Source organism: Maricaulis sp. W15 (assembly GCF_001924955.1).
Classification (GTDB): Bacteria; Pseudomonadota; Alphaproteobacteria; order Caulobacterales; family Maricaulaceae; genus Maricaulis; species Maricaulis maris.
Window position 1 is genome coordinate 55,713 of sequence record NZ_LQXG01000018.1, and the last position, 56,511, is coordinate 112,223.

Consider the following 56,511-nt stretch of genomic DNA (forward strand, 5'->3'; position numbering starts at 1 on the left):
GCATCCATATAGGCGTGGGCATCCATGACGCCGCTTTCTTCCGACAACAATGCCGCCTCGGCCCGCAATTCCGGCTCCAACGCCCGCGCTTCGGCACCGCTCAACCGCCGCATGCCGCCGACCTGGTTGGCCTTGGCCTGATCGAGGATGGCGTCGAGCCGCTCGATCTCGTGCGGCTCGGTCGCGACGACGAGCTTGCCGCATTTCTCGTGTGGCAGATGATGGTGTGCGAGAAAGGCGTAGAGCATCAGCCGGCCCGCCACGCAGAGCCGCGCTTTCAGCGATCCGGTCGGATAATAGAGCCCGCCATGGATGACCTCGGAATTGCGCGAGGAAATGCCCTGGCCGATCTTGGTGGCGGCTTCCAGCACGATGGTCTCATGGCCGCGCCGAGCGAAGGCCCGGGCGGTGGCAAGTCCAACTGCACCGGCTCCGACGATGATCGCATCTGTCTCGAAAGCCATGCACAATCTCCCGGCCCGGCGCGCGAAAAACCGCAGTTTGGCATGAGTCCGTGGCCCGGGAAGACGTTCGGTTGCCTGACCTGGCAACGCCCGAAAAAATCCGCCCGGCGCTGGGCGCCGGGCGGTTCTTCATTCAGCGCGACGCGTGATCAGCCTTCCGCTGTACCGACCGGCGGGAAGATGCGACCCAGCGGGCCGACCTGCGGGATCGGCATCAGCAGGATGCGGCGGACCGGGTTCCAGGCTGCGCCCAGCAGGACCACGATTGCACCCAGGACCAGCAGCGTCACGGCGACGACCGCACCAGCGCCCAGATCGGACCCATTGACAATCACGCCGATTGAAACACCCGCCGTGACCAGTCCGGAGACGATCAGGGCGCGGCGATTGATCAGCAGCGAGACCAGGGCAAACAGGCCGATCACTGTCAGCGCCGTAATGGCGAGGCGCATCGACTCGGCACTGTCCGATGCCATGGCTGCAAACAAGTTGAGGTTCTCCGGATTGGCGAAATCACTCTCCTGAAGGGTCATGCCGGTCTGGGTGAAGTTCAGAACGGCCCCCAGCAGGACCGGCGCCGCAAAGAAGTGAAGCCAAAAGGCGGTTCCCGACAGGCGCGTCTCGCGACCCGGATCACGGGCATCAAACAGGATGCCGGCCAGCAACAGGGCCCCACCGCCAGCAACATTGATGCTCGGTGACCAGATGATCACCGTATAGGGATCAACTGCCAGCAGGGTCATCACAGCGGTCAGAACCAAACCGACCCCCATCAGCCCGCCGGCGAAGGGCAGACGGTAGCTGACATAATAGGCCGTGACCGGCAGCAGGAAGGCGAGGCCGAACACGATCGGCATGAAACGGATGGAGACCGGCAATTGCGCCAGCACCATCATCACCGCCTCGCGGCCGAATTCCATATCGTCGACACCGGCTCCGGCGAGCTCGAAGCTTTCCTCGGAAATTCCGGCACCATGGATCAGGAATTGGGCATAACCCCAGACCAGGACGATCATCGTCGTCACGCCGAAGACCGAACTGAGCACAATGCCCGGCAGGATGCGGCGTTGCTTGCCGACCAGCAGGGCCGACAACAGCCAGGTAAAGATCGCGATCCCGCCAATCAGCGCCATCAGCGCGTTCTGGAAGGCCTGTTCGCCCTCTTCCAGGCCAAGCCCGGCCATCACCTGGCCGGCACCGGCACCCAGGCCGGCGAGCAGGATCAAGACCCCGATCGTGGTGAAGATGTCGTGGAAATTGTTCAGGAAAGGCAGCATCTCGTCCGATGGACGCGCGCTGCTGGCACGCACTTCGCTGGTATCCGTCATGGCAGTCCCCTGTGTCACATACCCGTGTGATGCCCCCAAGCGATCATTCGGATGCAGATTTCGCCAAAAAAGCGAGTCTGACCGGGGAAGACTACGCGTATTTGGGGAAAGCGTCAGGGGGACTGGATGGGGCGGCGTCCCGGCGAGCGGGACGAGTACCCATCAAATAACTCCCAACTCCCGGCCCACCTTCGTAAAGGCCGCCACTGCGCGATCAATCATCTCCGGCGTATGCGCCGCCGACATCTGGGTGCGGATTCGCGCCTTACCCTTGGGCACGACGGGGAAGAAGAAGCCGATCACATAGACGCCCTCATCCATCAGTTTCGAAGCCATCTCCTGGGCCAGCTTGGCATCGCCCAGCATGACCGGAATGATCGGGTGCTCGCCGGGCAGAAGGTCGAAACCGGCCTCACTCATGCCTGTGCGGAAGCGTTTGGCATTGTCGAACAGGCGGGCGCGCAGATCTTCACCCGCGGCGACCATGTCGAGCGCCTTGAGCGAGGCTCCTGCGATGGCGGGCGCCAGTGAATTGGAGAACAGATAGGGCCGCGAGCGCTGGCGCAGCATGTCGATGATCTCGCGCCGCGCCGCCGTGAAACCGCCCATCGCCCCGCCCAGCGCCTTGCCGAGCGTGCCGGTGATGATGTCGATCTCACCCAGCACACCGCAATGTTCCGGCGTACCTCGACCTTGTGAGCCCATGAAGCCATGCGCGTGGCAATCATCGACCATGGTCAGCGCGTCATATTGTTTGGCCAGGCGGACGATGGATTTGAGGTCGGCGATATAGCCATCCATCGAGAACACGCCATCGGTAACGATCAGGACATGGCGCGCGCCATCAGCCCGGGCCTGTTTCAGCTGGGTCTCGAGATCGGCCATATCGGAATTGGCATAGCGATAGCGCTTGGCCTTGCACAGGCGCACACCGTCGATGATCGAGGCATGGTTGAGCGCGTCGGAGATGATCGCATCCTCCGGCCCCAAAAGCGGCTCGAACACGCCGCCATTGGCGTCAAAGGCGGCGGCATAGAGGATGGCATCCTCGCAGCCGGCAAAGGCCGCGACCTTGGCTTCCAGCTGCTTGTGCAGGTCCTGCGTGCCACAAATGAAACGCACCGAGGCGACGCCGAAGCCATGACTGTCCAGCGTCGACTTGGCCGCTTCGATCAGTTCCGGCCGGTTGGCCAGGCCGAGATAGTTGTTGGCGCAGAAATTGATGACATGGCTGGACGCCCCATCCGCCGTCACATCGATCTCGGAGAATTGCTGCGAGGTAATGATGCGTTCGCGCTTGTAGAGCCCGTCAGCATCGATCTGGCTGAGTTCGGCTTTGAGGTCGGCGAAAAAGGCGTCGGACATCGGGGGCTCCCAAGGGTGAGTCTGTGTTGGCCACCTTCTATTGCCCTACCCTCGCCTTGTCATCCCGGCCACCCGCTTTCGCGGGCGCAGGCTCCTGCCCCGCAAAAGCAGGGCGCAGAGCCGGATGACAATTTGCTGGTAAACAAGGAGAGGCAAAACCCATTTTTCCCGGCCGCAAACCGGCGAAAGCCGGTTGGAGAGCCGGGACCGACTGCACGTTTTCACAAACGATGAGTATCCGGTCGGTCCCGGATAGCGCTGACGCGCTTCCGGGAAAAATGGAAACCTGGATCTCCTTCCTCGCAACACGGCATTCCCCCTACTCCACAAACTGTTCCGGATAGACCCACCACCAAGGCATCGGGTTTTCACCCATCGCCTGCTCGACGATCTGCGAATAGATCAGCTCGGCGCGGACTGAATTGGCGAGCAGGACGATGCAGCGCTGCGTCTCCTCATGGCAGGTCGCGCGGTTGCCGGTCCAGGGATTGTGGCCACCCTTGTCGAACCAGTGACCGGTCTCGTCCTGGAAGGTGATCACGCCCAGTCCGGCTGCCAGTCCGATCGCCGCCGCGCGCGGGTCTTCCTCGGTGGTGATTGTCGGAAACTGGCCTGGCGAACGGATCACCTGAGAGGGGGAGACAAATTCGGCACGCGCCTCGGCGCTCAGTCCCTCGCCGCGAACCATGCCGGCCCACATCCGCGCCTGGTCGGCGATGGTCGTGTCCATCGATCCCGCCGCCGACACACCGGAGCGCTCGTCATGCGGCTCAAACGTACCATCCATCGCATAGCCGTCGGCGAGATGGTCAGCGAAATCCTCGCGCCATTGCATCGAAGTGTCGGTCATGCCGAAACGGTCAAAAATACGGGTCTGCATCTCCTCTTTGAGGTCGAGGCCGAGACCTTCCTCGATCACATGCTGGAGGATGTAAAACCCTTCCGCCGAATAGGTCTGACGTTCGCCCGGCGGGAAATGGAATTGCAGGCGGCCATCCTCTTCCAGCCAGCGGAAATTGGCGAAACCGGTGCCGTTGGACAAGATGATCCGCGCTGTCAGATCGCGCCATTGCGGCTGGTCGGCGAGATCGGCCCATTCGTCATACTCGGGCAAGGGCCGCGGCAGATAGTCGGCGATCGAGGCATCGAGATCGATCAGCCCCTCATCGACCAGCATCAACACATAATAGCCAAAGGCCGCCTTGGTCAGCGAGGCGCCATACATGATGCTGTCGGTCTCGAGCGGCGCGGCATTCTTGCGATTGCGGTAGCCGAAGGCGGCGACATGGGCGACTTCGCTCTCATCAATCAGCGCATAGGCCAGTCCGACCACCTCCTCCTCCGCCATCAGCGACTGGATCGCGGTATCGAGTTCGACAATCTCCGCCTCGCTCCAGCCATCGGGCTGGGCCAGGGCGGAACCGGTCACGGCGAGAAGAGAGGTGGCAGCGGTCAACACGGCACGCATGGGCATTCCTTCGCATTGTTCGCAGGAAGGCTAGGCGACGGCGATGAACGCGGTAAGCGGGACGCTGGCCTGGCGCGTCTCCCTCCCGCGCATCACCCTGTTTCGCGTTGACACCTCTCTTCCCGCCCCGCACCGTCGCGCAACAGGATCCGGGGGGAGACATCATGACAATGACCAGGCGCGGTGAGCGTTTTTTCTTTTTCTATGCGCTGGCGCTGTTCGCCATTGTGGCGACGGCCTTTCCACTGCATGCGCTGGTCAATGGCGATGAGCTGCCCCCCCTGCTCCCGCACATGCATGTGCATGCGGTCTCGATGGGCCTTTGGTTCGCTTTGATGGTGCTTCAAACCACGCTGATCGCGCGCGGCAATTACGGTTTGCACAAGACACTGGGGGTCAGCAGTCTGGCGCTGGTGCCGGTCATGCTGGGGACGGGCCTTTATATCTCCTGGGAGAATTTGGCTCGCACCGGCGACAACACCATCCTGATCGCCAACATCGCCAATGCCGCTGTCTTCCTCGTCTTCTATGGCGCAGCTTTGCTGAACCGGACGAAGTCGGCCCTGCACAAGCGCTTCATGCTGTTCGCCAGCCTCGCCCTGATGTTTCCCGCCTTCTCGCGGGTGACCTATATTCTCCACGTGGACGTCTATCTCGTCCTGCCCATGTGGCTGGCCTTCCTGCTGGCCGTACCGGCTTACGACCTGATCAGCCAGCGCAAGATCACCGCCGCCAGCGCGTTCGCGGTCGCGATCAATGGGATCTACATCGTCAGCCTAATTCTGGCGACGTCTCCGCCGCCGGGATGACAATTTGCGGGTGAATATGGACAGGCGAAACCCATTTCTCCCGGCCGCAAACCGGCGAAAGCTGGTTGGAGAGCCGGGACCGACCGCGCGTCTTCACAAGCGATGAGTATCCCGTCGGTCCCGGATAGCGCTGACGCGCTTCCGGGAGAAATGGGAACGGGTTTCTTCCCCATTTCATGGGGAAGTGGGCCGGTGCGAAGCATCGGGTCGATGAGGCCGAGCGTGAGCGAGGAAACCCGCACGTCGCCTTCGGCGCCGCCCCTCCGTCTCGCCCTCCCGGCGATTCCCTTGCTCCTCGCGGAGAGAGAAAGGCGCGCTGGATATTCCTGCTCTCCTAGAGCGAAGGTGGCCCACAGGACCGAATGAGGGCTACAACGGCGGTGGATTTTCAGTCAGTCGCGCCCGTGTTGGAACCAACTACCGATGGCTGTGAGAGCTCCCGCATAGGTCATCAGCCACCAGACATACGGGAAGTATCCGAACCGATGGCTATGCGGACCAAACCCACCTTGTGTGTAATGAACATAGAGACCGGCAAGACCGGCTATCGCGACGAACACGCCGCCCGCGCTCAAGAAAACCGAGAAGGTTCCCCAACCCGCAACGACCCGCGGACGCGCGAGCGCCATCAAGCAGCCTGCGATCCAAAACCCCGTCGCCACAGTCAGTGCCACGCCCGTCAGCAACAACCCGATCCCGGTGCCCAACTCCGCATTGTAAATCATGCCGTCGAAGGCGCTGGCGCAAAAGAAGGAAGCCGCCAGCGGAATCAGCACAAACAGAAAGCGAAGCATCGTGACTCCCCGACCGACGGAATACGTGTTTCACGCTAAGCGCGATGCAGAGTGACCACAACACTCCCTACTTCACACTCGGCAAATCCAACCCCTGCTCCCGCGCGCAGTCCTTGGCAATCTCATAGCCCGCATCGGCATGACGCATCACACCGGTCGCCGGGTCATTCCACAACACGCGGCCAACGCGGGCGGCGGCGTCTTCGGTGCCGTCGGCGAGGACGACCTGGCCGGAATGCATCGAATAGCCCATGCCGACCCCGCCGCCATGATGCAGCGAGACCCAGGTGGCGCCGGAGGCGGTGTTCAAGAGCGCGTTGAGGAGCGGCCAGTCGGCGACGGCGTCGGAACCGTCCATCATGGCTTCGGTCTCGCGATTGGGGCTGGCGACCGAGCCTGAATCGAGATGGTCGCGGCCGATCACGACCGGGGCGGAGAGCTCGCCCGTGCGGACCATCTCGTTGAACGCGAGGCCCAGCTTGTGGCGTTCGCCCAGACCGACCCAGCAGATGCGCGCCGGCAGGCCCTGGAAGTGGATGCGCTCACGCGCCATATCGAGCCAGCGGTGAAGGTGGGGATTGTCCGGGATGAGTTCCTTCACCTTGGCGTCGGTCTTGTAGATGTCTTCCGGATCACCCGACAGCGCCGCCCAGCGGAAGGGACCAATGCCGCGGCAGAAGAGCGGGCGGATATAAGCCGGCACAAAGCCGGGGAAGTCGAAGGCATTCGAGACCCCCTCATCATGCGCCATCTGGCGGATATTATTGCCATAATCCAGCGTCGGGATGCCCTGCTCCCAGAAGGCCAGCATCGCCTTGACCTGCTCGGCCATGGAGGCTTTGGCGGCGGCTTCAACGGCAGCGGGATCGCTCTCGCGCTTCTCATCCCATTCGGCGAGGCTCCAGCCGGCAGGCAGATAACCGTTTGCCGGGTCGTGGGCGGAGGTCTGGTCGGTGACCATGTCCGGCTTGACGCCGCGTTTCACGAGTTCGGGGAAGACCTCGGCCGCATTGCCCAGCAGGCCGACCGAGATTGCCTCGCCCTTGGCACAGGCCGCGTTGATCATCGCCAGAGCGTCGTCGAGATTATCCGCGCTCTTGTCGAGATAGCCGGTCTTCAAGCGCATCTCGATCCGGCTCGGCTGGCATTCAACCGCCAGCATGGAGGCGCCAGCCATGGTCGCAGCCAGCGGCTGGGCGCCGCCCATGCCGCCAAGGCCGCCGGTCAGTATCCACTTGCCGGTGAGATCGCCGTCATAATGCTGGCGACCGGCCTCGACGAAAGTCTCATACGTGCCCTGAACGATGCCCTGCGAACCGATATAGATCCAGGACCCGGCCGTCATCTGGCCGTACATCATCAGGCCCTTTTTATCGAGTTCGCGGAAATGATCCCAATTGGCCCAATTGGGCACGAGATTGGAGTTGGCAATCAAAACGCGCGGTGCATCCTTGTGGGTCCGGAAAACCCCGACCGGCTTGCCGGACTGGACCAGAAGCGTCTCGTCTTCCTTCAGCCGCTTCAGCGTCGCGACAATGCGGTCATAGCTCTCCCAGTCACGCGCCGCCCGACCGATGCCGCCATAAACCACCAGCTCTTCCGGCTTCTCGGCCACGTCGGGGTCGAGATTATTCATCAGCATGCGCAAGGGCGCTTCGGCGGCCCAATGGGTGGCGTCGAGCTTGGAGCCATGCTTGGCGCGGATGATGCGGGAATTGTCGCGGCGGGTCTGGGACATTTACTTCACTTCTCCGGAATAGAGATTTTTGGCCGCGTCGAGCGCGGCTTTCATGACGTCCTTGAGGGCAGCGCGCAGCTGGTCGGCCTTGGCTGTGTCCAGCGTCCAGGGCGGCGCCTCGCTCATATAGGCGGACTGGGCGAGTTCCATTTGCAGGGCATGGATATTCTGGCTCGGACGACCAAAGGCGCGGGTGATGAAGCCGCCCTTGAAGCGGCCATTGACGATGGAGGCATACTCCTCGTGATCCATCATCGCCTTGACCGCCCAGCGTTCGATCATCCGGTCACAGCTCTCGCCGCCATTCGTGCCGAGGTTGAGATCGGGCAGCACGCCTTCAAACAGGCGCGGCACTTCCGACGCAATCGAGTGGGCATCCCAGAGCAAGGCATAGCCATGCTCCATCCGGGTCGCCATCAAGGTCTCGGTCAGGGCGCGATGGTAGGGGTCATAGAACTCGGTCCGGCGTTGTTCGATCTCGGCATCGTGCGGGGCCTCGCCGTCCTTGTAGATCGGCGTGCCGTCAAACAGGGTGGTCGGCACCAGGTCGGTGGTCGCCTGCCCCGGGTAGAGCGACGTGCCGGTCGGGTCGCGATTGAGATCGATGACATAGCGCGAATAATTGGCCCGGATGACCGTCGCGCCCATCGCATCGAGGAAATCGTAGAGTTCCGGTATGTGCCAGTCCGTATCCGGCAGCCCGCCTGCAGGCTCGCTCAAGCGATCCGCCAGACCCGGCGCCAGCGCCGTGCCCGAATGCGGCATGGAGACAACAAGCGGCGAGCTGCCGCGCTTGAGGGTGAAAACGTCCATCAGGCAATCCCGGGAAGCACGCCCGCGACCGCGACAAGCCCCCTGCCCGTCACGAGATCGCGCGCATTGGCGATGTCGCTGGCAAAGTAGCGGTCATCACCATAGGCGGGAACCGTCTCGCGCAATTGCGCCTTGGCCGCCTCCAGCGAGGCGGACGAATTCACGCCGGCATGAAAGTCCGTACCCTGGGCGCCGCAAAGCAGCTCTATTCCCACCACGGCATGCAGATTCTCCGCCATTTTCAGGAGGCGGAAGGCACCATGGGTCGCCATCGAGACATGGTCTTCCTGGTTGGCGCTTGTGGGGATGGAATCGACCGAGGCCGGATAGGCTTTCTGCTTGTTCTCCGAGACCAGCGCCGCCGCCGTCACATGGGCGATCATGAAGCCGGAATTGATGCCCGGATTGGGCGTCAGGAAGGCCGGCAGGCCGGAGACGGCCGGGTCTGTGAGAAGCGCGATCCGCCGTTCGCAGATCGAACCGATCTCACAGGCTGCCATGGCAATCTGGTCGGCGGCGAAAGCAACCGGTTCAGCGTGAAAATTGCCGCCGGAAATGGCTTCGTCCGTATCCGTGAAAATCAGCGGATTGTCAGTCACCGCATTGGCTTCGCGCTCCAGCACGGCGCCGGCCTGACGCAGGAGGTCGAGCACGGCGCCCATCACCTGGGGCTGGCAACGCAGGCAGTACGGGTCCTGGATTTTCTCGCAGCCGACATGGCTTTCGAGGATGCCCGAACCGTCGAGCAGACCGCGCAAGGCCGCGGCAACATCGATCTGACCCGGATGGCCGCGCAACGCGTGAATGCGGGGGTCAAACGGCGCGACCGAGCCCTTGGCGGCGTCGACACTCAGCGCACCCGACACCAAGGCAGCCTGAAAACCCGCCTCGACCTCGAACAGGCCGGCCAGCGCCAGGGCAGTCGAGGTCTGGGTGCCGTTGAGCAAGGCCAGACCTTCCTTCGGACCCAGCTGGACCGGGTTCAGGCCGGCCTTGGCCAAACCCTCACGGGCCGGCATGCGCTCGCCGCCGACGGTCACGTCTCCGGCCCCGATTAGCGCCGCCGACATATGCGCCAGCGGCGCCAGGTCGCCGGAGGCGCCGACCGAGCCCTGCGACGGGATGACCGGCAGCACATCGGCATCCAGCATGGCCTGCATGGCCTCGATCGTGGCCCAGCGAATGCCGGACGCGCCGCGGCCGAGACTGGCCAGTTTCAGCGCCATGATCAGGCGCACGATACGGGGGGCGAGCGGGTCGCCGACTCCAGCCGCATGCGACAGGACAAGCCGTTCCTGCAAGGTGGCCAATTCGTCATCGGCGATACGGGTCTGGGCCAGCTTGCCGAAACCGGTATTGAGGCCATAGACCGCCTTGCCCGAAGCGATCAGCCGGTCGACCGTGGCCGCCGCCGCATCGACATCGACCTTTGCAGCCGCATCGATCCGGATCTCGGCGCCGCGCCAGATTTTCGCCCAGTCGGCCAGCGTCATGGCGCCCGGTTTGATGGTCACAGCTGTCACTGCCATTCTCCTGCGAGGATGCGGCCATGCAGCGGCCGGCGTCCGATCCATTGAATGATTTCTGCGGGACGTTCGACATCCCAGATGGCGAGGTCAGCCGCCTTGCCAACCTCCAGCGTGCCGATTTCGTCTTGCAGACCCAGCGCCCGCGCCGCATTGCGGGTCATTCCGGCAAAGGCTTCCGGCAAGGTCAGACCGAACAGGATGCAAGCCATGTTCGCAGCGGTAAGGAGCGAGACCATCGGAGACGTGCCTGGATTGGCATCGGTCGCGACCGCCATCGGCACACCCGCCGCCCGCAGCGCGTCAACTGGCGGCCTCTTCGTCTCCCGGAGCGAATAGAAAGCGCCCGGCAACAGCACCCCCACCGTGCCGGCCTTGGCCATCGCGGCGATGCCGTCGGCATTGGTGTATTCGATATGGTCGGCCGACAGGCCGCCGAACTCGGCGACCAGCTTGGCGCCGCCCGTGTCGGAGAGTTGGTCAGCATGCAGCTTGATCGGCAGGCCGGCGGCCTTGGCGGCGATGAAGAGGCGGCGGGTCTCTTCCGGCGTGAAGGCGATCCCCTCGCAATAGGCATCAACCGCATCGGCCAGACCTTCACGGGCCGCTTCGCGGATCAGCGGGATGCAGACCTCGTCGATATAGCGACCGCTCTCACCCTTGTATTCCGGCGGCACGGCATGAGCGGCGAGCAAGGTCGCCGAAACTCGCATGCCCGAGGCCCGGGCGACACCGCGTGCGGCGCGCAACATGGTGCGCTCACTGTCGCGGGACAGGCCATAGCCCGACTTGATCTCGACGGTACCGACCCCTTCCTGGGCCAGGGCATCGAGCCGGGTCAGCGCCGACGCGGCCAGCTCGGCGGCACCGGCTTCGCGGGTCGCAACGACCGTGCGGGCAATTCCGCCGCCTGACCGGGCGATACTCTCATAGCTTTCACCGCCCAGGCGCCGCTCGAACTCGTCGGACCGGTCACCGGCAAAGACCAGATGGGTGTGGCAATCGATCAGCGCCGGCGTCACCCAGCGACTGGCCAGGCGTTCCGTCTCGCGAGCCTCGCCCGGAATTTCGGACATCGGTCCGATCCAGGCGATCCGCCCGTCCTTGATGCCCAGCGCCGCCTTCTCGATCACGCCATAGGCATCACGGCCGGCGACCATGGTCGCGAGACGGGCTTCGGTGAGCAGGCGGTCGAACATCATCGCTGTGATCTCCCGGCGAGCGGGCTTGTGAAAAGGGCTTTGCTCGCGTCTAATTGTCTATACAATAAATCCCGGTTTTCGAGTCTGTCCAGCGGGGAGACACCGTGTCCACTGATTTTCATCTCGCGCACGCTTTGCTGCCCGATGGATGGGCCAGCAATGTCCGCCTGTCCTGCGATGACGACGGTCATATTTGCGCGGTAACAAGCGGCGTTTCGGCACAAGCACGCGATACGCGTCTGGGAACCGTCGTGCCGGGCATGGCCAATCTCCACTCACACGCCTTCCAGCGCGCCATGGCCGGCTTGTCGGAAAGGCGCGGTCCGGGCCGTGACAGTTTCTGGTCCTGGCGCGAGGTGATGTATCGCTTCCTCGACCGACTCGATCCCGACGCCGTCGAAGCGATCGCCGCGCTGGTTCAGGTCGAAATGCTGGAAGCCGGTTTTACCGCCGTCGGCGAATTCCACTATCTTCACCATGATGCCGACGGTACCCCCTACGATGACCCGGGTGAAATGGCGGGCCGTATCTGCGCGGCAGCGAACACGACCGGGATCGCCCTCACCCTGCTGCCGGTCTTCTACCGCCATGCCGGTTTCAACCAGACTCCCGCCACGCAGGGACAGCGCCGTTTCCTCAATGATCCAGATAGTTATGCCCGTTTGATGGAGCGTGCCCGGCATCATGCCGGACCCCTGCCAAACGCCCGTGTCGGCATCGCCCCGCACTCGCTGCGCGCCGCCTCGATGGACGATATCACCACCATCCTGCCCCTCGCCGGAAAGGACCCCATCCACATCCACATCGCCGAACAGACCGGGGAGGTCGAGGCCTGTCTTGCTGCCACCGGCCAGCGCCCGGTCCGCCATCTGCTCGACCACCAGCCCGTCAATGACCGCTGGTGTCTGGTCCACGCCACCCACATGGACTCGGGTGAAATTCGCGACCTCGCCGCCTCCGGCGCTGTCGCCGGCCTGTGTCCATTGACCGAGGCCAGCCTGGGCGATGGCCTCTTCCCGGCCGTCGATTACCTCGCCGCCGGTGGGGCGATCGGCATCGGTTCGGACAGCCATATCCGCATTGATCTGGCCGAGGAAATCCGTCTCCTGGAGTATGGTCAGCGCCTGACGCACCGCCAACGCAATCTCCTCACACGCCCCGGCACCAGCACCGGCCACAACCTGTTCGATGCCTGTCTTGCCGGCGGGGCCCAAGCGTTGGGCCAACCGATGGGGCGTCTGCAAGTGGGCCTGCGCGCGGATCTGGTCGAACTCGAGACCCGACATCCCGTGCTGACCGGTCGCCGCGATGACGCCTTGCTCGACAGCTGGCTGTTTGCCGGTGATGCCCGTCAGGTCCGCAGCGTGCATGTCGGCGGGCGATTGTGCGTGACCGAAGGCCGGTCCCTTGTCCGGGACGCCGTCGAGCTACGTTATGCCAATACGCTGCAATCGATCTTGGAAGGCTGGTCCGCATGAGTGATTGGCGAGATCAGCTCAAGCTCGACGGCGACGGCCCGGTCTATGACCAGATCCGGCGCACCCTGCTCGACCGGATCAGGTCGGGCAGCTGGGAGCCCGGCCATCGCCTGCCATCAGAGGCCGATCTCTGCGACCATTTCGGCACCGCCCGAATGACTGTCAGCCGCGCGCTGCGCGCTCTGACTGATGAAGGCCTCGTGGTACGCAAACGCCGGGCCGGCAGCTTTGTCGCGCGTCCGGATGCCCCGGCGGCCATTCTCAAAATCGTCGACATGGCCAGTGCCATTCCGGCACGCGGCCAGCGTTATGGCTATCGCTGCCTGCTGAACCGGACCGGGCCAGTTGATGACGACGTCGCCCGGTTGATGCGCCTCCGACCGGGCGCACGCGTGCAGCATGTCAGCTGCATCCATACCGCCGACGGCGCGGCCGTGGAGTTCGAGGAGCGCTGGATCAATCTGGCGCTGCTTCCCGACGCCGCCCAAGCCGATTTCAACACGGAAGCGCCCGGTGGCTGGCTATTGCGCAAGACACCGTGGACCGAAGCTGAACACACCGTGTCGGCCATCAATGCCGACGAGACCCTTGCAACTTGTCTCGACATCACCCCAGGCACGGCCTGCCTTGTGCTGGAAAGGCGGACGTTCCAAGGCGACGAGGTGGTTACCGTCGCCCGGCTGACCCATCCCGGTGACCGCCATGTCATGAGCGAGCGATTCGGACCGTCCGACACGCGGCGAAGCTAGACTGTCGCGGATATGCCTGCGACACGCTTTCGACCGGAACCAGCACACACCGCCAGCCGCCGTCCGACTACGCGGTCGGCTTCGATGCCCGCACCGCATGCCGCTTGCGCAGAACATTGACGACATCGTCCAGGCTCAGCTCACGTGATTCCAGCAAGACCATGAGGTGGAAGAGAAGGTCCGCCGACTCGGCCGCCAGCGCGGTCTTGCTTTCCGACACGGCCGCCATCGCCACCTCGACCCCCTCTTCGCCGACCTTCTGGGCCGGTCGCTTGGGCGCCTTGGCCATCAAGCTGCCGACATAGGAGCCCTTGGTCTTGTCCTTCTTGCGCTTGCGGATGATCGCCCGCAAATGCGCCAGGAAGCCAAGCCCCGGCCCCGGATCATCGCCGAAACAGCTGACCGTGCCGGTATGGCAGGCCACGCCTTTCGGCTTGACCTCGACCAGCAGCGCATCGCTATCACAATCAGCGGTCAGATTGACCAGCTTGAACGTATTGCCGGAGGTTTCGCCCTTCTTCCACAGGCGCTGTTTGGAGCGCGAGAAGAAATGGACCTTGCCGCTCTCAACCGTCGCCGCAAGCGCTTCGGCATTCATATAGCCGAGCATGAGGACCTGACGGGTCGCCACATCCTGGACGATCGCCGGGATCAGGCCATCGCCCTTTTTCCAGTCGAGCGTATCTGCATCAATCATGGCCGAACCCTGATTCCCTCACCACCAAGCCAAGCCTTCAACTGCCCGATCTCGATGACCCCCTTGTGAAACACGCTGGCAGCCAGCGCGCCCTCGACCTTGGCAAGTTCGAACACGGATTTGAAGTGCTCTTTTCGCCCGGCCCCGCCGGAGGCGATCAAAGGTGTGGAACACACCTGCCGGACCGCCTGCAATTGCTCGATATCATAGCCGTCGCGAACACCATCCTGGTCCATGCAGTTGAGCACAACCTCGCCAGCCCCGCGGTCGATTCCCTCGGCGATCCAGTCCAGCGTTCGGCGATGACCGATCACGGTCTTGTCCGGATCGCCAGTATATTGGTGCACTCGCCAAGCGCCCTCAATGATTCGACTATCGACACCGAGCACCACGCACTGGCTGCCAAACTCGGCCGCCAGCCGATCAATGATGGCAGGATCCTCCAGCGCCGGCGTATTGACCGAAATCTTGTCCGCTCCGGCAAACAGGCGCGCCCGGGCATCGTCGACCGAGCGGATGCCGCCCGCGACGCAAAACGGAATGTCGAGTTCGCGCGCCACCGCACTGACCCATTCCGGCTCGACTGTCCGACCGCGGGCGCTGGCGGCGATGTCGTAGAAGACCAGCTCGTCGGCCCCTTCCCGGGCATAGCGACGCGCCAGATCGACAATGTCGCCGACATCCTCGTGATCACGAAAGCGCACGCCTTTGACCACGCGCCCGTCACGCACGTCGAGACAGGGGATTATGCGTCGCGCAAGCATGCCACTGCCTCCGCCACGGTGAAGCGTCCCTCATACAGCGCCTTGCCGGTAATCGCGCCAGCCGCGCCGGCCTGTTTGGCGGCGCGCAAATCCTCCAGCGAAGCGACACCGCCCGAGGCTTGCCAGGCAATGTCGGGATAGACGGTCGCGAGGCGCGTGTAGAGACCGATATTGGGGCCGGAGAGGTCGCCGTCGCGGCCAATATCGGTGACCAGGGCATGCGCCAATCCACTGTCGGCATAGGATGCGAGAACGTCTTCCAACGTGGTGTCGGTCGTATCCGTCCACCCTTTCAGGGCCGGCCGGTAGCGCCCGCCAATCTGGCGCACATCGAGCGCCAGCGTCAGGCGATCGCCGCCATAACGGTCGAGCCAGTCTCGCACCCGTTCCGGTTCGGTCACGGCAAGCGATCCGACGATGACCCGCTCGACACCGCTGGCCAGCAGGTCTTCGATATCCTCCGCCGTGCGAACGCCACCACCGGTCTGCACCCGCAATCCGGTCTCGCAGATGGTGCGAATAATCGCGCCCTGACGTCGGGCTCCATCGCGGGCGCCGCTAAGATCGACGACATGGATCCATACCGCCCCGGCCTCGCCAAACTGCTCGGCAACGGCCCGCGGATCGTCGCCATAATCGGTTACGGCGTCGAATTCACCCTTGTGGAGCCGCACGACGCGGCCATCCAAAAGATCAATTGCTGGATAAAGTATCATCTCGAACTCATTGCAAAATTTGCCAGAATACGCGCTCCGGCAGCCCCGGAACGTTCCGGGTGAAACTGGCAGCCAGCGATATGCCGATGCCGGACCAATGCCGAGACTGGACGCCCATAATCACAGACCGCCGCAGTTACTGGTCCGGGCGGGGCGTAAAACCCATGCACGAAATAGACATGCTCACCGGTCTCGATTCCGGCCAGCAAGGGCTCGTCCGGATCAAGGATCTCAAGGGCATTCCAGCCCATGTGCGGCCAGACACCGTCAGCCGGCGGTGGCAGTTTTTCGATCGCCCCCGGGATCAGGCCAAGGCACGCGACCTCCCCTTCGGCCGAGCGCTCGAACAGCATCTGCATGCCGAGACAAATCCCGAGCAAGGGGCGCGTGTCGGTCGCCAGAGCCTGGTCCCAGCCGGCAGTACGCAGGCGCCGCATCGCCGGGCCGGCCGCACCGACACCGGGCAGGATGAAACGGTCACAGCCAGTCATCCTGGCCGGCGTGTCAATGACCCGATAGGTCAGTCCCGCCCGCTCAAGCGCAAATCGGACCGACGCCAGATTGGCGCAGCCCGTGTCGATCAGGCCGATGCTCATGCCAGCATGCCCTTGGTCGATGGCAAGGCATCGCCCTCAACCCGCAAGGCCTGACGCAAGGCGCGACCGAAGGCCTTGAAGCAGCTTTCCACCATGTGGTGGGCATTCTCGCCCTCCACCTTCACATGGATGGCCGCGCCGAGACTCTCGGCGATTGAGCGGAAACAGTGGGGCGTCATCTCGACCGGGAATTCGCCGACACTGTCGCCGGGGATTTCCCCATCGAAGCGCGCAAACGGTCGACCAGACAGGTCAATCCAGACCGCCGCCCGGCTCTCATCCATCGGCAGTTCAAAACCGAACCGACCCAACCCGCGCTTGTCACCAAGCGCCGTGCGCAGGGCCTCACCAAAGGTCAGGCAGACATCCTCGATCGTGTGGTGGCCATCAATCTCGAGATCACCTTCCACGGCCACGTCCAACGCGAAACCGCCGTGCCGGGCAATCTGGTCGAGCATGTGATCGAAATAGCCGATACCGGTGGCGATCCGGATCGGGCCATCGCGATCCAGATTGACCGTCACCGTGACGTCGGTCTCCTTGGTCTTGCGGCGCTTGCTGCCGGCGCGCGGACCGGCAGGCGCAAGCTGCACAGCGTCCTCCGCCGCCTTTTCACGGCGCAGGCGCATGGCCAGGGCGTGGGCGTCCAGCTGTTCCAGCGCGGCCAGGCGCTCAACCGTCGGCGCCATGGCAGCGGCGCCGCCCCGGCTGGCGCGCAGGATGGTGGTCGTCTTCTGGAAGCTTTCCACCGAGACGCCGCCATGCGCCTTGGCGGTGCCGGCTGTGGGCAGGGTGTGGTTTGGTCCGGCGGCATAATCACCCGCCGCTTCCGGCGTCCAGGCTCCCACAAAGATCGAGCCGGCATGACGGACCAGCCCGAGCAGGCGCTCGGCGCTCTCGGCCTGCAGGATCAAGTGTTCCGGCGCGTAGACATTGGCGATATCGGCGGCATCCTCGACCGTGTCGCAGATGAGGATACGCGAGGCCGCAAGTGCTTGGCGGGCGATATCAGCACGGGGCAGGTCGGCAATCAGACGTCCGACAGATGCCGCCACGCGGTTCGCTGTGTCTCCATCAAAGCAGACCAGCATGACCTGGGCAGAGGGATCATGTTCAGCCTGGCTGAGCAAATCGCTGGCGACCAGGTCTGGGTCCGCTTGGCCGTCGGCGATGACCATCACCTCGCTGGGTCCGGCCGGCAGGTCGACCGCAGGCCCGCCGGGCAGGCTGCTGACATAAGCCTTGGCGGCCGCAACATAGGCATTGCCAGGACCAAAAATCTTCTCAGCCCGCGGCAGTCCCGCAACACCCAGCGACAGGGCTGCGACGGCTTGGGCACCGCCAATGGCATAGACTTCGTCGAGGCCCAGCAGATCGGCGGCGGCGAGCAGCGCCGGATTGACACCGGCCTTGCCCTGGGGCGGCGCGACGACGGCAATACGCGGCACGCCGGCGAGCTGTGCCGGCACGGCCAGCATGATCAGGGAGGACACCAGCGGCGCCGAACCGGCTGGCACATAGAGTGCCGCCGTGTCGATCGGGGTGGCGCGGCGCGAGGCCGTCACCCCGGGCCAGGTTTCGACCGAATAATTACGATAGCCCTGTTCGATGTGAAAGCGCCGGACCGCATCGGCTGCCGCCTTGATCGCCTCGGCATCCGCCGGGTCGAGGGAAGCACGTGCAGCGGCAATGGTGCCGGCCGGGACCCGGAAATCGGACGGCGCATATCCGTCGAGCCGTTGCGCGTAGGCGCGGACGGCCGTCTCGCCCTGATCGCGTACGGCATTGACGATGTCGCGCGCCGCGGCGTCCGCCGTGCCGGCACTGAGCGGCCGGGCCAGCGCGGCAGCGCGATCCTCGGATGAGGTCTGCGTCCAGTTGATGATGTCCAGCATGGTCTTGGCCTCAGGCGAGCATTTTTTCGATCGGCAGGACGAGGATGGCGCGGGCGCCCTCTTTCTCCAGCGCTTCCAGGGTCTCCCAGAAGACGCGTTCGCGGCAGACGGCATGCACGGCAACGACATCCTCGCGACCGGCGACCTTGGCGATGGTCGGAGCATCCGCGCCCGGCAGCAGCGCCCGGATCGCGTCAAGCCGGTCGGTCGGCGCATTCAGCATGATGTATTTGGTCTGGGCCGACGCGATCACGCCTTCGGCGCGCCGCATCAGGATATTGGCGATGGCATCGCTGTCAGCCGGGCGCCCGGACTTGCGGCGGATCAGCACCGCCTCGCTGCGCAGGACGGTTTCAAACGCCTTGAGACCATTGGCCTGCAGGGTGGCACCGGACGACACCAAATCGCAGATTGCATCGGCAATGCGCAGCCTTGGCGCGACTTCGACCGAGCCGCGCATTTCGACGATCTCGGCCTCGATACCGCGATCCTTCAGGAACTGTGCGGTCAGCCCGGGATAAGAGGTTGCGATCGCCTTGCCTGCCAAGTCCTCGAACGAGCGGATATCGCCATCCTGCGGCGCGGCCAGTTTCAGCGTGCAGCCGGCAAAACCCAGTCGCAGGGCGATTTCGAGCTCACGGGCCCGGACGCTGGAGGCCTGCTCCTCGGCCAGAACATTCTCGCCGACAATGCCGTAATCACACGCACCGCTGCCGACGAAATTGGGAATGTCATCATCGCGCACCAGCATCAGGTCGACGGGCATGTTCTCGGCCCGCTGGTGCAGCTTGTCGCGGCCATAGGCGAAACGCAGACCACAGCGTTTCAGCAGGTCCATGCCACCTTCAGCGAGGCGGCCCTTGCTCTGAACGGCAATGCGCAGACGGGAGGTCACGATCGGCTCTCCTTGAGACGGTTGAGAATGGTGCGATAGCCCTGCCAGGGTTCCTGGCTGAGAAAGCGTGCGACCCGGGTGACCGTGGTCGTGCTGGCGCCGGTCATGTCGGAGATTTCGCGATAGGAATGCCCGCCCTCGGCCAGAAGTCCGGCGACCCGCCAGCGCTCGGTGAGCGTCTTCATCTCGCCCGGCGTCAGCAGGTCGCGCAGGAAACGTTCGGCCTCGCCGATGTCGCGCAAAGCGAGAATGGCCTCGCTCAGGGCGGTCAGGTCGGTCGGTCCGTCGGGTCGGCTGGTGGGCGTATCGGTCATCATGTCGATCTCCTTGAGGTCGATATAGCGTATTAGCGCGCTAACACAATAACAGATTCAGTTGACTTGCAGCATGGCCCGATGATTGCGGATGACAGGTCCTCCCCTATATAGTTGCGAAGCTACGCAACTACCGGGTCAGCCAATGCAATATGATGACATGAAGCCGATGGCCGAGACCGTCGCCGATCTCATGAAGACGCTGGCCCACCCCAACCGCCTTTTGGCCCTGTGTGCGATGATGGAAAAGGAGCGCTCGGTCGGCGAGCTGGCCGAAGCGCTCGGCATGCGCGACCAGGCGATGTCGCAGCAATTGGCCATCCTGCGCAACAAGGGCCTCGTCTCAACCAGGCGTGACGGCCAGACCATCTATTATGGCCTGGCCGATGCGCGGATTGCGACGGTGATGTCGGCGCTTTATGCGACCTACTGCGCGCCGGAAGACGGCGCAGCGGCTTAGCCCGGCCGGAAACCGAGACTGGCGAAGACCGAGCTGGCCGGACAGAAGCCGGTGAAGCTCGCTTGCAGCAACATGGCGCTGACGCCGGCCCCGAGGACCAGGAACCAGGGCGAGAAAACCAGCGACAGGCCGATAGAGACGAGCACCAGGAAAGACGCCATCGCCATGACCGCCTGCTGGATGGTCATGCCGGTCGGCGCATCTTCTGCACGCAGTGTCGGCAGCTTGCTGGCCTTCCAGCCGAGAATTCCGCCCTTCACATGGCCGGCGACCTTTATGTCAGCCTCGCGGCACATCTGCAGCGCCCGCCCGGAACGGCCGCCCGACTTGCAGTGCAGGATGATCTCGCGGTCGTCGCCGCGCGGCAGGCAGTCCGGCTTGAAGCCCGACAGCGGCGCCAAGATTGCGCCGGGAATGCGTTCGTCTGCAAACTCGCCGGCTTCACGCACGTCCACCAAGAGATAGCGGCCGGCCTCGAGCCCGGCCTGCACCTCGGCTGGTTCAAAATCCTTGTGGTCTGTCATAGTGATCTTCCATCGAGTGTTGATGCCCGGATGTGGGCCGTTGCGATCTATATAATCGTACTTGCATAGTTTTGCAAATATATTATATGAAGGTCTCAACGCGATCCCATTCGGCAACAGGAAAGGCCGAACTCATGACCCAGACCCCAACCGTCAAGGCCTTCTTCGACGAAGACACCTTCACCGTCAGCTATGTCGTCTCCGACCCGATGACCAAGCAGGCCGCCATCATTGACTCGGTCCTCGATTTCGACCCGGCTTCCGGCCGCACCTCGACCCAGTCCGCCGATCGCCTGCTTGAGCACATTCGCCGCGAAGGGTTGACCGTCAACTGGGTTCTGGAAACCCATGTCCATGCCGACCATCTCTCTGCCGCGCCCTATCTGGCGCGCGAAACCGGGGGCCGGATCGGCATCGGCTCGCATGTCACCCATGTCCAGGCAGTGTTCGGCGACCTGTTTGACGCCGAGCCGGACTTCGCCCGCGACGGCTCGCAATTCGGGCATTTGTTCAAGGATGGCGAGCGCTTCAAGATCGGTTCCATTGAAGCCGAAGCGATCTATACGCCGGGCCATACGCCAGCCTGCATGGTCTATCATGTCGGCGATGTTGCCTTTGTCGGCGACACGCTTTTCATGCCCGACTTCGGGACCGCTCGCTGCGATTTTCCCGGCGGCGATGCCCGGAGCCTCTACACCTCGATCCAAAAGATTTTCGCCCTGCCCGACGAAACCCGGCTTTATATGTGCCACGACTACAAGGCGCCGGGGCGGGACCACTACGCTTGGGAAACCACGGTGGCCGAACAAAAGGCGGGCAATATCCATGTCCATGCCGGCATCACCGAGGACGAATTTGTGGCGATGCGCACCGCTCGCGACAAGGAATTGAGCATGCCGCGCCTGATCCTGCCCTCGGTCCAGGTCAATATGCGCGCCGGCAACCTGCCGCCGCCGGCAGATAATGGCACGCGCTATCTCAAGCTTCCGTTGGATGCGCTGTGAGATGTTGAAGGTCCTGCGTCGTTTCTTGCCCGGATTGGAATGGCTGGACGGCTATCGCCGGACCCAGCTGACCCGGGACGGTTTGGCCAGCCTGGTCACGGCCGTCCTGTTGATCCCGCAGAGTCTGGCCTACGCCCTGCTCGCCGGGCTGCCGCCGCAGGCCGGGCTCTATGCCTCGATCGCGCCGCTGATCGCCTATGCCCTGTTCGGGTCGAGCCGGGTCCTCGCGGTCGGCCCGGTGGCGGTGATCTCGCTGATGACAGCGGCGGCCATCGGTTCGCTTGGGCTCACCAATCCTGCTGAAATCATGGCCGCAGCGGGGGCCCTCGCCCTCCTGTCGAGCGCCTTTCTCCTGCTCTTCGGCGTCTTGCGCCTTGGCAGTGTCGCCAACTTCCTGTCTCGTCCGGTGGTCGAAGCCTTCATCACCGCATCGACGGTACTGATCATCGCCAGCCAGCTGCGTCATTTCCTCGGCGTATCAATGGAAGGCGCGACCATTCCCGAGCTGATCGTCTCCTTTGCGCACGAGTTTGACGGAATCAACGCAGTCGCGCTCCTTGTCGGGCTAATCAGCCTTGCTTTCCTGATCGGCGCCCGCTCCCTCCTGCCCCAATTGCTCAAGCGGTCTGGCATGGCCGATGGACTCGTCACCTCGCTGACCCGCGCAGCACCGGCAGCACTGGTGGCCCTGACAGCATTGGCGGCGTGGACGCTCGGCCTCAATGAACGGGCTGGGTTGGCGATTGTCGGAGAATTGCCGTCGGGATTGCCGCCGCTTGCCTTCCCGCTTGTGCCGCTGGAAACTTGGCGCGCCCTGATCGGACCGGCCGCCCTGATCTCCCTGGTCGGATTTGTCGAGAGCGTATCAGTCGGCCAGTCACTGGCGGCCCGGCGCCGTGAGACAATCGAGCCGAACCGCGAATTACTGGGCCTTGGGGCCGCCAATGCCGCCTCGGCGTTGACCGGCGGCTATCCGGTAACCGGCGGGTTTGCCCGCTCGGTGGTCAATGAGAGCGCCGGCGCCGAAACCCCGCTGGCCGGCGTGTTCACGGCGATCATCATCCTGCTCGTGGCCGTCTTCCTGACGCCACTTTTCTACCACCTGCCCAAGGCCGCCCTCGCCGCCACCATTCTCGCTGCAATCTGGCGCATGGCGAATTTCCAGGACGCGTGGCACGCTTGGAAATTCTCCCATGCCGACGGGGCTGCGGCCTTTCTGACCCTGGTCGGGGTTTTATTCTTGGGTGTTGAGATAGGCCTGACACTGGGCGTCGCCTTGTCAGTCGGCCTGGTGCTGCAACGAACCATGCGACCACATTGGGCCGAGGTCGGCCAAGTGCCACGCACCCACCATTTCCGCAATATCAACCGGCATGAGGTGATCTGCTCACCGCATGTGGTCTCGCTGCGGATCGATGAAGCCCTCTATTTTGCCAATGCCCGATTCCTGGAATCGCTGGCTGGCGACATCCTGGCCCGCGAAAGCCGCCCGACCGATCTCGTCCTCTTGTTTCCGGCCGTCAACTTCGTCGACGCCAGCGCGCTGGGCAGCCTGCGCGCGATCAATTCACGACTGTCCGATGCCGGCGTCCGACTTCACCTCTCGGAGGTCAAGGGACCAGTCGCCGACAAGCTGATCGACGCTGGCTTCTTTGACGAGCTGTCCGGCGAGGTTTTCCTCTCGCACTACGCTGCCATGCGCACGCTCGACCCGAAAACCACCTTGCGGGCGGAAGGGATGATGCCAGACAAGGACGACCTGTGATGGATTGAATTGGTCTGATTGCCAGTGCGGTCTGAATCGCTATCGTTCGGCGACCCTGAAGTGCTGACCCGCGCGGAGCCCGACCATGTCCCACACCGATCCGAACGCCCTATTCCCGGTCCCCGCCGATCGTGCCGCGACCGCCGGCATTGATGCCGCACGCTATGCCGACATGTATCGCCGCTCAATCGAGACGCCCGATGATTTTTGGCGGGAGGAGGCGCAGCGGATCAACTGGATGACCCCCTTCACCGAGATCTCGGACGTCAGCTGGAACAAGGCCGACCTGCACATCCGCTGGTTCGCCGACGGCACGCTGAACGCCTCGGCCAATTGTATCGACCGGCACTTGCCCGAACGCGCCGACGATACCGCCATCATCTGGGAGGGCGATGACCCGGCCGTCGATGCCACCATCACCTATGGCCAGTTGCACGAACAGGTCTGCCGCCTCGCCAACGGACTCAAATCCATCGGCGTGAAAAAGGGTGACAGGGTCACGATCTACATGCCGATGATCCCGGAGGCGGCCTATGCCATGCTGGCCTGCGCCCGCATCGGCGCGGTGCATTCGGTGGTGTTCGGCGGATTCTCTCCGGACGCCCTGGCCGGGCGCATCACCGATTGCGAAAGCCGCTTCGTCATCACAGCGGATGAAGGTCTGCGCGGCGGCAAGCCGATCCCGCTGAAGGCCAATGTCGACAAGGCGGTGGCGACCGCCGGCATTGTCGACAAGGTGATCATGGTCAAGCGCACCGGCGGCACTGTCGGCTGGGATGACAGCCGCGATGTCGCTTATGAGAGCCTGGTCGCTGCGGCCAGTCCTGATTGTCCGCCCGAACCGATGAAAGCCGAGGATCCGCTCTTCATCCTCTACACCTCCGGCTCGACCGGAAAGCCCAAGGGCGTGTTGCACACCACCGGCGGCTACATGGTCTGGGCGTCGATGACGCATGAATATGTCTTCGACTACAAAAAGGGCGAAATCTATTGGTGCACGGCTGATGTCGGCTGGGTCACCGGCCACACCTATATCGTCTACGGACCACTCGCCAATGGCGCCACCACGCTGATGTTCGAAGGCGTGCCGACCTGGCCCGGTCCGGACCGCTTGTGGCAGGTCGTCGACAAGCACCAGGTCAACACTTTCTACACCGCCCCGACCGCCATCCGCGCCCTGATGCGCGAAGGCGATGAGCCGGTGAAGAAGCACGCCCGCGCCTCGCTGCGCCTGCTCGGAACGGTCGGCGAACCGATCAATCCGGAAGCCTGGAACTGGTATTACAACGTGGTCGGTGAGGCCCGCTGCCCGATCGTGGACACCTGGTGGCAGACCGAGACGGGCGGTGCGCTGATCACGCCCCTGCCCGGCGCGACCGATCTCAAGCCCGGCTCTGCCACCACACCGATCTTCGGGGTCGAACCCGCCCTGATGGATGCAGAAGGCCAGCGCGTCAGCGACAGTGGCGCGGCCAGCGGCAATCTGGTCATTTGCCAGTCATGGCCAGGTCAGGCGCGGACAATTTACGGCGATCACGACCGCTTCGTGGAAACCTATTTCTCTACCTATCCCGGCTATTATTTCACCGGTGACGGCGCCCGCCGAGACGAGGACGGATATTGGTGGATCACCGGCCGGGTCGATGATGTGCTCAATGTCTCCGGCCACCGTCTGGGTACGGCCGAGATCGAGAGCGCACTGGTCGCCCATGACGATGTCGCGGAAGCCGCCGTGGTCGGCTATCCGCATGATGTGAAGGGTCAGGGCATATATTGCTATGTCACGCTGATGGGTGGCCGCGAACCAGCCGATGGCGATGTCGACCTGTTGAAAAAATGGGTGCGCCAGGAAATCGGTCCCGTCGCGACACCGGACCTGATCCAGTTCGCGCCCGCCCTTCCCAAGACGCGGTCCGGCAAGATCATGCGCCGCATCCTGCGCAAAATCGCCGAGAACGAGTTTGGCAATCTCGGTGACACGTCTACACTGGCCGACCCGGGCGTCGTAGACGACCTGATCGCAAACCGGAAGAATCGATGAAACGTGTTTTAGCGCTTGCCTCCACCACCGCCGTGTTGGGTCTGTCAGCCTGTGCGACAGAAACGGTTCCCATGTGTCGGGCGCCGATGACCTACGAAATGGCGGCCTTCTCCGCGATCATCAGCCACAATGAAACCGCGGTCGCCGACGCGATGGCGCCGGGCCTGCTGCAAAACGCCTTCATCTCGCGCGATCCGATGGTGCGCAGCCATGTCTGGGGCAGTGACGGCAATACGCGCGGCACGGTCACCGGCATGCTGAGCCAACCCCCATTGTGCATTTTCGACGATCCGGGCTTTGTGGCGACGGAAGCCTCGCGCCAGATCCTGGTCTATCCGCAGCGCGCCCATGACCGGGTCGCCCCGCCGGTGGAAACCCCGCTGGCCGACGCGCCCCTGCCCTGGGGCACTTATCGCGGCGATTACATGACCTGTCGTTTCGAACAGACCGCCACGGGCTGGAAGCTGGCGGATCTGTGCGGTTATCGGATGCCGGGAGCGCCGAGCGTCACCGGTTAAACGAAATGCGGGGCCCGGGCCGGTCTTTTCGACCTCACCCGAACCCCGCGCCTGAGACGACCAACCGTCATCAGCTCATTGTTTGACTAGTCCTCGAATTCCATCAGCTTCATCGGCGCCTTGAGTTCCGAGGTCAGCCGGTCATAGGCCGGCAGGGTCAGGAATTCGGCGAACTCGGTCGACAGGACCAACTCGGTGAGGATGTCGGCAGCAGCACGGATACGGTCGCACAGCTCGGCCTGGTCCGGCACCTCGTCCTGGATCGAGGAACAGATATCCTCGATCTTGTTCCCCAGCATCGGGCCGGTCAGCTCGACACCTTCGGCGGTCGACTTGCCGAATGTGCGCCATTGCCAGAGCTGGGCGCGGGCGATCTCGGCCGTCGCGGCATCTTCCATCAGATTGCGGATCGGCACGGCACCGCGACCACCCAGCCAAGCGGCAATATAGCGGATGGCGACGTCGATATTGTCGTTGACGCCGGCATCGGTGATGTCGCCGGCCGGAGCCTCGAGCAATTGCTGCGTGGTCACCGGACGCTCATGCGGATCGGCGGGACGCTCCAGCTGGTTCGGGCCCTTCATGTGCTGGTTGAAGACTTCCATCGCGACAGGGACCAGGTCCGGGTGAGCGACCCAGGTGCCGTCATGCCCATTCTTGACTTCGCGCAGCTTATCCTCACGGACCTTCTCGGTCGCGGCGGCATTGGCTTCCGGATCATTCTTGACCGGGATGAAGGCCGACATGCCGCCCATGGCGTGGGCACCACGGCGGTGACAGACCGCCACCACACGGCGCGAATAGGCAGCCATGAAGGGCACGCTCATCGTCACGGCAGACCGATCCGGCAGGACATGGTCGGGGCGTGACTTCAAGCGCTTGATATAGCTGAAGATATAATCCCAACGGCCGCAATTGAGGCCGACGATATGGTCTTTCAGCTCGTAGAGGATTTCATCCAGCTCGAAGGCGGCCGGCAGGGTCTCGATCAGCACGGTGGCGCGCAGCGTGCCACGCTCCAGGCCGAGTTCATCCTCGGCATGCTGAAAGACCAGGCTCCACAGACGCGCTTCCAGCCGGCTTTCCAGCTTGGGCAGGTAGAAATACGGCGCCGTGCCGCGTTCCTTCAGGGCCGCGTGATTGTGGAAGACATAGAGGCCGAAATCGAACAGTGAGCCGGAAATGGCCTGGCCGTTGACATGGACATGGCGCTCGTCGAGATGCCAGCCGCGCGGACGGACGATCAGCACTGCCGCATCATCCTTGACCTGGTAACGCTTGTTATTCTTCGGATCGGTGAAATCGATGTCGCGCAGATTGGCATCGCGCAGATTGATCTGGCCCTCGATCAGATTCGACCACAAGGGTGCGGTCGCATCCTCGAAATCGGCCATGAAACATTTGGCGCCGGAATTGAGCGCATTGACGACCATCTTGCGATCCACCGGGCCGGTGATCTCGACGCGGCGGTCCTGCAGGTCGGCAGGGGCCGGACGGACCTTCCATTCGCCCGAACGGATATCGACGGTCTCGTGCGGGAACATCAGCAAGGCACCCTGGTCGAGTTCGGCCTGGCGCTCCTTGCGATAGCGCAGCAGGGACTGGCGACGCTTTTCGAAACGGCGGTGCAGGCCGGCCAGGAAGCCGAGGGCTTCATGGCTGAGAATGTCGCGATAGCCGGGCTCAAGATGGCCCAGGACTTCGACGCCGGAAGGGGCAATGAGGGTCATGTCAGTCTCCTGGATGGGGCGGAGAGAAGACCGGGGTGCGCTCGGAGGGATCGCACCCCGGCAAGGAGCAGTGAGTGTGGCGTTACTCGGCTGCGAATTGGGACGACTCGGTGGACTCACCCATGGCCGTCGTCGAGGCCGTGCCGCCGGAAATGGCGAGCGAGACCTTGTCGAAATAGCCGGTGCCGACTTCGCGCTGGTGGCGCGTCGCGGTGTAGCCGTCTTTTTCCGAAGCAAACTCGGCCTGCTGCAACTCGGAATAGGCGCCCATGCCGCGCGACTTGTAGCCGCGAGCCAGTTCGAACATGCCGTGATTGAGCTGGTGGAAGCCGGCCAGGGTCACGAACTGGAACTTGTAGCCCATGGCGCCGAGTTCCTGCTGGTAGGTTTCGATCGTGGCCTTATCGAGATTGGCTTCCCAGTTGAAGGACGGCGAGCAATTATACGCCATCATCTTGCCCGGGAATTCCTTCTGGATCGCCTCGGCGAAACGGCGGGCTTCGTCGAGATTCGGCTTGGAGGTTTCCCACCACAACAGGTCGGCGATCTTGGCATAGGCCAGGCCACGCTTGATGCAGTGATCAACGCCAACGCCTTCCTTCAGGCGGAAAAAGCCTTCCGGCGTCCGTCCGGCATCGAAATCGATGAATTCATGGTCGCGCTCGTCGATATCGGAATTGATGAGATTGGCAGATTCGGCGTCTGTCCGGGCAACCGTGATCGTCGAGACACCCATCACGTCGGCGGCGAGACGGGCCGCAGCGAGATTGCGCTCATGCTGGCTGGTCGGGATCAGGACCTTGCCGCCGAGATGGCCACACTTCTTTTCCGCCGCGACCTGGTCCTCGAAATGGACGCCGGCAGCACCGGCCTCGATGAAGGCCTTCATGATCTCAAAGCAGTTCAGCGTGCCACCAAAACCGGCTTCAGCATCGGCAACGATCGGGGCAAACCAGTCACGGCTGGCTTCGCCGGTCTCGCTGACTTCAATCTGGTCGGCGCGTTGCAGGGCGCGATTGATCTTCTTGGCCAGTTCCGGGGCCGAATTGGCCGGATAGAGCGACTGGTCCGGATACATCGTGCCGGCGGTATTGGCGTCGGCGGCAACCTGCCAACCGGACAGGTAGATGGCTTTCAGCCCGGCGCGGACCATTTGCATGGCCTGGTTGCCCGACAGCGCGCCCAGAGCGTTGATGTAGGGCTCGGTCTTGAGGAGTTCCCACAGCTTGTTGGCACCGCGCTCGGCCAAGGTCTGGCTGATGGTGACCGAGCCGCGCAGCTTTTGCACATCTTCGGGGGAGTAGGGACGCTCGATACCGTTGAAACGATCATCGGCCGTGTTGGGGACCAGTTCCGCAAAAGTCGTCATTTTTGTCTCCGTTCCGGCTTGGCCGGTTTGGCTGGCTTGATATTGACCTCAAGCTGTCAAACGGAACGGGGCCTGTCGATATGGCTTTTCCTATAAAGAGGTTTGCGTGTATGATCATTACATTGTGTTGATGTCAGTTTGTAAATATTGGTACAAATCATGAGCGACAACCAGGCTTTCGAGAAAATCTTCGCCGGCGCCCGCCTGCGCCGTTTGCGGCGCGAACGCGGCATGACCCAGGCCGAGGCCGCCGAGGCGCTGGGCCTGTCGGCGAGCTATCTCAACCTCCTGGAACGCAATCAGCGACCGGTCACCGCGCGGGTACTGCTGGCCCTGGCCGAAGCCTTCGATGTCGATGTCCGCAGCTTTGCCAATGAGAGCGATCGGCAATTGATCGCCGACCTGGCCGAAGCCGCCGCCGACCCGGTCCTTGCCGGTCTGGAGCTGGACCGGATGGAGCTCAACGAGCTGGCCGACAGCCAGCCGCGCGCCGCCGAGGCCCTCACCCGCCTGTTCCAATCCTATCGCGAAATGGCGACCGCGACCGCTGACATGGCGACCCGCATGTCTGGCCCCGGTGCGACGACCGGCGGTCCCGGGGCGGTGCTGGAATCGGTGCGCAATGCCATCGACGCCCATCATAATCACTTCCCGGATCTCGAAGAGGCCGCCGAGGCCCTGTGCGACCGGGCCGGGCTGCGCAGCCGCAATCGCGACCAGGCGCTGGCCGCCTATCTGCAGGAACAGCATGGCTTCACGGTGCGTGTGCTTGATGAAGAGGTGATGGCCGGGGCGCGGCGGCGCCTCGATTTTCACGGCCGTCGGCTGCTCCTGTCGGAAACACTCGCCCCCGCCTCGCGCGGCTTTCACATGGCGGTCGTACTGGCCTCGCTGGAACAGGCCGAGCTGCTCGACCGCCTGTGTGACCAGATCGACCTGCCCAGCGCCGAAGGCCGGCGCCTGCTGAAGATCGGCCTCGCGAACTACTTCGCCGGCGCCGTACAAATGCCCTATGCCGCCTTCCACCGCGCCGCCGAGACCCATCGCTATCATCTCGGCGTGCTGCAACGCCGCTTCGAAGCCAGCTATGAACAGGTCTGTCATCGCCTGACGACACTGCAACGCCCCGGCGCGCGCGGCCTGCCCTTCTTCATGATCCGCGTCGATGCGGCGGGCAATGTCTCCAAGCGCTTCGGCGGCGGCATCATGCCCTTTGCCCGCGCCGGCGGCGGCTGCCCGAAATGGAATCTCTACGATGCCTTGCGCCTGCCCGAGCGTATCCTGACCCAGTCCTTCGAACTGCCCGACGGCACCCGCATGCTGTCGCTCGCCCGCGGCCAGTCGACGCAAGGCCCGACCGGCCAGCCGCCAACCCTGCACGCGATTGCCTTGGGCTGTGATTGGGACAATGCCGGCAAGATCGCCCACGCAGACGGGATGGGCGACGCCCGCCCCGCCCCGATCGGCCTCGCCTGCCGCCTGTGCGAACGCGAAGACTGTGCCCAGCGCGCCTTCCCGCCGCTCAACAGAAAGCTGACCATGGATCCGCACCAGCTGAGGGCCTCGCCCTATGCGTTTGGGGAGAGTTGAGGGGGTGGAGGCTGGCGCCACAACTCAACTAAGGGCGCGCCGCGCGAGGCCATCCATAAATCGCTTGCCGAGAGAAAGCCGCATCCGTGTCTTCAGCTCAAGGGACTTGTCCGCGAAGCGGCGCCTGCGGCGCCCTTGACCTGAAGACACGGATGCGGCCCGCTGGCTAACAAGCGGTCTATGGCCCAACGCGCGCAAGCGCGCCCGGTTTTCACTGGTCGCTTGGCCAAGTTGCCGCTATATTCATTTTGAATATCCAGGAGCACAATCATGGCATCAACCAGCCTCTCCCTCGGCCCCTACTGGGAATCCTACATCCGGGATGAGGTCGCAAGCGGTCGCTATGGCACCGCCAGTGAAGTCGTGCGGGCTGCCCTGCGAGAACTCGAAGGACGCGGCGCACGACTTGCTGCCCTGCAACGCCATGTCCGAGAAGGCCTTGGCGAAGCGGACCAGGAAGCCTTCATTGATCACTACGATATCGAAGCCATCATCGCCGAGGCTGGGCGAGAGGCATGACACAACGTGTGCGGCTTACGCCGCGCGCCGTTGCAGATCTCAAAGCCATCGCCCGCTACACCACGCAGAAGTGGGGCCATGCGCAATGTCAGAGTTATCTGCGCAGCTTGGACGCCCGCTTCAGCTGGCTCGCGGAACACCCGACGACCGGGCGTGCACGCAATGACGTCGCCGATCGTTCGCGGTCATTCCGCCACAATGCGCACATTGTTTTCTATCGCATCCGCGATAACGGTATTGACGTGCTCGCAGTTGTGCATAGCGCCATGGATGTCGACGGAGTCTGATCCCCAAAAGAAAAGGGCCCCGCGCAATGCGAGGCCCCAAGTCCGGGATACTGTGTGTGAGCCGGTCCGGCCTACTCGGCCATGCCACCTACCGCATGCACATAGGCTGTGCGCACGTCCTGGTGCTTGACGGTGTCGAGCTCCCTAGCGATTTCCTCGTCCTGCTTGGCCAGGGCGTCGAGATCCTGGTCGGCATAATGCAGCACGCCCATATCGGCATAGGCGGCCTGGATTTTCGGACCCCACAGGCCGATATCCTTCACCACCGGTACGATGCGCTGGAACAGCAAGGTCTTGAACAGCTTGTTCATTTCCGACTGCTCGGCCCAGGCGACGCATTCTTCCACCGGCAGGCCCATGACTTCATAGACTTCCCGCGCCTGGAAGCGGTCGCGCATGTGGTAGCAGGCCTCGACCAGGAATTCCTCGCGCTCGTCGCGCTCGGCCTGGGTCAGGTGGGGATAATAGTCGCGCAGTGACAGGCGACCGAAGGCAACATGGCGCGCCTCGTCTTCCATCACATAGGCATTGACCATCTTGGCCAACGGATTCTGGGCCAGATCACGGATCGTGCCGAAGGCGGCCAGGGCCAGGCCTTCAATGACGACCTGCATGGCCAGATAGGTAAAGTCCCAGCGGCTGTCGCGCAGGGCTTGGTCGACCAGTTGGCGCAGCGGTTCGGTCATCGGATAGGCGACGCCGAACTTGGTCATCAGATTCTTGTAGGCCTCAACATGGCGGGCCTCGTCCATGACCTGGGTGGCGGCGTAGAATTTGGCGTCGAGATCGGGCACTGATTCGACGATCTTGGCAGCGCAGATCAAAGCAGCCTGCTCGCCTTGCATGAATTGCGAGATATTCCAGGCCTGGGCATGACGGCGGAACGCGATCTGTTCCTTTTTCGTCATTTTCTCCCACATCGGAGAGCCGTGCAGCGCGATGCCTTCATCAGGCAGCTGCATCGGGTTTTCCGGGTCCAACTCGAGCGTCCAGTCGATGCGATTGACCGCATCCCACTGCATGTCCTTGCCCTTCTGGTACAGGTGCATGAGGGTCGAGCGACCTTCGTCATACTCAAAGTCGAAAGTGGCGTTGAATTGTTCCGGCACCGACCAGTTCTTGTCGATGTCCTGCATCGGATATAGATCGCGAAGCGATGCCATGGCGCGTTTCCTCCCCAGGAGCGACCAAACGTGTCTTGCGTTGTTCCTTGATAGCGCAACGCGAATTGGTGAACAATGTTCACAACACGAACGTCTGTCATATCGAGCCGCTTGGCAAGTCCTGATACGAAATGTGATCGCAAAATCGGCATGCACCTTTGTCCCCGCACGCGCAAACTACCACGTGCCGCGGCACCTCGCGGTCCTATCGCAAGTAACGGGTGGGCGCCGCCGGCCGAACGCGGCAGCGTGCCGACGTCAAATCACGCGGAGACTTGCCATGCCCTTCACGATCACCGGCCTCGCACCGGACGCCTTCACGCCCCTCTTCAGCCTCGACGATAAAACCCTCGCCGCCCGCGGGATCGTCCGCACGACCGCGAACGCCAAGCCGGGCTTTCCCTGCCGGGTCACCCTGGAAGATGCCGAACCGGGCGAAGACCTGCTCCTGCTCAATTATGAGAGCCATTCGGCTGGAACACCCTATCGCAGCAGTTATGCGATTTATGTTCGAAAAAATGCCAGGGAAGCCGCCCGCTATCACGACGAAATTCCGCCGGTGATGCGCGGCCGCCCCCTCGCCCTGCGCCTATTTGACGAGACCGGCATGCTGGTCGGCGCCGACCTGTCGCTGGATGGTGACCCGACCAGCAAGATCCAGACTGCCCTGGCCCGCGAGGACGTCGCCTATATCGACGTCCACAATGCCGCGCACGGGTGCTTTGCGGCGCGGGTCAATCGAAGCTAGCGCCCCCGGGGCTACTCGCCGGCCGGATAATAGGTCGGCGAGCCGGGCCCAACCGGCAGGTCAAATCCGAACGTCCACAGGAAAAAGAAGCCGGACCAGAACAATATGAAAAAGATCGAATACGGCAACATCATCGCAATCAGCGTGCCGACCCCGAGGTTACGGTCATAGCGCGTCGCCCAGGCGAGGATGAGGCCGAAATAACTCATCATGGGCGTGATGATATTGGTCGTTGAGTCCCCGATCCGGTAGGCCGCCTGGATCACTTCCGGGGCATAACCGATCAGCATCAGCATCGGCACGAAGATCGGCGCCGTCACGGCCCACTGGGCCGAGGCGGAGCCGAGCGACAGGTTGATGACCGCACACATCAGGATGAAGAGGAAGAAGACCAGCGGTCCGGTCAGCCCGCTGTCCTGCAGGAATTGGGCGCCTGTCACCGCCGTGATGGCACCGAGATTGGTCCAGCCGAAAAAAGCGACGAACTGGGCGGCAAAGAAGACCAGGACGATATAGAGACCGAGCGAGCCAAGTGCCGCCGCCATCGCGTTGATGACGTCGCGATCAGTCTTCATTGAACCCGTCGCGCGGCCATAGGCATAGCCGCCCGCCACGAAGAAGATCAGGATCCAGACCACGAAGCCACGGAAGAAGGGCGAGTTGATGCGGTCGCCGGTTTCAGGATTGCGCAATACGCCCCACTCGGGAACGAGGGTCAGCGCCATCAGGGCAAAGACGCCGAGAATGGCAAGACCGGCCCAGCCAAGCCCCTTGCGCTCTGTGTCCTGCAGCGGCTGCATCATGTTCTTGTCGAGCACCGTGTCGTCGGCCCGCGACGGATCGTAATCGCCCAGTTTCGGCTCGACGATGAAGATCGTGACCAGCGACCCGATGCCGGTGATCAGGAAGGTGGAGACGAACATGAAATACCAGTTGGCCGTCGCGACCACGACATAGTCCGGATCGATCAGGCGGGCGGCTTCCTGGGTGATGCCAGCCAGCAGCGGATCAATCGTCCCAATGAGGAGATTGGCGCTATAGCCGCCGGACACACCGGCAAAGGCCGCCGCCATGCCCGCCAAGGGATGACGTCCGAGCGCATAGAAGATTGCGCCGGCGAGCGGGATCAGAACGACATAGCCAACCTCGGACGCCGTGTTGGAGATAATCCCGGCAAACACGATGGCGACCGTGACGACATGGCGCGGCGCCGACAGGACCATGGCGCGAACCGCCGCTGACAGCAGGCCGGACTTCTCGGCCACACCGACTCCCAGCATCGCCACCAGGACAACGCCAAGCGGCGCGAAGCCGGTAAAATTGGTGACGAGACTGGTCCAAATCCGGCGAACACCGTCCCCATTCATAAGGCTGACCACCCGGATCATGCCGTCTTCTGCGACACCACGTCCGCCGGCCGGTCGCGGGTCTTCAACGGCCAGACCGAACGAACCCAGCAGGCCGGACAACAGCACGATACCGACTGCCAGAAGGGCGAACAGCGTCACCGGGTGAGGCAGGAGATTGCCCAGCCATTCCACACCATCAAGAAAACGGGTGAAGGCGCCGCGACGTTTGCCACCGGCCTGTTGCGAACTGTCGGTCATTGAATGTCCCCTCAATGGTCGGCCTCCGGCTCGCTCCCCGGTCCGGATGCCCTGCTGTCAAATCCGTGTCTCAGTAGAACCGGGTCGGCATGAATTGCGCCATCACACCACTCTCGGTGATCGCGAAATAGAGAATCCAGGCGATCGAAGTCACGATCGTGGTCCACCACATTTTGCGGGCCAGGTTCGGGGCCTGTGGCGCCCCCGGCTCGGAGCCGGAGACGACATCGCCGGCCTCTTCCTGTGACCGCACACCGATCGGCAGCATCATGAAGAAGAACAGCCACCAGACGATCAGGAAAACCACCAGACCATTGATGACTCCGACCCCGCCATCGCGGATGAAGAAGCCCTTGAGCCAAAGAATGGCGGCGATGGCGACCGGCAGATAACCAATATAGCGTTTCATCGCGCCGGCTCCTGCATCAGCTCGATCAACTGGCCATGGCTGTCCTTGGGGTGGATGAAGATCACCGGCACGCCATGCGCCCCGATATAGGGCTCGCCCGTGCCGAGAACGGTCGCGCCCTTGGCCACCATGTCATCGCGGGCAGCGATGATATCGGCGACCTCGAAGCAGAGATGGTGCTGACCACCCTTGGGATTGCGCTCGAGAAATTTGTGAAGCGGGCTCGTCTCGCCGGACGGTTCGATCAGCTCGATCTCGGAATTGTCGAGATGGACGAAGGCCACCTTCACGCCCAGATGCGGGAAATCCTTCGTCTCGGTGGCGTCACGGGCGCCGTAGAGATCGGCATAGGTTTTCTTGGCCGCCTCGATATCAGGGACGGCCACGCCAACATGGTTCAAACGTCCGATTTTCATCGACGATCTCCCTTGGTCAGACTTCCAGCATCATGATCTCGACCCAGGGTTTCTTGCCCCAGATCCGGCTTGCCTCGCGCCGGACCGCGCGGCGGACCTCTTCCTCGGCCAGTTCCACATCGCGGCGATCGCGTTTGGACAGGCGCTCGAAGGCGCGCTCGGCCTCGTCGGCCATGGCATCGGCAAAATCATCAAGCGATGTTTCGGCATCCTCCGGCACGCCCTGCAGACGCACTTCCGGACCGGACATGATCTCGCCCTTCTCGCTGACGGCCATCGCCAGGGTTACCTGGCCGGCATGGGCCAGCTTGCGGCGTTCACGCATCGAGGCCGCACCGGCATCCACCAGGAAATTGCCGTCGACATGAAGCCGGCTGGCCGGTGCCTCATCAATGATGGAAGCCGTCCCGTCCGACCGGATTTCGACCATGTCGCCATTGCGCACCGAGACCGCGTGCGGCACCTGCAGCTCACGGGCAAAATCGGCATGTTCGAGCAGGTGACGGCGCTCGCCATGCACCGGGATGGCGACTTTCGGCTTGGCCCACGCATACATCTGCGCCAGCTCGTCGCGGCAGGGATGGCCGGAGACGTGGATCGGCCGGGTCTTCTCGGTGATGATGTGGACACCGCGCTCGGCGAGCTGGTTCTGCAGCTCGAAAATGCCCAGCTCATTGCCCGGAATCACCCGGCTGGAAAAGATCACCGTATCGCCGTTGCTGAGCGAGACATTGCGGTGATTGCCGGCGGCAATGCGCGACAGGGCGGCGCGGGGCTCGCCTTGGGAGCCGGTGCACAGATAGAGGATTTTTTCCGGCGGCAGGAAGCCCGCCTCCTCTTCGCTGATGAAGTCCTGGACGTGCTGCAGCAGACCGACCGCCTTGGCGGCCGCCGTCATGCGGTGCATCGAGCGCCCGACCAGACAAACCCGGCGCCCATTGGCTTCGGCGGCCTCGATCGAGGATTGCAGGCGCGCGACATTGGAGGCGAAAGCCGCGATGGCGACCTTGCCGGTCTTGTGCTCGCCGACCACCTTGATCAGCTCGTCACGGACATCGCCCTCCGAGCCACTCTCGCCCGGCGAGAACACATTGGTGCTGTCGCAAATCATTGCCAGCACGCCTTCATCGCCAATGGCGGAAATGGCGTCGCCGTCAGTGACCTCGCCGATCATCGGCGCCGGGTCGATTTTCCAGTCGCCGGTGTGCAGGACCATGCCGGCCGGGGTGCGGATGGCGATCCCGTTCGGTTCCGGAATCGAGTGGGTCAGGGTCACCAGTTGCAGGTCGAACGGGCCGAGATTGAAGCGGCTGTCGAGTGCGATCTCGTGCAGTTCGACCTCGTCCAGCAAACCGTATTCCCGGAGCCTGTCACGCACCAGCCAAGCGGTGAAGGGCGTTGCCCAGATCGGGCAGCGCAGCTTGCGCCAGAGATGGGCGACGGCCCCCATATGGTCTTCATGGGCATGGGTCAGCACCATGCCGATCAGGTCATCACGACGTTCCTCGATGAAACGGGGATCGGGCATGATCAGATCGACACCGGGCGTCGACAGATCACCGAAGGTGACGCCGCAATCAACGATGATCCATTTTTGTTTTCCCTGCGGCCCATAACCGTAGAGATTGAGGTTCATGCCGATTTCGTTCGATCCGCCCAGCGGCAGGAAGTAGAGGCTATCGGTCACGTATCGGCACCGCCATTGAGTTTCCAGACTTCGAGAAGGCCGCGAATGGTCAGATCCGCGTCATAGTGGTCGATGGCTTTCGAGGCTCCGTCAAACAACGAGACGACGCCGCCGGTCGCGACCACGGTCATGGGTTGGGCGTACTCGGTCTTGAGACGCTGTACCAGCCCGTCAATCAGGTCGATATAGCCCCAGAAGACGCCCGACTGCATCGCCGACACTGTATCCTTGCCCATCACCCTGGTGGGTTTGGCGATGGCGACGCGCGGCAGTTTCGCGGCCGCAACGTGCAACGCCTGCATCGAAAGATTGATCCCCGGCGCGATGATGCCACCCTCAAAGGCGCCATCGGCTGCGATCACGTCAAAGGTCGTGGCAGTGCCGCTGTCAATGATGATCAGGGCGCCGTCATAGACCGCCCGCGCACCCAGCGCGTTGACCAGGCGGTCGGCACCGGCATCCTGCGGCCGCTCGAGCCGGACCTCGATATCCATGCGCACGCCCGGCTCGCCGACGATCACCGGTTCGGTTCTGAAATAGCGTCGCGACAGGTTGCGCAGATTGAACAGGGCCTGCGGCACGACGGTCGAAATCACGCAGTCAGTAATGTCGGAAAAGGCACGCCCCTGCAGCGCCATCAATTGCGACAGCCACACGGCATGCTCGTCCGCCGTGCGCGTCGAGTCGGTGCCTGAGCGCCATTGGGCGACCCAGTCGCTGCCATCATGGATGGCGAACAGCGTATTGGTATTGCCGCAATCAATGGCGAGCAGCATGGCTATCCTTTCATCCCCGGCCCGGGGAAAAACACATCACCTGCGGAGATATACCGGCGACCGCCGCCAACCAAGTCCAGTCGCAGCGCGCCATCAGGGCCAAGATCGGCGAACACGCCCTTGACGGTCTCGCCCTCCAGGCGCGCCTCACAGCGCTCTCCGAGGCCGTGAGCGCGGGTCAGCCAACGATCGCGGATCGGTCCAAAGCCGGCCAAATGCCAAGCCTGTCGTTCGCGCTCGAAGGCGTCAATCAAGGTCACAAGCGCGTCATCCGGCGCCAAGGTCCGGCCATGGCGCGCCAGAGCGGTTGCCGGACGCTCGGCATCATCCGGCGCCTCGGCGAGATTGATGCCGATACCAACGGCAAGCCACAGACCGCCGCCGGGCGCCGGCCCGCTTTCCAGCAGGATACCCGCCACCTTGCGACCGCCCGTGAGCGCATCATTGGGCCATTTGAGACGCGTGAGCGCCGGATCCCGGGTAGCGCTGTCGCATACCGCCGCAACCGCCAACGCCGCGGCGAAGGATAATTCGGCGGCCCGCGCCGGCTCACACTGCAGTGTATAGAGGCCCGTCGTGAAGAGGTTGCCGGTCAGACCGGACCAGACACGCCCGCGCCGGCCACGCCCCGCCGTCTGCCGCCGCGCCGCCAGCCAGAGCGGGCCGCGCTCACCGGCAACGGCCCTCTCCCGGATATCGGCATTGGTCGAGGCGGTTTCCTCGAGCCATTCGATACGGGGTTGCAGGTCGGGCAAGGCGCTAGAGCAGCGCCAGGCCGACCGAATAGGCGCGGAAGACCAGCCAGCCGAGCACCGGCAGCAACAGCACCGTCGCAAGGCCGGCAATGCGGGCAATCCAGTAGGTCGAGACCGCCGACGGCACGAATTCGACCTCTGAGGTATCGAACCAGATCACCTTGACGATGCGCAGATAATAGGCCGCGCCCACCACCGAGAAGAGCACCGCGAGTACGGCGAGGATCATCAGGTCGGCCTGGACGGCGGCATAGACGACGAAGAATTTGCCGAAGAAGCCGACCATGAAGGGCAGCCCGCCGATCGAGAACATCAAGGCCGTGATCGACCAGCCCAGGCCCGGATTTTTCTGCGCCAGGCCGGCCAGGTCGGAGATTTGCTCGACCATGCCTTCACGCGTCCGCATTGACAGGATACCGGCGAAGGAGCCGATCACGCCAACCATGTAGAGCGTCATGAAGACCAGCAATGCCCATAGCCCGGTCTGGCTGGCAGCGGCCACGGCGACCAGCGCATATCCCATATTGCCGATCGAGGAATAGGCCATCAGGCGCTTGATGTTCTGCTGGGTCAGGGCACCAAAGGCGCCCACCGCCATCGACAGGACAGCGATGATCCAGATCACATCCCGCCACTGCTCCACCACGGCGCCAAACGGCTCCATCAGCACGCGGGCCAGTAGCACGATGGCGGCGAATTTCGGCGCCGTCGCGAAGAAGGCGGTGACCGGCGTCGGTGCGCCTTCATAGACGTCCGGGGTCCACATATGGAAGGGAGCCGCCGAAACCTTGAACGCCAGACCACAGATCACGAAGACCAGCCCGACCGTGAGGCCGACATTGCTGCCGCTTTGCACCGCCAGGGCGATATCGGCGAAACCGGTGGAGCCAGCAAAGCCATAAACCAGCGAAGCGCCATAAAGGAGCAGTCCCGACGACAGTGCACCAAGCACGAAATATTTCAGGCCGGCTTCCGAGGCGCGCAAGCTGTCGCGGTTAAAGGCGGCGAGCACATAGAGCGCCAGCGATTGCAGCTCGATACCCATATACATGGCAATGAGATCATTGGCCGACACCATCATCACCATGCCGGTCACGGCCAGTGTGACCAGGACCGGGTATTCGATCTTGCCCAGCTTTTCGGCCTTCAGATACGGCATGGCGAGCAGCATGGCGATCGCCGCGACGAGCGCGATGGCGGTCTTGGAGAAACGGGCCAGGCTGTCGAAGATGAAGCTGCCATTGAAGGCCGTGCCCTCACCGCTGACCAGGAAAAGTGCCGACAGGCCGGCGGCGACCAGAAGGCCGATGGCCAGCCACTGGACCAGGGTCTCGGTGCGATCACCCTTGAGGAAAACGCCAAGCATCAGCAGCGCCATCGCACCGCCCGCCAGGACAAGTTCCGGGATCAGAAGCGACAAGTCGTGGGAAAGCATGTCCGCCGTCATGACTGGCTGCTCCTACTGGGCTGAGGCGGCAAGTGCCGCATCATAGTTGGAAATCAGATGATCGACGGCCGTGGCCGTCACATCCGTGATCAGGGTCGAGAACAGGCCGAGCACCAGCGTACCGATGATGAGCGGGATGAAGATCAGCCACTCCATCCGGTTGATATCGGTGATGGTCTCGAGCTTGGGATTGGTCAGCTCACCGAACACGACATCGCGATAGACAGTCAGCATGTAGACCGCTGACAGGATGACGCCGGTTGCCGCACCGGTAGCGATCCACCAATTGACCTGGAAGGCACCAACCATGGTCATGATCTCGCCGACGAAGCCCGACGTGCCAGGCAGGCCGACATTGGCCATCGCAAACAGGCCGAAGATCGCCGCAAAGACCGGCATTTTGTGGACCAGTCCACCATAAAAGGCGATTTCCCGCGTGTGCATCCGGTCATAGATGACACCGACGCAGAGGAAGAGCGCACCGGAGATCACGCCGTGCGAAATCATCTGGAAGATGGCGCCCTGGACACCGGTCTCGTTCATCGCGAACAGACCCATCGTCACGAAGCCCATATGGGCGACGGAGGAATAGGCGATCAGCTTCTTGATATCGGTTTGCCGGAAGGCCACCAGGGAGGTGTAGATGATGGCGATGATCGACAGGACGAAGACCATCGGCGCGAAATAGGCGCTCGCCTCCGGGAACATCGGCAAGGAAAAGCGCAGGAAGCCGTAACCGCCGAGCTTCAACAGCACGCCGGCCAGGATGACCGACCCCGCAGTCGGGGCCTGGACGTGGGCGTCGGGCAACCAAGTATGGACCGGCCACATCGGCATCTTCACGGCAAATGACGCGAAGAAGGCCAGCCACATCCACATTTGCGCATTACGCGCGAAGTCAGTCTCCAGCAACACAGTGATATCGGTTGTGCCGGCCTGCAGGAACATGACGATCATCGCGACCAGCATCAGCACCGAGCCGAGCAGGGTGTAGAGGAAGAATTTGAACGCGGCATAGACCCGGTTCTGGCCGCCCCAGACACCGATGATCAGGAACATCGGGATCAGACCACCTTCAAAGAAGATGTAGAAGAGCACCAAGTCGAGCGCACAGAAGACGCCGATAACCAGGGTTTCCAGCAGCAGAAAGGCGATCATGTAGTCAGCAACGCGATTCTTGATCGCGCCGGACGCCATGATGCAGAGCGGCATCAGGAAAGCGGTCAGGACGACGAACAGAACCGACAGCCCATCCACGCCCATGCGATAGCCCAGACCGATTTGCTCGAGCCAGGTCACTTCATGCACGAACTGGAAGCCGGTAGCTTCGGCGTCGAAATTGGCCAAAAGCAGGATCGACATGCCCAGCGTCACCATGGTCGCCAGCCAAGCCACCCAACGCGAATTGCGGTCGATCAGACCCTGGTCCTCGGACCGGGCCGTGAACCGGAAGATCGCAATGACCAGCGCACCAAGCGCCGGGACAAAGGTCAGGATTGACAGGAAGGCTTCAAATTCGCCGAACATTTAAAGACCCCCTTGCCCGATCAGGATCCAGAGCGTGAAGCCCAGGACGCCGATCAGCATGACGAATGCGTAGTGATAGAGGAAACCGGATTGACCCTTGGCCAGGCGGCGCGCCGCCGCCAACGTCGTGCCGGCGACGCCGTTGGGGCCGAGACCGTCAATCAGCTTCACATCACCGATTTTCCAGAACAGGTCACCCAGTGCCTTGGCACCGCGTACGAAGACGAAATGGTAGATCTCGTCGACATACCACTTGTTGTAGAGGAAGGAATGCAACGGACCGCCACGCGCCGCGATGCGGGCACCCATGCCTTCATTGACCAGGTAGAACCAGATCGCCATGGCAAAGCCGATAAGGGTCGCGATGAAAGGCGACAGCAAGACCCATGTCGGCGGGTGATGTCCGCCACCATGATCGCCTTCGGCCTCTTCGGCGTGATCATCGACGACGGCGTGGGCATCCGCGGCCACGTGTGACGGCGGCGCATCATGGCTTGTCTCGGTGGCGTGATCATCGGCCACGGCATGGTCGTTACCCTGGCTGTCGGCCACAGCGTGATCACCGGCAACGGCCGGGCCGTGCGAGGCGGCCGGGACGGCGTCGTGCCAGAAATGACCAGCATTCTCGCCGATGAAATCCGACTTGAAGAGACCGCCCGCCAGGACCGCGCCGACAGCCAGCACGACCAGCGGCATCGCCATGGCGAATTTCGGGTCGTGGGCGTGATCGTAAACGTCCTTGGGACCCCGATATTTGCCGTGGAAGGTCATGAAGATCAGGCGCCAGGAGTAGAAACTCGTCAGGAGGGCTGCGACACAGCCGATCCAGAAGGCCGGGATGCCGAAGAAGACACCTTCGCGGCCCGCCATGAAGGCGCCCTCGATGATCGCGTCCTTGGAGAAGAAGCCGGCAAAGCCCAGATCCCAAGGCAGAAGGCCCAGGGCCCCGAAGGAGAAACCGACACCGGTCAGCGCGACCGTACCGATGAGCATCATCAGCCAGGTCATCGGCATCATCTTGTAGAGGCCGCCCATCTTGCGCATGTCCTGCTCGTCGTGGACGCCGTGGATGACCGCGCCGGAGCCGAGGAACAACAGCGCCTTGAAGAAGGCGTGCGTGAACAGGTGGAACATCGCGGCGCCATAGAGGCCCAAGCCGGCGGCAAAGAACATGTAGCCAAGCTGCGAACAGGTCGAATAGGCGACCACGCGCTTGATGTCGTTCTGCGCCACACCAACCGTCGCCGCGAACAGCGCGGTTGATGCACCGATTACCGTCACGAAGGCCGAAGCCGCCTCGGCATTCTCGAAGATCGGGAAAACCCGGCAGACCAGGAAGACACCGGCGGTGACCATCGTTGCGGCGTGGATCAGCGCGGAGACCGGCGTCGGGCCTTCCATCGCGTCCGGCAGCCAGACATGGAGGAAGAACTGGGCCGACTTGCCCATCGCGCCGATGAAGAGCAGGAAGGCGATCAACTCGATCGCATTGAGCTCCATGCCGGCAAAGGCCAGCACCGCATCGGTGTGTTCGGGCACAGCCGCGAAGACGTCGTCGAAGCTCACCGAGCCAAAGACATGGAAGATCGCCATGATGCCCAGGGCAAAGCCGAAATCGCCGACCCGGTTGGTCACGAAGGCCTTGATGGCCGCATCATTAGCCGACTTCTTCTTATACCAGAAGCCGATCAGCAGATAGGAGGCCAGTCCCACACCTTCCCAGCCGAAGAAGAGCTGGAGGAAGTTGTCGGCGGTCACCAGCGACAGCATGGCGAAGGTGAAGAGCGACAGGTAGGAGAAGAAGCGCGCCCGGTGGGGGTCGTGCTCCATATAGCCCCAGGAATAGATGTGAACGAGCGAGGAGACCGAGGTCACCACGACGAGCATCACGGCTGACAGACTGTCCAGCTTGATCGCCCAGGAGACGTCGAACGCGCCGACGCTCATCCAGGTCGCCAGATGAATGGTCTGGGCATTGCCGCCATAGGTGACGTCGAAGAAGGTGATCACCGACAGCACGAAGGACAAGAGCACGAAGAAGGTCGTGACGGTCTGCGCCGTACGGTGGCCGACATGATTGCCCAGAAGGCCGGCAAAGGCCGATGCGAGGAGCGGCCCGAAGACGATAATGGGTGCCATGATCCCCTAGCCCTTCATCAGGTTGACGCCCTCAACCGAGATATCACCCCGGTTGCGGAAATAGACGACGAGAATGGCCAGACCGACCGCCGCTTCAGCGGCCGCCACGGTCAGGACGAAGAGTGCGAACACCTGCCCGGCGAGATCGCCGAGGAAGGCCGAGAAGGCCACCAGGTTGATATTGACCGAGAGCAGGATCAGCTCGACCGACATCAACAGGATGATGACATTCTTGCGGTTCACGAAAATGCCGAAGACACCGATGGTGAAGAGCACACCGGCGACGGTGAGATAATGTCCCAGTCCGACGTCCATCATTCCCCAATCCCCTGTCCCGGCTTGATATCATGCATGGTCACGGCGTCCTTGCGATCGCGACCGACCTGGGCCGACACGCTCTGGCGACGCACGCCCGGCTTGTGGCGCAGGGTCAGCACGATGGCGCCGATCATGGCGACCAGCAGCACAAGGCCCGCAGCCTGGAAGAAATAGACATATTGGTCGTAGATCACGAGGCCGAGCGCCTCGATATTGGTCATGCCCTCAGGGATGGCCGCATCACGCAGCGCCATCGCCTGGTCGGAGGCCTGCCAGGTCATGCCGATCATGCCCAGCTCGACGGCCAGGATGATGGCGACCAGCCCGCCCAATGGCAGATAGCTCAAAAAGCCCTGCTTCAGCTCGGTGAAGTCGACATCCAGCATCATCACGACGAAGAGGAACAAGACCGCGACCGCGCCGACATAGACAACGATCAACAGCATGGCGAGAAATTCGGCGCCGAGCAGCACGAAGAGCCCGGCCGCCGAGAAGAAGGCCAGGATCAGGAACAAGACCGACCGCACCGGGTTACGCGCGATCACGACCATCAAGGCCGAAAAGATCGCCACTCCGGAAAAGGCCCAGAAAGCCAGGTTAGCGAGCATGGTGCCCTCGTCCTCTCAAATGCGTCCCGGACACACCCACCGCATCAGCGGTAAGGCGCGTCGAGTTCCAGGTTCTTGGCAATTTCCCGTTCCCAGCGATCGCCGTTCTCGAGCAGTTTTGCCTTGTCGTAGAAAAGTTCTTCGCGGGTCTCGGCAGCGAATTCGAAATTCGGGCCTTCCACGATTGCATCGACCGGGCATGCCTCCTGGCAGTAACCGCAATAGATGCACTTGGTCATGTCGATGTCGTAGCGAGTCGTGCGGCGCGAGCCGTCACTGCGCGGCTCGGCCTCGATCGTGATCGCCTGGGCCGGACAGATCGCCTCGCACAGCTTGCAGGCAATGCAGCGCTCTTCGCCATTGGCATAGCGACGCAGCGCGTGCTGGCCGCGGAAGCGCGGGCTGAGCGGACCCTTTTCGAACGGGTAGTTCAGCGTCGCTTTCTTGGCGAAAAAATAGCGCATGCCCAGTCCGAAGGCGGACCAGAAGTCCATCAGGAGCGCGCCGCGAAATGCTTGTTGAATGCGTCCCATGACTTACCCCTGCGGTCCGTAAACGACGGCGGCGCCGACCAGGGCGACTGCCGCGAGCGAGATGGGCAGGAAGATTTTCCAGCCCAGCCGCATCAGCTGGTCGTAGCGGTAGCGTGGCACCAAGGCCTTCACCATCGCGAACATGAAGAAGAAGAAGACGATCTTGGCGGCGAACCAGAAGAAGTACCACGCATGCGAGGCCAGGTAGGGCCAGCCCGACACGTCCAGACCGAACGGGTCATTCCAGCCGCCGAAGAAGAGGATCGACGTCATCGCACACATCAGCACGATGTTGAGATACTCGCCGACCATGAACAGCAGATACGGGGTCGAGGAGTATTCGACCTGATAACCCGCCACCAGTTCCGACTCGGCTTCCGGCAAGTCAAACGGCGGACGGTTGGTTTCGGCCAGGGCCGAGATGAAGAAGATCACCGCCATCGGGATCATCACCAGGAACATCGGCATAGGCCAGGCGTGGAAGGACAACACATTCCAGTTCCAGAAACCGCCAGCCTGCATCTCGATGATCTCGGACAGGTTCATCGATCCGGCAAACAAGAGCACGGTGACGATGATGAAGCCGATCGAGACCTCATAGGACACCATCTGCGCCGCCGAGCGCAGCGCCCCGAGGAAAGGATATTTCGAGTTCGAGGCCCAGCCGCCAATGATGATGCCGTAGACACCCAGGCTCGACATGGCGAACAGGTAGAGCAGGCCGACATTGAGGTCGGCGATCACCCAGCCCGGCGCGGCCGGCACAACGGCCCAGGTCACGAAGGCGAGGATCAGCGTGATCAGCGGCGCCAACAGGTAGAGCGAGCGATCCGCCCCAGCTGGCACGACGATTTCCTTGAACACGAATTTGAAGAAATCAGCGAAAGACTGCAGCAGGCCGAAAGCGCCGACCACGTTCGGGCCCTTGCGCATCTGGACGGCCGCCCAGACCTTGCGGTCCATCAGCAGGAGGAAGGCCAGCGAGACCAGGAGGACGATGGCAAAGGCGAGGATTTGCGCCACGGCCATGCCAAGCCCGCCCCAGACACCGAATTGTTCGATGAAATCCGTCATCGCTTACTCCGCAGCCATCTGGGCCGGACCGGACGCCAGGGCGGAACATTCCGCCAGCGTCTTGGAGGCCCGAACAATCGGGTTGGTGAAGTAGAAATTCCGCACCGCCGGCACGAAATCGGTTGCCTCGACATCACCGGCCGTGCCGGCCGCCTTGGCGTCATATCCGTCCCGCGCACCCGGTGCGTGATCGATTCCTGCCAGGACGGGAACATCCTCGAACAGTTTGTGGCGCAATTCGGTGAGATTGTTGTAAGGCAGCGCCTTGCCCAGACGCTCGGACAGGGCCCGGAAGATCGCCCAACCCTCTTTCGCATCGCCCTTCGGGAAGGTCGCGCGATAGGCCAGCTGGACGCGGCCTTCGGTATTGGAGAACAAACCGTCCTGCTCGGTCCAGGCAGCACTGGGCAAGATGAGATCGGCGCGGTGTGCACCGGCATCACCATGGCTGCCGACATAGATCACGAAAGCGTCGCCAAACTGGGCCATGTCCAGCTCGTCGGCGCCCATCAGGACGACCGTGTCGAGCGCGGTGGACTGCATGCCCGCCACATCATGACCGCCCTCGCCCGGCACAAAGCCGAGATCGAGACCGGCAACACGGCTGGCGGCCGTGTGCAGGATGGAGAGGCCATTCCAATCGGCGCTGACAGCCCCGACTGCATCGGCCAGTTCACCGGCGGCGCGCAGCACCTGGGCGCCATCGGCGCGCGTCAGGGCGCCAGAACCAACCAGGATGAGCGGACGCTTGGCGTCCTTGAGCGTCTTGATGAAGCCGGAGCGCTTTTTCTTGAGACCGGCGAGAATATCGGCCGAGGTGCCGACATGCTCATAGGGGTAGGTCAGATCGACCGCTTCACCGATCAGCCCGACCTTTGTGTCATTGTGCAGCCAGGTCTTGCGGATGCGGGCATTGAGGACGGCAGCCTCGGTACGCGGATTGGCGCCGATGATGAGGATGGCATCGGCCTCCTCGATCCCGGCAATTGTCGCGTTGAAGAGATAATCCTCACGCGCGCCGCCTCCGACTTTCGCGCCATCCTGGCGGCAATCGATCGAGGCCACGCCGAGCGCGTCGGCGAGATCCTTGGCGGCTTTCATTTCCTCGGCCGAGCACAGATCGCCGGCGATCATGCCGATCTTGGAGGCGTCACCGCCCAGCTTCTCAGCCGCGATTGTCAGCGCTTCAGGCCAGTCGGCCGGACGCAGCTTGCCGTTCTCGCGGACATAAGCCTTGTCGAGACGCTGACGGCCAAGGCCCTCCCAGGCGTAGCGCGTCTTGTCGGAAATCCATTCCTCATTCACGCCCTCATGGACACGCGGCAGAATGCGCAGCACGGCGGAGCCGCGCGCATCGACACGGATATTCGAGCCGAGCGCGTCCATCACATCAATGGTCTCGGTCTTTGTCAGCTCCCACGGGCGGGCATTGAAGGCATAAGGCTTGGAGGTCAACGCGCCGACCGGGCAAAGATCAATGACATTGCCCGAAAGCTCCGACGTCACAGCGCTTTCCAGATAGGTGGTGATTTCGGCATCCTCGCCGCGACCGATCATGCCGATCTCGGGCGAACCGGCGACTTCGGTCACGAAACGGACGCAGCGCGTGCACTGGATGCAGCGCGTCATCTCCGTGGCGATGATCGGACCCATTTCCTTGTCTTCAACCGCGCGCTTGTTCTCCGGGAAACGGGAACCGGTACGGCCATAGACAAGCGACTGGTCCTGCAGGTCGCATTCCCCGCCCTGGTCGCAGATCGGGCAATCGAGCGGGTGGTTGATGAGCAGGAATTCCATCACCCCTTCACGGGCCTTCTTGACCAGCGGCGACAGCGTATTCATCGCCGGCGGCTCGCCATTCGGCCCGCCGCGCATGTCACGCACATTCATCGCACAGGAGGCCGCCGGTTTCGGCGCGCCGACGAGCTCGACCAGGCACATCCGGCAATTACCGGCGACCGAAAGGCGCTCGTGATAGCAAAAGCGCGGGATTTCCCGGCCGGCCGCTTCAGCCGCCTGCAACAGCGTATAGGAAGTCGGAACCTCGATTTCCTCGCCGTCGATAATGATTTTGCGGAGATCTTCGCTCATCGGATGATGCCCCTACTCGGCCGCGACCTGGCTGACAAAGACAGGCTTGCCAGCGCGGTAATTGTTGATGCGGTCCTCGATCTCGGACCGGAAATGGCGGATCAGGCCCTGGACCGGCCAAGCGGCCGCGTCGCCAAGAGCGCAGATCGTGTGACCTTCGACCTGACCGGCGACGTCCAGCAGCATGTCGATCTCTTCAATCGTCGACTCGCCGGCCGCCATGCGGGTCAGCACGCGCCACATCCAGCCGGTGCCTTCGCGGCACGGCGTGCACTGGCCGCAGCTTTCATGGCGGTAGAAGTAGGAAATCCGGGCGATCGCCCTCACTACATCGGTGGACTTGTCCATGACGATGACGGCGGCCGTACCCAGCCCCGATTTGTGCGCCGAGAGCGCGTCGAAATCCATCAGCACGTCGTCGCAAATGTCTTTCGGCAGGAGCGAGACCGAAGAGCCACCGGGAATGACGGCTTTCAAATTGTCCCAACCGCCGCGCACACCGCCGGCATGCGTCTCGATGAGGGTCTTCATCGGGATCGACATGGCTTCTTCGACATTGCACGGATTGTTCACATGGCCGGAGATCGAGAAGATCTTGGTGCCGACATTGCGCTCGCGGCCAAAGCTGGCGAACCATTCGGCGCCGCGGCGCAGTATGGTGCCGGCCACAGCAATCGATTCGACATTATTGACCGTGGTCGGGCAGCCATAAAGGCCGGCATTGGCCGGGAATGGCGGCTTGAGGCGCGGTTGCCCCTTCTTGCCTTCCAGGCTTTCCAGCAGGGCCGTCTCTTCGCCGCAGATATAGGCGCCGGCGCCGTGATGGATATAGACGTGGAAGGGCCAACCATGAATATTGTCATCGCCGATCAGCTTGGCCTCATAGGCCTCCTTGACGGCCTTTTCCATCGCCAGGCGCTCGGTGACATATTCACCGCGCAGATAGATGTAGCAGGCATGGGCCTGCATCGAGAATGAAGCGATCAGGCAGCCTTCGATGAGAAGGTGCGGATCATGCCGCATGATCTCACGGTCCTTGCAGGTGCCCGGCTCGGATTCGTCGGCATTGACGACGAGATAATGCGGGCGGGCGCCCACTTCCTTGGGCATGAAGGACCATTTCAGACCGGTCGGGAAACCGGCACCACCACGGCCGCGCAGGCCGGAGGCTTTCATGTTGTCGATGATCCAGTCACGACCCTGTTCGAGGATTTCCTTGGTGCCATTCCAGCAGCCGCGCTGCTTGGCGCCTTCCAGATCCGGGCTGTGATGCCCGAACAGGTTGGTGAAGATACGGTCTTTGTCCTGGAGGAGTTGTGCCGGCATGGTCTAGCCCTCCGCCTTGCTGGTTTCAGGCTTTGCCGTATTCGGCAGCTTGATTTTCTTGGCCCGCGAACCATCATAGAGCGACGGGTCGGTCAGCACCTTGGTGCCATGCGGCTCGGAGGCATTGCGCTCCGATTGCGGGCCGTATTTGACCGTCTTGCCGGCGGCCAGATCGTCCATCAGGGCTTCCAGCTTGGCGCCGTCGAGGTCCTCGATGTAATGGTCCCCATCGGGGTTGGCGAGCTGGATCATCGGAGCATTGGCGCAGGCGCCCATGCACTCAACCTCGACCCAGGTGAACTTGCCATCGGCGGAAATCTCGTGCGGCTTGCCGATGCGCTTCTTGCACACATCAATCAGCTCGTCCGAACCGCGCAGCATGCAGGGCGTGGTGCCGCAGACCTGGATCAGGTGCGTCCCGACCGGCTCGAGATTGAACATGGTGTAGAAGGTCGCGACTTCGTAGACGCGGATATAGGGCATTTCCAGACGGGTCGCGATGTCACGGATGGCAGGTTCGGACACCCAGCCTTCCTGTTTTTGCGCAATCCACAGCATGGGGATCACCGCCGAGGCCTTCTTGGCTTCGGGATATTTGGCCAGCCAGAACTTGATCTCGGCTTCGCTCTTCTTGTTGAAGGCAAAGCTCTCCGGCTGCTCTTTTGCGAGACGACGAACGCTCATCGGTCGATCTCCCCGAACACGACATCCAGCGAGCCGATGATCGCGGACACGTCGGCCAGCATGTGGCCCTTGCTCATGTAATCCATGGCCGCGAGGTGGGCGAAGCCCGGTGCGCGGATCTTCAGGCGATAAGGCTTGTTCGAGCCATCCGAGACGAGATAGACGCCAAATTCGCCCTTGGGCGCCTCGACGGCAACATAGACCTCGCCCTCTTCCACCCGCACACCTTCGGTATAGAGCTTGAAGTGCTGGATCAGCGCTTCCATCGAGCGCTTCATCTCGGCGCGGCGCGGCGGCGAGAATTTCGAGTCGGTGGCCAGCACCTCGCCCGCATTCTCGTCCTTCATGAGCCAGTCGCAGCACTGGATCATGATCTTCACGCTCTCGCGCATTTCTTCCATGCGACAGAGGTAGCGATCATAGCAATCGCCATTCTTGCCGACCGGAATGTCGAATTTCAGCTCGTCATAGACCGAATAGGGCTGCGAACGGCGCAGGTCCCAGGCGAGGCCCGAGCCACGGACCATGACGCCGGAGAAGCCCCAGGCCAGCACGTCTTCCTTGGTCACAACGCCGATATCGACATTGCGCTGCTTGAAGATGCGGTTTTCGGTCAGAAGGCTGTCGATATCGTCCAGCTTGGCCGGGAATTGGTCACACCAGGCGCGAATGTCCTCGACCAGCTTCATCGGCAAGTCCTGATGGACCCCGCCCGGCCGGAAATAATGGGCATGCATGCGCGAACCGGAAGCGCGCTCATAGAACACCATCAGCTTTTCGCGCTCTTCAAAACCCCAGAGCGGCGGCGTCAGCGCGCCAACATCCATGGCCTGCGTCGTGACGTTCAGCAGGTGATTGAGCACCCGGCCGATCTCGCAATAGAGCACGCGCACATATTCGCCGCGCTTGGGCACGGTGATGCCGGCCAGCTTTTCAGCGGCCATGCAGAAGGCGTGCTCCTGGTTCATCGGCGCGACATAGTCGAGACGGTCGAAATAGCCGATGCCCTGGAGATAGGTCTTGTGCTCGAGCAGCTTCTCGGTGCCACGGTGCAGAAGGCCGATATGCGGATCGACGCGCTCGACAACCTCGCCATCCAGCTCCAGCACCAGGCGCAGCACGCCGTGCGCAGCCGGGTGCTGCGGGCCGAAATTGATCGTGAAATTGCGTTCGGACTTGCCGGTTTCGATCATGTCATCAGCCATGCTCAGCCACCCTTCTGGCCGTCTTGGGCCTTCTCATCACCCGGGATGATGTATTTGGCACCTTCCCACGGGCTCATGAAATCAAAGTCGCGATATTCCTGGACCAGCTCGACCGGCTCGTAGACGACCCGTTTCTGCTCTTCATCCCAGCGCACTTCGACATAACCGGTGAGCGGGAAATCCTTGCGCAGCGGATGACCCTCAAAGCCGTAATCGGTCAGCAGGCGGCGCAGATCCGGATGGTCGGCGAAGACGATGCCATACATGTCGAAGGCTTCGCGCTCGAACCATTCAGCGACCGGATAGACCGGGATGACGGTCGGGACCGGTGTTTCCTCATCGGTCGACAGTTTCACGCGGATGCGGTGATTCTGGTGCATGGAGAGCAGGTGATAGACGACCTCGAAGCGCTCGGCGCGCTGCGGGTAATCGACCCCGCAAATATCGATCAGTGTCGTGAAGCGGCAGGCCGGATCATCACGCAGCCAGGTCAGCACGCTTTCGATCCGGTCACGATGGATCTCGACCGTCAACTCACCATTGGCGATCGACCAACCGGTGACGGCGGCATCCTGGGCGTTGGCAACGTGCTCGCCGAGAAGTTTGAGGGCTTCGCTCATTTCCCGCTCTCTCCTAGCGCTCGATCGAGCCTTCGCGGCGGATCTTCTTTTGCAATTGCAAAATGCCATAAACCAGGGCTTCCGCGGTCGGCGGGCAGCCCGGGACATAGATATCCACCGGAACGATCCGGTCGCAGCCACGCACGACCGAGTATGAGTAGTGATAATAGCCGCCGCCATTGGCGCACGAGCCCATCGAGATGACGTAGCGCGGCTCCGGCATCTGGTCGTAGACCTTGCGCAGGGCCGGCGCCATCTTGTTGGTCAATGTTCCGGCAACAATCATCACGTCCGACTGACGCGGGGAGGCCCGCGGCGCAAAGCCGAAACGCTCGACGTCATAACGCGGCATCGAGGCCTGCATCATTTCCACGGCGCAGCAGGCCAGACCAAAGGTCATCCACATCAGCGAGCCGGTACGGGCCCAGGTGACGAGATCATCGGCGGCCGCAACCACGAAACCCTTGTCGGCCAGCGCATCGCTGACGCCGTCAAAGAACGGGTCGTGCTTTTTCGGGTCATAGCCGGGAACGGTCGCGCGTCCAGCCATGCCGGCATGAGGTGTCAGATCAGATGCCATTTTTGGACTACTCCCAATCCAGCGCGCCTTTTCTCAGCTCGTAAACGAAGCCGATGGTCAGAACGGTGAGGAAGACCATCATCGACCAGAATTCGAACGGGCCGAGATGCTCGCGAAGGGTCACCGCCCACGGGAAGAGGAAGGCGACCTCGAGATCGAAGATGATGAAGAGAATGGCGACGAGGTAGAATCGCACATCGAACTTCATCCGGGCGTCGTCAAAGGCGTTGAACCCGCACTCATAGGTCGACACTTTTTCCGGATCAGGCCGCGACGGCGCGATCACGAAAGCGGCGACCATGAACCCGATCCCGATCGCCGCAGCGATCGCGAAAAAGATCAGGATGGGCAGGTATTCCAGAAGCAATGCGTCCATCGCCAAGCCTCGCCTTGAAGAGCGTCCGGTAGGGTATGGGAGACCGCGGATTGGCTGGCAAGACACGCTTCAAGCGAATCGCCAACGCCAATCAGGCCCCCTGCCCGATTTGGCGCGGAAGCTAGAGCGCGTGGACGCTCGGAGCAAGGGCTAAAGACCGCCTGACATCAGTTGCCTGCGTCAGGGTCGACGGATAGGGAAGCCTAGATGAGAATGATTTTCAACTGCTCATTTCAGTCATTGCGTGACGACATCGCCCTCACCGCCTCAGACCGAGCACGGATTGCCAGAACGCCGGCTTGAAGAAGGGCGATCCGAAGGTGAACGCCCGATCCGGAAAGACGTGCCAGGGCTTGTACCCCCAGCCGTCGACCAGGGCGCGGGCATCGGCACCAAACCCCTCGGCATGCGCCGCAGCGATCGCAGCCCGGCGCGAACACCAGGTCGATCGCGCCGCCCGGAACCGCGCCAGCGCTTCCCCGGTCAGGCCCTTGGCCACCCGGACAGAATGCCGCAGCGCCCGGAACTCGCGATGACGGGCCACACTGTCGAAACACAACAGGCTTGCCCCGCCGAGACAGACGAGCCCCCACCACAACTGCGCATGCACCAGTGACAACAGCGCACAGCACACAGCCAGCACGAGCGGTGGCCAGGTCGCGCGCAGGAACCAGATGTGACGGGCCGGATCGGTGGTTTGTGTCTGCATGCGTCAGGTTTCACCTGTTCAGACCGACAATACCAGCGGGACTGAACCGGGGCCTGTCCCCTGCCAGGTCGCCGGATCGCGGCCACCGCGACGCTTTCAGCTTGAAGTCAGCGCTCACCCATGGCTGCATGCCGCCAAAGGGCGAAAGGGCAGGCCATGCTGGAAAACTATTACGGAGTCATCGGTTTCGCGGTGATCGCGCTCGGTTTTTCCTGGCTGGTCGACCACAGCCCGCTGGCCAAACACACCCTGTCGCGGCGGATGGATGAACATCGCAAGCAATGGATGATGAACATGGCCGCCCGCTCGGTCCGCATCATGGACAGCCAGATCATCGCCGGGCTGCAGAACGGCATCGCCTTCTTTGCCTCAACGGCGCTGCTGGGAATCGGCGCCGGTTTCACGCTGATCACGGCCCTCGATCCGGTCATGTCGGCGGTCGGTGATGTGCCCTTCCTCGACACCACCTCCCGGATCCAGTGGGAAGTCATGTCACTGGGCCTCTTGGTGATCTACGCCTATGCCTTCTTCAAGTTCGGCTGGGCCTACCGGCTGGTGAATTATTCCGCCATGCTGCTCGGCGCGACACCGGACGTGCCGCGCGACCAAGACACCACGGCCGAGGCCCTGCGCGGCGCCTACCGGGCCGGCGCCATGAATGTGGTCGCCGGGCGACAATTCAACCGCGGCTTGCGGGCCCTCTTCCTGTCGATCGGCTATCTGGCCTGGATCGCGGGACCAATGGCTCAGATTGGCGGCACCCTGCTGGTCGCCGGCCTGCTCATTTCACGGCAGTTTTTCTCACCGGCCCTGGCTGCACTCGCCGCCGGTGATGACGCCATGGGCGAGGTTTCGATACCGTCTGCCAACGCCCCGGAAACCGGCCAAGAAGCCGTCTGATCACGCATAACTTCCGTCGCATGCTGCGTTGAGGATTGCCGCGCGACATCAAATGCGTCCAAACTCGCCTCGCTTCATCACGGGGGAGAGACACCATGAGCATCGGATCAGCCATTCTCAATTCGGTCGAGAAGGCGGGCAATAAACTGCCCGACCCGGTGACGATCTTTCTGGTCCTGATCGGTGTGGTCATGCTGGCCTCGCTTGGCCTGTCGGCCCTCGGTACAGGTGTCGAGAATCCGGTGACCGGGGAATCGATCTCGGTGATCAACCTTCTGACCGGAAGCCAGCTGCAGACCCTGCTGGTTGGCATGCCGGCCGTGCTGACCGGCTTCGCCCCACTCGGCATGGTCCTGGTCGTGATGATCGGCGCCGGCATCGCCGAGAAAACCGGCCTGCTTTCGGCCGGCATGCGGGTGATGGTCTCCAGTGCGCCACGTTCCCTGCTCACGCCCGTTCTCGTCTTTGCCGGCGTAATGGGCAATCTGGCGGTTGATTCCGGCTATATCGTCATGGTGCCGCTGGGTGCCGTCGTTTTTGCTGCCGCCGGACGCCATCCGATTGCCGGTATCGCGGCGGTCTTCGCCGGTGTCTCGGCCGGTTTCTCGGCCAATCTGGTGGTGACCTCGCTCGAACCCCTCCTCTTTGGCATTACCCAGACCGCCGCCCAGACAATCGAACCCGGCTGGACGCTGAACAATCTGGACAATTATTACTTCACCTTCGCCCTCACGCCGCTGCTGGTGCTCGTCGGCACGCTGGTGAACAACTATGTGGTCGAACCTCGACTGGGCGAATGGCAGCGCCCTGCAGATTTCGCCGCGCCGGAAGGGGATGGCTCGCTCAGCGCCAATGAGCGCAAGGGCCTTGCCTGGGCCGGACTTTCACTGCTCGTCATGACGGTGATCGTACTCTTCCTGACCGTGCCGGCCGGCGGCATCCTGCGCGACGCCAATGGCGGGCTCGGGCCCTTCTTCCGGTCGATCGTCGCCTTACTGATGATTGCCTTTCTGGTCTCGGGCACGCTTTACGGGATCGCGGTCGGCAATGTGAAGTCCGACAAGGACGTCGTGCAACTCGGCACGAAATCGATGGCCGACATGGGCGGCTACATCATCCTCGCCTTCGCCATGGCGCATTTCATCTTCCTGTTCGGTGCGTCGGAAATCGACACCGTGATCGCGATCTCGGGCGCTGAAGGCCTGCAAGCGCTGAACCTGCCGGCCCCGTTATTGATTGTGGGCATGGTCTTGCTGGTGGCCGTCCTGAACCTCTTCATGGGTTCGGCATCGGCGAAATGGGCGCTTCTGGCACCGGTCTTCGTGCCGATGCTAATGCTGCTGGGCATTTCTCCGGAAGGCTCGACACTCGCTTACCGGATGGGGGACCAGGCGA

The 56,511-nt window shown here is 62.7% G+C and carries 55 protein-coding genes (2 of these 55 running past the window's edge); 14 read left to right on the forward strand and 41 right to left on the reverse strand.

The features are described 5' to 3' along the window. From AWH62_RS11545 to AWH62_RS11560, 4 genes are all read right to left on the reverse strand, one after another. A protein-coding gene (locus AWH62_RS11545) for an NAD(P)/FAD-dependent oxidoreductase (protein ID WP_075190659.1) crosses the window boundary here: on the reverse strand, window positions 1-464 show its beginning. Its footprint begins 646 nt before the window's first position; only the first 464 of its 1,110 coding nucleotides appear in the window; the start codon lies at window positions 462-464; the stop codon falls past the left edge of the window. Window positions 465-613: 149 nt separating this feature from the next. Then, the gene (locus tag AWH62_RS11550; RefSeq protein ID WP_075190660.1) at window positions 614-1,792 is read right to left on the reverse strand and encodes a hypothetical protein; all 1,179 of its coding nucleotides are present in this window, start codon (window positions 1,790-1,792) and stop codon (window positions 614-616) included. A 162-nt stretch (window positions 1,793-1,954) separates the two neighbouring features. After that, window positions 1,955-3,157 carry a glycine C-acetyltransferase gene (locus AWH62_RS11555; RefSeq protein ID WP_075190661.1) on the reverse strand — a complete coding sequence of 401 codons (1,203 nt, stop codon included), beginning with the start codon at window positions 3,155-3,157 and terminating at the stop codon, window positions 1,955-1,957. A gap of 319 nt (window positions 3,158-3,476) precedes the next feature. Next, window positions 3,477-4,625, reverse strand: a complete 1,149-nt coding sequence (locus AWH62_RS11560) for a serine hydrolase (protein WP_075190662.1) — start codon at window positions 4,623-4,625, stop codon at window positions 3,477-3,479. Window positions 4,626-4,789: 164 nt separating this feature from the next. On the opposite strand from AWH62_RS11560, the gene AWH62_RS11565 reads away from it, so the two are divergent. After that, complete coding sequence (locus tag AWH62_RS11565) at window positions 4,790-5,434, forward strand: hypothetical protein (protein ID WP_075190663.1); 645 nt, start codon at window positions 4,790-4,792, stop codon at window positions 5,432-5,434. 392 nt (window positions 5,435-5,826) lie between these two features. On the opposite strand, the gene AWH62_RS11570 is transcribed toward AWH62_RS11565, so the two are convergent. From AWH62_RS11570 to hutI, 5 genes are all read right to left on the reverse strand, one after another. After that, window positions 5,827-6,228, reverse strand: coding sequence for a hypothetical protein (locus AWH62_RS11570; protein ID WP_075190664.1), 402 nt, complete (start codon window positions 6,226-6,228; stop codon window positions 5,827-5,829). 67 nt (window positions 6,229-6,295) lie between these two features. After that, window positions 6,296-7,966: a urocanate hydratase gene (gene hutU / locus AWH62_RS11575; RefSeq protein ID WP_075190665.1), complete on the reverse strand. Its 1,671-nt coding sequence runs from the start codon at window positions 7,964-7,966 to the stop codon at window positions 6,296-6,298. After that, a complete protein-coding gene (hutG, locus tag AWH62_RS11580) occupies window positions 7,967-8,779 on the reverse strand; it encodes an N-formylglutamate deformylase (RefSeq protein ID WP_075190666.1) in 813 nt (270 codons plus the stop codon). It lies immediately after the preceding gene. Then, a complete protein-coding gene (gene hutH, locus AWH62_RS11585) occupies window positions 8,779-10,302 on the reverse strand; it encodes a histidine ammonia-lyase (protein ID WP_075190882.1) in 1,524 nt (507 codons plus the stop codon). Before hutH ends, hutG begins: the two co-directional genes overlap by 1 nt. Further along, window positions 10,299-11,507 carry an imidazolonepropionase gene (gene hutI / locus AWH62_RS11590; protein ID WP_075190667.1) on the reverse strand — a complete coding sequence of 403 codons (1,209 nt, stop codon included), beginning with the start codon at window positions 11,505-11,507 and terminating at the stop codon, window positions 10,299-10,301. Before hutI ends, hutH begins: the two co-directional genes overlap by 4 nt. 104 nt (window positions 11,508-11,611) lie before the next feature. Here hutI and AWH62_RS11595 point away from each other — a divergent pair, with 104 nt between their 5' ends. Beyond that, window positions 11,612-12,985 (forward strand): formimidoylglutamate deiminase, encoded by a 1,374-nt coding sequence (locus tag AWH62_RS11595; RefSeq protein ID WP_083635164.1) that lies wholly within the window; start codon window positions 11,612-11,614, stop codon window positions 12,983-12,985. Next, window positions 12,982-13,734: a histidine utilization repressor gene (hutC, locus tag AWH62_RS11600; RefSeq protein WP_075190669.1), complete on the forward strand. Its 753-nt coding sequence runs from the start codon at window positions 12,982-12,984 to the stop codon at window positions 13,732-13,734. The genes AWH62_RS11595 and hutC overlap by 4 nt, the downstream gene beginning before the upstream one ends. Window positions 13,735-13,801: 67 nt before the next feature. Here hutC and hisIE read toward each other — a convergent pair whose 3' ends face one another. Genes hisIE through AWH62_RS11635 form a run of 7 tightly spaced genes read right to left on the reverse strand, consistent with a single transcriptional unit; the run spans window position 13,802 to window position 19,611 of the window. After that, window positions 13,802-14,431, reverse strand: coding sequence for a bifunctional phosphoribosyl-AMP cyclohydrolase/phosphoribosyl-ATP diphosphatase HisIE (gene hisIE / locus AWH62_RS11605; RefSeq protein ID WP_075190670.1), 630 nt, complete (start codon window positions 14,429-14,431; stop codon window positions 13,802-13,804). After that, window positions 14,428-15,195 carry an imidazole glycerol phosphate synthase subunit HisF gene (gene hisF / locus AWH62_RS11610; RefSeq protein WP_075190671.1) on the reverse strand — a complete coding sequence of 256 codons (768 nt, stop codon included), beginning with the start codon at window positions 15,193-15,195 and terminating at the stop codon, window positions 14,428-14,430. Before hisF ends, hisIE begins: the two co-directional genes overlap by 4 nt. Next, the gene (hisA, locus tag AWH62_RS11615; protein ID WP_075190672.1) at window positions 15,177-15,911 is read right to left on the reverse strand and encodes a 1-(5-phosphoribosyl)-5-[(5-phosphoribosylamino)methylideneamino]imidazole-4-carboxamide isomerase; all 735 of its coding nucleotides are present in this window, start codon (window positions 15,909-15,911) and stop codon (window positions 15,177-15,179) included. The genes hisF and hisA overlap by 19 nt, the downstream gene beginning before the upstream one ends. Beyond that, a complete protein-coding gene (gene hisH / locus AWH62_RS11620) occupies window positions 15,908-16,507 on the reverse strand; it encodes an imidazole glycerol phosphate synthase subunit HisH (RefSeq protein ID WP_075190673.1) in 600 nt (199 codons plus the stop codon). The genes hisA and hisH overlap by 4 nt, the downstream gene beginning before the upstream one ends. Beyond that, window positions 16,504-18,402: a histidinol dehydrogenase gene (gene hisD / locus AWH62_RS11625; RefSeq protein ID WP_075190674.1), complete on the reverse strand. Its 1,899-nt coding sequence runs from the start codon at window positions 18,400-18,402 to the stop codon at window positions 16,504-16,506. Before hisD ends, hisH begins: the two co-directional genes overlap by 4 nt. 10 nt (window positions 18,403-18,412) lie before the next feature. Beyond that, window positions 18,413-19,297: an ATP phosphoribosyltransferase gene (gene hisG / locus AWH62_RS11630; RefSeq protein ID WP_075190675.1), complete on the reverse strand. Its 885-nt coding sequence runs from the start codon at window positions 19,295-19,297 to the stop codon at window positions 18,413-18,415. Further along, complete coding sequence (locus AWH62_RS11635; protein ID WP_075190883.1) at window positions 19,294-19,611, reverse strand: YerC/YecD family TrpR-related protein; 318 nt, start codon at window positions 19,609-19,611, stop codon at window positions 19,294-19,296. Before AWH62_RS11635 ends, hisG begins: the two co-directional genes overlap by 4 nt. Window positions 19,612-19,756: 145 nt before the next feature. Here AWH62_RS11635 and AWH62_RS11640 point away from each other — a divergent pair, with 145 nt between their 5' ends. After that, complete coding sequence (locus AWH62_RS11640; protein ID WP_075190676.1) at window positions 19,757-20,071, forward strand: metalloregulator ArsR/SmtB family transcription factor; 315 nt, start codon at window positions 19,757-19,759, stop codon at window positions 20,069-20,071. Here AWH62_RS11640 and AWH62_RS11645 read toward each other — a convergent pair. Beyond that, a complete protein-coding gene (locus tag AWH62_RS11645; protein ID WP_075190677.1) occupies window positions 20,068-20,595 on the reverse strand; it encodes a rhodanese-like domain-containing protein in 528 nt (175 codons plus the stop codon). The two genes, AWH62_RS11640 and AWH62_RS11645, sit on opposite strands and share 4 nt — an antisense overlap. A gap of 134 nt (window positions 20,596-20,729) precedes the next feature. On the opposite strand from AWH62_RS11645, the gene AWH62_RS11650 reads away from it, so the two are divergent. From AWH62_RS11650 to AWH62_RS11665, 4 genes are all read left to right on the forward strand, one after another. Further along, window positions 20,730-21,599 (forward strand): MBL fold metallo-hydrolase, encoded by an 870-nt coding sequence (locus AWH62_RS11650; RefSeq protein ID WP_075190678.1) that lies wholly within the window; start codon window positions 20,730-20,732, stop codon window positions 21,597-21,599. 1 nt (window position 21,600) lies between these two features. Beyond that, entirely contained in the window at window positions 21,601-23,364 is a 1,764-nt protein-coding gene (locus AWH62_RS11655; RefSeq protein WP_075190884.1) for a SulP family inorganic anion transporter, read from the forward strand. Window positions 23,365-23,449: 85 nt separating this feature from the next. Further along, the gene (gene acs / locus AWH62_RS11660; RefSeq protein ID WP_075190679.1) at window positions 23,450-25,405 is read left to right on the forward strand and encodes an acetate--CoA ligase; all 1,956 of its coding nucleotides are present in this window, start codon (window positions 23,450-23,452) and stop codon (window positions 25,403-25,405) included. Next, window positions 25,402-25,923 (forward strand): hypothetical protein, encoded by a 522-nt coding sequence (locus tag AWH62_RS11665; RefSeq protein WP_143743032.1) that lies wholly within the window; start codon window positions 25,402-25,404, stop codon window positions 25,921-25,923. Before acs ends, AWH62_RS11665 begins: the two co-directional genes overlap by 4 nt. Before the next feature lie 86 nt (window positions 25,924-26,009). Here the strand turns inward: AWH62_RS11665 and aceB are convergent, their stop codons facing one another. Both aceB and aceA read right to left on the reverse strand, forming a co-directional pair. After that, a complete protein-coding gene (gene aceB, locus AWH62_RS11670) occupies window positions 26,010-27,653 on the reverse strand; it encodes a malate synthase A (RefSeq protein ID WP_075190681.1) in 1,644 nt (547 codons plus the stop codon). Window positions 27,654-27,735: 82 nt separating this feature from the next. After that, on the reverse strand, window positions 27,736-29,022 hold the full coding sequence (gene aceA, locus AWH62_RS11675) for an isocitrate lyase (protein ID WP_075190682.1): 1,287 nt from the start codon (window positions 29,020-29,022) through the stop codon (window positions 27,736-27,738). Between the two features lie 159 nt (window positions 29,023-29,181). Between aceA and AWH62_RS11680 the strand changes: the two genes are divergently transcribed. The 3 genes from AWH62_RS11680 (at window position 29,182) to AWH62_RS11690 (ending at window position 31,418) form a co-directional block, all read left to right on the forward strand. After that, entirely contained in the window at window positions 29,182-30,612 is a 1,431-nt protein-coding gene (locus AWH62_RS11680) for a short-chain fatty acyl-CoA regulator family protein (protein ID WP_075190683.1), read from the forward strand. A gap of 270 nt (window positions 30,613-30,882) precedes the next feature. Further along, window positions 30,883-31,131 carry a type II toxin-antitoxin system ParD family antitoxin gene (locus AWH62_RS11685; RefSeq protein WP_075190684.1) on the forward strand — a complete coding sequence of 83 codons (249 nt, stop codon included), beginning with the start codon at window positions 30,883-30,885 and terminating at the stop codon, window positions 31,129-31,131. Then, entirely contained in the window at window positions 31,128-31,418 is a 291-nt protein-coding gene (locus tag AWH62_RS11690; protein WP_075190685.1) for a type II toxin-antitoxin system RelE/ParE family toxin, read from the forward strand. The genes AWH62_RS11685 and AWH62_RS11690 overlap by 4 nt, the downstream gene beginning before the upstream one ends. A 71-nt stretch (window positions 31,419-31,489) precedes the next feature. On the opposite strand, the gene AWH62_RS11695 is transcribed toward AWH62_RS11690, so the two are convergent. Further along, complete coding sequence (locus AWH62_RS11695) at window positions 31,490-32,581, reverse strand: ferritin-like domain-containing protein (RefSeq protein ID WP_075190686.1); 1,092 nt, start codon at window positions 32,579-32,581, stop codon at window positions 31,490-31,492. Between the two features lie 280 nt (window positions 32,582-32,861). On the opposite strand from AWH62_RS11695, the gene AWH62_RS11700 reads away from it, so the two are divergent. Next, window positions 32,862-33,329 carry a DUF1203 domain-containing protein gene (locus AWH62_RS11700; protein WP_075190687.1) on the forward strand — a complete coding sequence of 156 codons (468 nt, stop codon included), beginning with the start codon at window positions 32,862-32,864 and terminating at the stop codon, window positions 33,327-33,329. Between the two features lie 11 nt (window positions 33,330-33,340). On the opposite strand, the gene AWH62_RS11705 is transcribed toward AWH62_RS11700, so the two are convergent. From AWH62_RS11705 to AWH62_RS11805, 21 genes are all read right to left on the reverse strand, one after another. Beyond that, entirely contained in the window at window positions 33,341-34,936 is a 1,596-nt protein-coding gene (locus AWH62_RS11705) for an AbgT family transporter (RefSeq protein WP_075190688.1), read from the reverse strand. A gap of 70 nt (window positions 34,937-35,006) precedes the next feature. Beyond that, window positions 35,007-35,345 carry a DUF1467 family protein gene (locus AWH62_RS11710; RefSeq protein WP_083635167.1) on the reverse strand — a complete coding sequence of 113 codons (339 nt, stop codon included), beginning with the start codon at window positions 35,343-35,345 and terminating at the stop codon, window positions 35,007-35,009. Further along, window positions 35,342-35,761: a methylmalonyl-CoA epimerase gene (mce, locus tag AWH62_RS11715; RefSeq protein ID WP_075190689.1), complete on the reverse strand. Its 420-nt coding sequence runs from the start codon at window positions 35,759-35,761 to the stop codon at window positions 35,342-35,344. The genes AWH62_RS11710 and mce overlap by 4 nt, the downstream gene beginning before the upstream one ends. A 16-nt stretch (window positions 35,762-35,777) precedes the next feature. After that, complete coding sequence (locus AWH62_RS11720) at window positions 35,778-37,397, reverse strand: ribonuclease J (RefSeq protein WP_369823715.1); 1,620 nt, start codon at window positions 37,395-37,397, stop codon at window positions 35,778-35,780. Window positions 37,398-37,444: 47 nt separating this feature from the next. Beyond that, complete coding sequence (locus tag AWH62_RS11725; protein ID WP_075190691.1) at window positions 37,445-38,224, reverse strand: type III pantothenate kinase; 780 nt, start codon at window positions 38,222-38,224, stop codon at window positions 37,445-37,447. Window positions 38,225-38,226: 2 nt separating this feature from the next. Further along, window positions 38,227-38,979, reverse strand: coding sequence for a biotin--[acetyl-CoA-carboxylase] ligase (locus AWH62_RS11730; RefSeq protein ID WP_075190692.1), 753 nt, complete (start codon window positions 38,977-38,979; stop codon window positions 38,227-38,229). A 4-nt stretch (window positions 38,980-38,983) separates the two neighbouring features. Then, the gene (nuoN, locus tag AWH62_RS11735) at window positions 38,984-40,426 is read right to left on the reverse strand and encodes an NADH-quinone oxidoreductase subunit NuoN (protein ID WP_075190693.1); all 1,443 of its coding nucleotides are present in this window, start codon (window positions 40,424-40,426) and stop codon (window positions 38,984-38,986) included. A 12-nt stretch (window positions 40,427-40,438) separates the two neighbouring features. After that, complete coding sequence (locus AWH62_RS11740; protein WP_075190694.1) at window positions 40,439-41,953, reverse strand: NADH-quinone oxidoreductase subunit M; 1,515 nt, start codon at window positions 41,951-41,953, stop codon at window positions 40,439-40,441. Beyond that, complete coding sequence (gene nuoL, locus AWH62_RS11745) at window positions 41,954-44,092, reverse strand: NADH-quinone oxidoreductase subunit L (protein ID WP_075190695.1); 2,139 nt, start codon at window positions 44,090-44,092, stop codon at window positions 41,954-41,956. It abuts the gene before it with no gap. Window positions 44,093-44,098: 6 nt separating this feature from the next. Next, complete coding sequence (gene nuoK, locus AWH62_RS11750; RefSeq protein ID WP_075190696.1) at window positions 44,099-44,407, reverse strand: NADH-quinone oxidoreductase subunit NuoK; 309 nt, start codon at window positions 44,405-44,407, stop codon at window positions 44,099-44,101. Next, window positions 44,407-45,018 (reverse strand): NADH-quinone oxidoreductase subunit J, encoded by a 612-nt coding sequence (locus AWH62_RS11755; RefSeq protein ID WP_075190697.1) that lies wholly within the window; start codon window positions 45,016-45,018, stop codon window positions 44,407-44,409. Before AWH62_RS11755 ends, nuoK begins: the two co-directional genes overlap by 1 nt. Window positions 45,019-45,062: 44 nt before the next feature. Further along, window positions 45,063-45,551, reverse strand: a complete 489-nt coding sequence (nuoI, locus tag AWH62_RS11760; protein ID WP_011643302.1) for an NADH-quinone oxidoreductase subunit NuoI — start codon at window positions 45,549-45,551, stop codon at window positions 45,063-45,065. Between the two features lie 3 nt (window positions 45,552-45,554). Beyond that, window positions 45,555-46,625 (reverse strand): NADH-quinone oxidoreductase subunit NuoH, encoded by a 1,071-nt coding sequence (gene nuoH / locus AWH62_RS11765; protein WP_075190698.1) that lies wholly within the window; start codon window positions 46,623-46,625, stop codon window positions 45,555-45,557. A 3-nt stretch (window positions 46,626-46,628) separates the two neighbouring features. Next, entirely contained in the window at window positions 46,629-48,716 is a 2,088-nt protein-coding gene (gene nuoG, locus AWH62_RS11770; protein WP_075190699.1) for an NADH-quinone oxidoreductase subunit NuoG, read from the reverse strand. A gap of 12 nt (window positions 48,717-48,728) precedes the next feature. Then, a complete protein-coding gene (gene nuoF, locus AWH62_RS11775) occupies window positions 48,729-50,042 on the reverse strand; it encodes an NADH-quinone oxidoreductase subunit NuoF (protein ID WP_075190700.1) in 1,314 nt (437 codons plus the stop codon). A 3-nt stretch (window positions 50,043-50,045) separates the two neighbouring features. Further along, window positions 50,046-50,726, reverse strand: a complete 681-nt coding sequence (nuoE, locus tag AWH62_RS11780) for an NADH-quinone oxidoreductase subunit NuoE (RefSeq protein WP_075190701.1) — start codon at window positions 50,724-50,726, stop codon at window positions 50,046-50,048. Next, the gene (locus AWH62_RS11785; RefSeq protein WP_198928888.1) at window positions 50,723-51,931 is read right to left on the reverse strand and encodes an NADH-quinone oxidoreductase subunit D; all 1,209 of its coding nucleotides are present in this window, start codon (window positions 51,929-51,931) and stop codon (window positions 50,723-50,725) included. Before AWH62_RS11785 ends, nuoE begins: the two co-directional genes overlap by 4 nt. A gap of 2 nt (window positions 51,932-51,933) precedes the next feature. Next, entirely contained in the window at window positions 51,934-52,551 is a 618-nt protein-coding gene (locus AWH62_RS11790) for an NADH-quinone oxidoreductase subunit C (RefSeq protein WP_075190702.1), read from the reverse strand. A gap of 13 nt (window positions 52,552-52,564) precedes the next feature. Further along, the gene (locus tag AWH62_RS11795) at window positions 52,565-53,131 is read right to left on the reverse strand and encodes an NADH-quinone oxidoreductase subunit B family protein (protein ID WP_011643295.1); all 567 of its coding nucleotides are present in this window, start codon (window positions 53,129-53,131) and stop codon (window positions 52,565-52,567) included. Window positions 53,132-53,138: 7 nt separating this feature from the next. Further along, window positions 53,139-53,507 (reverse strand): NADH-quinone oxidoreductase subunit A, encoded by a 369-nt coding sequence (locus AWH62_RS11800; protein ID WP_075190703.1) that lies wholly within the window; start codon window positions 53,505-53,507, stop codon window positions 53,139-53,141. A gap of 259 nt (window positions 53,508-53,766) precedes the next feature. After that, window positions 53,767-54,216: a hypothetical protein gene (locus AWH62_RS11805; RefSeq protein ID WP_075190704.1), complete on the reverse strand. Its 450-nt coding sequence runs from the start codon at window positions 54,214-54,216 to the stop codon at window positions 53,767-53,769. 120 nt (window positions 54,217-54,336) lie between these two features. Between AWH62_RS11805 and AWH62_RS11810 the strand changes: the two genes are divergently transcribed. Together AWH62_RS11810 and AWH62_RS11815 are read left to right on the forward strand one after the other, a co-directional pair. Then, window positions 54,337-55,116 (forward strand): DUF599 domain-containing protein, encoded by a 780-nt coding sequence (locus tag AWH62_RS11810; protein WP_198928890.1) that lies wholly within the window; start codon window positions 54,337-54,339, stop codon window positions 55,114-55,116. 95 nt (window positions 55,117-55,211) lie between these two features. Then, window positions 55,212-56,511, forward strand: partial view of an AbgT family transporter gene (locus tag AWH62_RS11815; protein ID WP_075190706.1) — the 5' portion only. It continues 254 nt past the right edge of the window; 1,300 of the gene's 1,554 nt are visible here — the first part of the coding sequence; it begins with the start codon at window positions 55,212-55,214; the stop codon falls past the right edge of the window.

Excerpts from the sequence above, each read along its gene's own strand:
- AWH62_RS11550 (WP_075190660.1), bottom strand. The coding sequence starts at position 1,792 with ATGACGGATACCAGCGAAGTGCGTGCCAGCAGCGCGCGTCCATCGGAC.
- AWH62_RS11555 (WP_075190661.1), bottom strand. The coding sequence starts at position 3,157 with ATGTCCGACGCCTTTTTCGCCGACCTCAAAGCCGAACTCAGCCAGATC.
- AWH62_RS11560 (WP_075190662.1), bottom strand. The coding sequence starts at position 4,625 with ATGCGTGCCGTGTTGACCGCTGCCACCTCTCTTCTCGCCGTGACCGGT.
- AWH62_RS11565 (WP_075190663.1), top strand. The coding sequence starts at position 4,790 with ATGACAATGACCAGGCGCGGTGAGCGTTTTTTCTTTTTCTATGCGCTG.
- AWH62_RS11570 (WP_075190664.1), bottom strand. The coding sequence starts at position 6,228 with ATGCTTCGCTTTCTGTTTGTGCTGATTCCGCTGGCGGCTTCCTTCTTT.
- hutU (WP_075190665.1), bottom strand. The coding sequence starts at position 7,966 with ATGTCCCAGACCCGCCGCGACAATTCCCGCATCATCCGCGCCAAGCAT.
- hutG (WP_075190666.1), bottom strand. The coding sequence starts at position 8,779 with ATGGACGTTTTCACCCTCAAGCGCGGCAGCTCGCCGCTTGTTGTCTCC.
- hutI (WP_075190667.1), bottom strand. The coding sequence starts at position 11,507 with ATGATGTTCGACCGCCTGCTCACCGAAGCCCGTCTCGCGACCATGGTC.
- hutC (WP_075190669.1), top strand. The coding sequence starts at position 12,982 with ATGAGTGATTGGCGAGATCAGCTCAAGCTCGACGGCGACGGCCCGGTC.
- hisIE (WP_075190670.1), bottom strand. The coding sequence starts at position 14,431 with ATGATTGATGCAGATACGCTCGACTGGAAAAAGGGCGATGGCCTGATC.
- hisF (WP_075190671.1), bottom strand. The coding sequence starts at position 15,195 with ATGCTTGCGCGACGCATAATCCCCTGTCTCGACGTGCGTGACGGGCGC.
- hisA (WP_075190672.1), bottom strand. The coding sequence starts at position 15,911 with ATGATACTTTATCCAGCAATTGATCTTTTGGATGGCCGCGTCGTGCGG.
- hisH (WP_075190673.1), bottom strand. The coding sequence starts at position 16,507 with ATGAGCATCGGCCTGATCGACACGGGCTGCGCCAATCTGGCGTCGGTC.
- hisD (WP_075190674.1), bottom strand. The coding sequence starts at position 18,402 with ATGCTGGACATCATCAACTGGACGCAGACCTCATCCGAGGATCGCGCT.
- AWH62_RS11635 (WP_075190883.1), bottom strand. The coding sequence starts at position 19,611 with ATGACCGATACGCCCACCAGCCGACCCGACGGACCGACCGACCTGACC.
- AWH62_RS11640 (WP_075190676.1), top strand. The coding sequence starts at position 19,757 with ATGCAATATGATGACATGAAGCCGATGGCCGAGACCGTCGCCGATCTC.
- AWH62_RS11645 (WP_075190677.1), bottom strand. The coding sequence starts at position 20,595 with ATGACAGACCACAAGGATTTTGAACCAGCCGAGGTGCAGGCCGGGCTC.
- AWH62_RS11650 (WP_075190678.1), top strand. The coding sequence starts at position 20,730 with ATGACCCAGACCCCAACCGTCAAGGCCTTCTTCGACGAAGACACCTTC.
- AWH62_RS11655 (WP_075190884.1), top strand. The coding sequence starts at position 21,601 with ATGTTGAAGGTCCTGCGTCGTTTCTTGCCCGGATTGGAATGGCTGGAC.
- acs (WP_075190679.1), top strand. The coding sequence starts at position 23,450 with ATGTCCCACACCGATCCGAACGCCCTATTCCCGGTCCCCGCCGATCGT.
- AWH62_RS11665 (WP_143743032.1), top strand. The coding sequence starts at position 25,402 with ATGAAACGTGTTTTAGCGCTTGCCTCCACCACCGCCGTGTTGGGTCTG.
- aceB (WP_075190681.1), bottom strand. The coding sequence starts at position 27,653 with ATGACCCTCATTGCCCCTTCCGGCGTCGAAGTCCTGGGCCATCTTGAG.
- aceA (WP_075190682.1), bottom strand. The coding sequence starts at position 29,022 with ATGACGACTTTTGCGGAACTGGTCCCCAACACGGCCGATGATCGTTTC.
- AWH62_RS11680 (WP_075190683.1), top strand. The coding sequence starts at position 29,182 with ATGAGCGACAACCAGGCTTTCGAGAAAATCTTCGCCGGCGCCCGCCTG.
- AWH62_RS11685 (WP_075190684.1), top strand. The coding sequence starts at position 30,883 with ATGGCATCAACCAGCCTCTCCCTCGGCCCCTACTGGGAATCCTACATC.
- AWH62_RS11690 (WP_075190685.1), top strand. The coding sequence starts at position 31,128 with ATGACACAACGTGTGCGGCTTACGCCGCGCGCCGTTGCAGATCTCAAA.
- AWH62_RS11695 (WP_075190686.1), bottom strand. The coding sequence starts at position 32,581 with ATGGCATCGCTTCGCGATCTATATCCGATGCAGGACATCGACAAGAAC.
- AWH62_RS11700 (WP_075190687.1), top strand. The coding sequence starts at position 32,862 with ATGCCCTTCACGATCACCGGCCTCGCACCGGACGCCTTCACGCCCCTC.
- AWH62_RS11705 (WP_075190688.1), bottom strand. The coding sequence starts at position 34,936 with ATGACCGACAGTTCGCAACAGGCCGGTGGCAAACGTCGCGGCGCCTTC.
- AWH62_RS11710 (WP_083635167.1), bottom strand. The coding sequence starts at position 35,345 with ATGAAACGCTATATTGGTTATCTGCCGGTCGCCATCGCCGCCATTCTT.
- mce (WP_075190689.1), bottom strand. The coding sequence starts at position 35,761 with ATGAAAATCGGACGTTTGAACCATGTTGGCGTGGCCGTCCCTGATATC.
- AWH62_RS11720 (WP_369823715.1), bottom strand. The coding sequence starts at position 37,397 with ATGAACCTCAATCTCTACGGTTATGGGCCGCAGGGAAAACAAAAATGG.
- AWH62_RS11725 (WP_075190691.1), bottom strand. The coding sequence starts at position 38,224 with ATGCTGCTCGCCATTGATTGCGGCAATACCAATACGCTGTTCGCCATC.
- nuoN (WP_075190693.1), bottom strand. The coding sequence starts at position 40,426 with ATGACGGCGGACATGCTTTCCCACGACTTGTCGCTTCTGATCCCGGAA.
- AWH62_RS11740 (WP_075190694.1), bottom strand. The coding sequence starts at position 41,953 with ATGTTCGGCGAATTTGAAGCCTTCCTGTCAATCCTGACCTTTGTCCCG.
- nuoL (WP_075190695.1), bottom strand. The coding sequence starts at position 44,092 with ATGGCACCCATTATCGTCTTCGGGCCGCTCCTCGCATCGGCCTTTGCC.
- nuoK (WP_075190696.1), bottom strand. The coding sequence starts at position 44,407 with ATGGACGTCGGACTGGGACATTATCTCACCGTCGCCGGTGTGCTCTTC.
- AWH62_RS11755 (WP_075190697.1), bottom strand. The coding sequence starts at position 45,018 with ATGCTCGCTAACCTGGCTTTCTGGGCCTTTTCCGGAGTGGCGATCTTT.
- nuoI (WP_011643302.1), bottom strand. The coding sequence starts at position 45,551 with ATGGGACGCATTCAACAAGCATTTCGCGGCGCGCTCCTGATGGACTTC.
- nuoH (WP_075190698.1), bottom strand. The coding sequence starts at position 46,625 with ATGACGGATTTCATCGAACAATTCGGTGTCTGGGGCGGGCTTGGCATG.
- nuoG (WP_075190699.1), bottom strand. The coding sequence starts at position 48,716 with ATGAGCGAAGATCTCCGCAAAATCATTATCGACGGCGAGGAAATCGAG.
- nuoF (WP_075190700.1), bottom strand. The coding sequence starts at position 50,042 with ATGCCGGCACAACTCCTCCAGGACAAAGACCGTATCTTCACCAACCTG.
- nuoE (WP_075190701.1), bottom strand. The coding sequence starts at position 50,726 with ATGAGCGTTCGTCGTCTCGCAAAAGAGCAGCCGGAGAGCTTTGCCTTC.
- AWH62_RS11785 (WP_198928888.1), bottom strand. The coding sequence starts at position 51,931 with ATGGCTGATGACATGATCGAAACCGGCAAGTCCGAACGCAATTTCACG.
- AWH62_RS11790 (WP_075190702.1), bottom strand. The coding sequence starts at position 52,551 with ATGAGCGAAGCCCTCAAACTTCTCGGCGAGCACGTTGCCAACGCCCAG.
- AWH62_RS11795 (WP_011643295.1), bottom strand. The coding sequence starts at position 53,131 with ATGGCATCTGATCTGACACCTCATGCCGGCATGGCTGGACGCGCGACC.
- AWH62_RS11800 (WP_075190703.1), bottom strand. The coding sequence starts at position 53,507 with ATGGACGCATTGCTTCTGGAATACCTGCCCATCCTGATCTTTTTCGCG.
- AWH62_RS11805 (WP_075190704.1), bottom strand. The coding sequence starts at position 54,216 with ATGCAGACACAAACCACCGATCCGGCCCGTCACATCTGGTTCCTGCGC.
- AWH62_RS11810 (WP_198928890.1), top strand. The coding sequence starts at position 54,337 with ATGGCTGCATGCCGCCAAAGGGCGAAAGGGCAGGCCATGCTGGAAAAC.